Annotated in this window: 51 protein-coding genes; 26 read left to right on the top strand and 25 right to left on the bottom strand. The window is 56.6% G+C overall.

The features are described 5' to 3' along the window. Positions 1-133 precede the first annotated feature (133 nt). Positions 134-892, bottom strand: a complete 759-nt coding sequence (locus KHW85_RS07425) for a GntR family transcriptional regulator (RefSeq protein ID WP_291459410.1) — start codon at positions 890-892, stop codon at positions 134-136. A 177-nt stretch (positions 893-1,069) separates the two neighbouring features. Continuing rightward, the gene (locus KHW85_RS07420) at positions 1,070-1,426 is read right to left on the bottom strand and encodes a pilus assembly protein N-terminal domain-containing protein (RefSeq protein WP_019126672.1); all 357 of its coding nucleotides are present in this window, start codon (positions 1,424-1,426) and stop codon (positions 1,070-1,072) included. A gap of 212 nt (positions 1,427-1,638) precedes the next feature. Between KHW85_RS07420 and KHW85_RS07415 the strand changes: the two genes are divergently transcribed. The 3 genes from KHW85_RS07415 (at position 1,639) to ndk (ending at position 3,987) form a co-directional block, all read left to right on the top strand. Beyond that, a complete protein-coding gene (locus tag KHW85_RS07415) occupies positions 1,639-2,439 on the top strand; it encodes a nitroreductase family protein (RefSeq protein ID WP_107086747.1) in 801 nt (266 codons plus the stop codon). Between the two features lie 112 nt (positions 2,440-2,551). Beyond that, positions 2,552-3,217, top strand: coding sequence for a hypothetical protein (locus tag KHW85_RS07410; RefSeq protein ID WP_291459409.1), 666 nt, complete (start codon positions 2,552-2,554; stop codon positions 3,215-3,217). A 299-nt stretch (positions 3,218-3,516) separates the two neighbouring features. Further along, positions 3,517-3,987: a nucleoside-diphosphate kinase gene (gene ndk / locus KHW85_RS07405; RefSeq protein WP_019126668.1), complete on the top strand. Its 471-nt coding sequence runs from the start codon at positions 3,517-3,519 to the stop codon at positions 3,985-3,987. Positions 3,988-4,041: 54 nt separating this feature from the next. Here the strand turns inward: ndk and KHW85_RS07400 are convergent, their stop codons facing one another. The 4 genes from KHW85_RS07400 to KHW85_RS07385 are packed head-to-tail and all read right to left on the bottom strand — an operon-like array spanning position 4,042 to position 7,256. Further along, positions 4,042-4,686 (bottom strand): NTP transferase domain-containing protein, encoded by a 645-nt coding sequence (locus tag KHW85_RS07400; protein WP_291459408.1) that lies wholly within the window; start codon positions 4,684-4,686, stop codon positions 4,042-4,044. After that, positions 4,665-5,150 carry a cyclic pyranopterin monophosphate synthase MoaC gene (moaC, locus tag KHW85_RS07395; RefSeq protein WP_291459407.1) on the bottom strand — a complete coding sequence of 162 codons (486 nt, stop codon included), beginning with the start codon at positions 5,148-5,150 and terminating at the stop codon, positions 4,665-4,667. The genes KHW85_RS07400 and moaC overlap by 22 nt, the downstream gene beginning before the upstream one ends. Before the next feature lie 47 nt (positions 5,151-5,197). Next, positions 5,198-6,448 carry a gephyrin-like molybdotransferase Glp gene (gene glp, locus KHW85_RS07390; RefSeq protein WP_291459406.1) on the bottom strand — a complete coding sequence of 417 codons (1,251 nt, stop codon included), beginning with the start codon at positions 6,446-6,448 and terminating at the stop codon, positions 5,198-5,200. Positions 6,449-6,497: 49 nt separating this feature from the next. Further along, positions 6,498-7,256, bottom strand: coding sequence for a HesA/MoeB/ThiF family protein (locus tag KHW85_RS07385; RefSeq protein WP_291459405.1), 759 nt, complete (start codon positions 7,254-7,256; stop codon positions 6,498-6,500). 40 nt (positions 7,257-7,296) lie between these two features. Between KHW85_RS07385 and KHW85_RS07380 the strand changes: the two genes are divergently transcribed. Further along, positions 7,297-7,722 carry a molybdenum cofactor biosynthesis protein MoaE gene (locus KHW85_RS07380; RefSeq protein ID WP_291459404.1) on the top strand — a complete coding sequence of 142 codons (426 nt, stop codon included), beginning with the start codon at positions 7,297-7,299 and terminating at the stop codon, positions 7,720-7,722. Positions 7,723-7,843: 121 nt separating this feature from the next. Here the strand turns inward: KHW85_RS07380 and KHW85_RS07375 are convergent, their stop codons facing one another. The 3 genes from KHW85_RS07375 to KHW85_RS07365 are packed head-to-tail and all read right to left on the bottom strand — an operon-like array spanning position 7,844 to position 9,739. Beyond that, the gene (locus tag KHW85_RS07375) at positions 7,844-8,146 is read right to left on the bottom strand and encodes a hypothetical protein (RefSeq protein ID WP_291459403.1); all 303 of its coding nucleotides are present in this window, start codon (positions 8,144-8,146) and stop codon (positions 7,844-7,846) included. Between the two features lie 8 nt (positions 8,147-8,154). Continuing rightward, entirely contained in the window at positions 8,155-9,165 is a 1,011-nt protein-coding gene (gene moaA / locus KHW85_RS07370) for a GTP 3',8-cyclase MoaA (protein WP_291459402.1), read from the bottom strand. 4 nt (positions 9,166-9,169) lie between these two features. After that, a complete protein-coding gene (locus KHW85_RS07365) occupies positions 9,170-9,739 on the bottom strand; it encodes a MogA/MoaB family molybdenum cofactor biosynthesis protein (protein WP_291459401.1) in 570 nt (189 codons plus the stop codon). Positions 9,740-9,903: 164 nt separating this feature from the next. Here KHW85_RS07365 and KHW85_RS07360 point away from each other — a divergent pair, with 164 nt between their 5' ends. From KHW85_RS07360 to KHW85_RS07300, 13 genes are all read left to right on the top strand, one after another. After that, complete coding sequence (locus KHW85_RS07360; RefSeq protein WP_291459400.1) at positions 9,904-11,274, top strand: MFS transporter; 1,371 nt, start codon at positions 9,904-9,906, stop codon at positions 11,272-11,274. 190 nt (positions 11,275-11,464) lie between these two features. Then, the gene (locus KHW85_RS07355) at positions 11,465-15,169 is read left to right on the top strand and encodes a nitrate reductase subunit alpha (RefSeq protein ID WP_291459399.1); all 3,705 of its coding nucleotides are present in this window, start codon (positions 11,465-11,467) and stop codon (positions 15,167-15,169) included. 37 nt (positions 15,170-15,206) lie between these two features. Beyond that, on the top strand, positions 15,207-16,721 hold the full coding sequence (gene narH / locus KHW85_RS07350; protein WP_156334993.1) for a nitrate reductase subunit beta: 1,515 nt from the start codon (positions 15,207-15,209) through the stop codon (positions 16,719-16,721). Further along, positions 16,718-17,455 (top strand): nitrate reductase molybdenum cofactor assembly chaperone, encoded by a 738-nt coding sequence (gene narJ, locus KHW85_RS07345; protein ID WP_291459398.1) that lies wholly within the window; start codon positions 16,718-16,720, stop codon positions 17,453-17,455. Before narH ends, narJ begins: the two co-directional genes overlap by 4 nt. 8 nt (positions 17,456-17,463) lie before the next feature. Beyond that, on the top strand, positions 17,464-18,252 hold the full coding sequence (narI, locus tag KHW85_RS07340; RefSeq protein WP_291459397.1) for a respiratory nitrate reductase subunit gamma: 789 nt from the start codon (positions 17,464-17,466) through the stop codon (positions 18,250-18,252). A 132-nt stretch (positions 18,253-18,384) separates the two neighbouring features. Next, on the top strand, positions 18,385-19,122 hold the full coding sequence (locus tag KHW85_RS07335) for a helix-turn-helix domain-containing protein (protein WP_291459396.1): 738 nt from the start codon (positions 18,385-18,387) through the stop codon (positions 19,120-19,122). Between the two features lie 90 nt (positions 19,123-19,212). Next, positions 19,213-19,629, top strand: a complete 417-nt coding sequence (locus KHW85_RS07330) for a TOBE domain-containing protein (RefSeq protein WP_291459395.1) — start codon at positions 19,213-19,215, stop codon at positions 19,627-19,629. After that, positions 19,626-20,450, top strand: a complete 825-nt coding sequence (gene modA, locus KHW85_RS07325; protein WP_291459394.1) for a molybdate ABC transporter substrate-binding protein — start codon at positions 19,626-19,628, stop codon at positions 20,448-20,450. Before KHW85_RS07330 ends, modA begins: the two co-directional genes overlap by 4 nt. A 40-nt stretch (positions 20,451-20,490) precedes the next feature. Continuing rightward, entirely contained in the window at positions 20,491-22,143 is a 1,653-nt protein-coding gene (locus KHW85_RS07320) for an ABC transporter permease (RefSeq protein WP_291459393.1), read from the top strand. A 2-nt stretch (positions 22,144-22,145) separates the two neighbouring features. Next, positions 22,146-22,775: a hypothetical protein gene (locus tag KHW85_RS07315; protein ID WP_291459392.1), complete on the top strand. Its 630-nt coding sequence runs from the start codon at positions 22,146-22,148 to the stop codon at positions 22,773-22,775. Between the two features lie 410 nt (positions 22,776-23,185). Continuing rightward, positions 23,186-24,934, top strand: coding sequence for an ABC transporter ATP-binding protein (locus KHW85_RS07310; protein WP_291459391.1), 1,749 nt, complete (start codon positions 23,186-23,188; stop codon positions 24,932-24,934). A gap of 142 nt (positions 24,935-25,076) precedes the next feature. Then, positions 25,077-26,981, top strand: a complete 1,905-nt coding sequence (locus KHW85_RS07305; RefSeq protein WP_291459412.1) for an ABC transporter ATP-binding protein — start codon at positions 25,077-25,079, stop codon at positions 26,979-26,981. A 176-nt stretch (positions 26,982-27,157) separates the two neighbouring features. Beyond that, on the top strand, positions 27,158-28,009 hold the full coding sequence (locus tag KHW85_RS07300; RefSeq protein WP_291459390.1) for an alpha/beta hydrolase: 852 nt from the start codon (positions 27,158-27,160) through the stop codon (positions 28,007-28,009). A 73-nt stretch (positions 28,010-28,082) separates the two neighbouring features. Here KHW85_RS07300 and KHW85_RS07295 read toward each other — a convergent pair whose 3' ends face one another. From KHW85_RS07295 to KHW85_RS07265, 7 genes are all read right to left on the bottom strand, one after another. Next, the gene (locus KHW85_RS07295) at positions 28,083-28,865 is read right to left on the bottom strand and encodes an amino acid ABC transporter ATP-binding protein (RefSeq protein WP_291459389.1); all 783 of its coding nucleotides are present in this window, start codon (positions 28,863-28,865) and stop codon (positions 28,083-28,085) included. Continuing rightward, complete coding sequence (locus KHW85_RS07290; RefSeq protein ID WP_366494920.1) at positions 28,865-29,713, bottom strand: amino acid ABC transporter permease; 849 nt, start codon at positions 29,711-29,713, stop codon at positions 28,865-28,867. Before KHW85_RS07290 ends, KHW85_RS07295 begins: the two co-directional genes overlap by 1 nt. A 121-nt stretch (positions 29,714-29,834) precedes the next feature. After that, entirely contained in the window at positions 29,835-30,716 is an 882-nt protein-coding gene (locus tag KHW85_RS07285) for an ABC transporter substrate-binding protein (protein ID WP_291459387.1), read from the bottom strand. A 226-nt stretch (positions 30,717-30,942) separates the two neighbouring features. Then, complete coding sequence (locus KHW85_RS07280) at positions 30,943-31,080, bottom strand: hypothetical protein (protein ID WP_291459386.1); 138 nt, start codon at positions 31,078-31,080, stop codon at positions 30,943-30,945. Between the two features lie 167 nt (positions 31,081-31,247). Next, positions 31,248-31,754 carry a cupin domain-containing protein gene (locus KHW85_RS07275; RefSeq protein WP_291459385.1) on the bottom strand — a complete coding sequence of 169 codons (507 nt, stop codon included), beginning with the start codon at positions 31,752-31,754 and terminating at the stop codon, positions 31,248-31,250. Continuing rightward, complete coding sequence (locus KHW85_RS07270) at positions 31,751-33,124, bottom strand: amidohydrolase family protein (RefSeq protein ID WP_291459384.1); 1,374 nt, start codon at positions 33,122-33,124, stop codon at positions 31,751-31,753. The genes KHW85_RS07275 and KHW85_RS07270 overlap by 4 nt, the downstream gene beginning before the upstream one ends. 4 nt (positions 33,125-33,128) lie before the next feature. Continuing rightward, positions 33,129-34,598, bottom strand: a complete 1,470-nt coding sequence (locus tag KHW85_RS07265; RefSeq protein WP_291459383.1) for an adenosylhomocysteinase — start codon at positions 34,596-34,598, stop codon at positions 33,129-33,131. A gap of 152 nt (positions 34,599-34,750) precedes the next feature. Between KHW85_RS07265 and KHW85_RS07260 the strand changes: the two genes are divergently transcribed. Together KHW85_RS07260 and KHW85_RS07255 are read left to right on the top strand one after the other, a co-directional pair. Next, on the top strand, positions 34,751-35,686 hold the full coding sequence (locus KHW85_RS07260; RefSeq protein ID WP_291459382.1) for an HAD hydrolase family protein: 936 nt from the start codon (positions 34,751-34,753) through the stop codon (positions 35,684-35,686). A gap of 75 nt (positions 35,687-35,761) precedes the next feature. Continuing rightward, positions 35,762-36,142, top strand: a complete 381-nt coding sequence (locus KHW85_RS07255; protein WP_291459411.1) for a hypothetical protein — start codon at positions 35,762-35,764, stop codon at positions 36,140-36,142. A gap of 114 nt (positions 36,143-36,256) precedes the next feature. On the opposite strand, the gene KHW85_RS07250 is transcribed toward KHW85_RS07255, so the two are convergent. Continuing rightward, entirely contained in the window at positions 36,257-36,859 is a 603-nt protein-coding gene (locus tag KHW85_RS07250; protein WP_291459381.1) for a hypothetical protein, read from the bottom strand. 152 nt (positions 36,860-37,011) lie between these two features. Here KHW85_RS07250 and KHW85_RS07245 point away from each other — a divergent pair, with 152 nt between their 5' ends. The 3 genes from KHW85_RS07245 to KHW85_RS07235 are packed head-to-tail and all read left to right on the top strand — an operon-like array spanning position 37,012 to position 39,230. Further along, complete coding sequence (locus KHW85_RS07245) at positions 37,012-37,533, top strand: peptidylprolyl isomerase (RefSeq protein WP_291459380.1); 522 nt, start codon at positions 37,012-37,014, stop codon at positions 37,531-37,533. A 20-nt stretch (positions 37,534-37,553) separates the two neighbouring features. Beyond that, on the top strand, positions 37,554-38,456 hold the full coding sequence (locus tag KHW85_RS07240) for a rhomboid family intramembrane serine protease (RefSeq protein WP_291459379.1): 903 nt from the start codon (positions 37,554-37,556) through the stop codon (positions 38,454-38,456). 12 nt (positions 38,457-38,468) lie between these two features. Next, on the top strand, positions 38,469-39,230 hold the full coding sequence (locus tag KHW85_RS07235; RefSeq protein WP_291459378.1) for a DUF364 domain-containing protein: 762 nt from the start codon (positions 38,469-38,471) through the stop codon (positions 39,228-39,230). A 575-nt stretch (positions 39,231-39,805) separates the two neighbouring features. On the opposite strand, the gene KHW85_RS07230 is transcribed toward KHW85_RS07235, so the two are convergent. Continuing rightward, positions 39,806-40,222, bottom strand: coding sequence for a cell division protein CrgA (locus KHW85_RS07230; RefSeq protein ID WP_107070840.1), 417 nt, complete (start codon positions 40,220-40,222; stop codon positions 39,806-39,808). Positions 40,223-40,386: 164 nt separating this feature from the next. On the opposite strand from KHW85_RS07230, the gene KHW85_RS07225 reads away from it, so the two are divergent. Genes KHW85_RS07225 through KHW85_RS07215 form a run of 3 tightly spaced genes read left to right on the top strand, consistent with a single transcriptional unit; the run spans position 40,387 to position 42,021 of the window. Further along, the gene (locus KHW85_RS07225; RefSeq protein WP_291459377.1) at positions 40,387-41,115 is read left to right on the top strand and encodes a DUF881 domain-containing protein; all 729 of its coding nucleotides are present in this window, start codon (positions 40,387-40,389) and stop codon (positions 41,113-41,115) included. Next, positions 41,108-41,854, top strand: coding sequence for a class E sortase (locus tag KHW85_RS07220; RefSeq protein ID WP_291459376.1), 747 nt, complete (start codon positions 41,108-41,110; stop codon positions 41,852-41,854). Before KHW85_RS07225 ends, KHW85_RS07220 begins: the two co-directional genes overlap by 8 nt. A gap of 14 nt (positions 41,855-41,868) precedes the next feature. After that, on the top strand, positions 41,869-42,021 hold the full coding sequence (locus KHW85_RS07215; RefSeq protein WP_009408018.1) for a hypothetical protein: 153 nt from the start codon (positions 41,869-41,871) through the stop codon (positions 42,019-42,021). A gap of 132 nt (positions 42,022-42,153) precedes the next feature. Here KHW85_RS07215 and pknB read toward each other — a convergent pair whose 3' ends face one another. The 7 genes from pknB to KHW85_RS07180 are packed head-to-tail and all read right to left on the bottom strand — an operon-like array spanning position 42,154 to position 51,122. Next, positions 42,154-44,151 (bottom strand): Stk1 family PASTA domain-containing Ser/Thr kinase, encoded by a 1,998-nt coding sequence (pknB, locus tag KHW85_RS07210; protein WP_291459375.1) that lies wholly within the window; start codon positions 44,149-44,151, stop codon positions 42,154-42,156. After that, a complete protein-coding gene (locus tag KHW85_RS07205) occupies positions 44,124-45,713 on the bottom strand; it encodes a serine/threonine-protein kinase (protein WP_291459374.1) in 1,590 nt (529 codons plus the stop codon). Before KHW85_RS07205 ends, pknB begins: the two co-directional genes overlap by 28 nt. Then, positions 45,710-47,167, bottom strand: a complete 1,458-nt coding sequence (locus KHW85_RS07200; RefSeq protein ID WP_291459373.1) for a penicillin-binding transpeptidase domain-containing protein — start codon at positions 47,165-47,167, stop codon at positions 45,710-45,712. The genes KHW85_RS07205 and KHW85_RS07200 overlap by 4 nt, the downstream gene beginning before the upstream one ends. Further along, positions 47,164-48,582, bottom strand: a complete 1,419-nt coding sequence (locus KHW85_RS07195; RefSeq protein ID WP_291459372.1) for an FtsW/RodA/SpoVE family cell cycle protein — start codon at positions 48,580-48,582, stop codon at positions 47,164-47,166. Before KHW85_RS07195 ends, KHW85_RS07200 begins: the two co-directional genes overlap by 4 nt. Beyond that, the gene (locus tag KHW85_RS07190; RefSeq protein ID WP_291459371.1) at positions 48,582-49,946 is read right to left on the bottom strand and encodes a PP2C family serine/threonine-protein phosphatase; all 1,365 of its coding nucleotides are present in this window, start codon (positions 49,944-49,946) and stop codon (positions 48,582-48,584) included. The genes KHW85_RS07195 and KHW85_RS07190 overlap by 1 nt, the downstream gene beginning before the upstream one ends. A 1-nt stretch (position 49,947) precedes the next feature. Next, complete coding sequence (locus KHW85_RS07185; RefSeq protein ID WP_178706394.1) at positions 49,948-50,424, bottom strand: FHA domain-containing protein; 477 nt, start codon at positions 50,422-50,424, stop codon at positions 49,948-49,950. Beyond that, complete coding sequence (locus KHW85_RS07180; RefSeq protein ID WP_048712442.1) at positions 50,421-51,122, bottom strand: DUF3662 and FHA domain-containing protein; 702 nt, start codon at positions 51,120-51,122, stop codon at positions 50,421-50,423. The genes KHW85_RS07185 and KHW85_RS07180 overlap by 4 nt, the downstream gene beginning before the upstream one ends. A 220-nt stretch (positions 51,123-51,342) precedes the next feature. Here KHW85_RS07180 and KHW85_RS07175 point away from each other — a divergent pair, with 220 nt between their 5' ends. Beyond that, a complete protein-coding gene (locus KHW85_RS07175; RefSeq protein WP_291459370.1) occupies positions 51,343-53,982 on the top strand; it encodes a SpaA isopeptide-forming pilin-related protein in 2,640 nt (879 codons plus the stop codon). Positions 53,983-54,023 lie beyond the last annotated feature (41 nt).

Here is a 54,023-nt window from a genome sequence, read left to right as displayed (position 1 = left end):
GAAGCAAACGATCATGCCTCAACCGCAGATCCACAGACATGAAAAGCCTCCCATTCCCTGGACTTCAATTTCGATGTCCAAGAAACGGGAGGCAGTTCAGTGTGGCCCCGGGACTTTTGTATGAGCGCGAAGGCTAGAACTTACCTCTGGTGGATGCTGATTCATTGAGAGTAAGCGGTTCTGCGTGGCCCCTGACCTGATCGATGGTCAAGGTTGCTTGCACCCGAGTTGAGTAGGTGACTTCGCTTTCCTCAATGCATGCCCCGTTGTGGTCGTAGGTAGAGCCCGTGAGGTGAAGAAGGCAGCGGGTACCCGCCGGTTCGCCAAGGATCGTTCGGGTTTCTTGGTCGATGCTTTGGGCGCGCAGTGAGACAACAGAGAACTTTGGAGAGCTCTTATAGATATCACGTAGAACGTGATAGATGGACAGATCTGTGAAGTCGATATCTTGGATACCGGGCAGCAGATCGATTGGAATGAACGACAGATCAAGGCTAACGGGGAATACGCCCGTGTTGCTTTCGATCAAGCGAAGTCGCTTGAGTCGTAGGAATGGGCGATTTTGCCGGGTAACTACGCCGTGCTCAATGACACGAGCACGTGCCTGGTCACTGGTTCCCTGAAGGCGGTCTGTCAGTGAACCGAAACCCCACAGAATTCTCTTGTCATCCTGCGCAGTAACAAAAGTCCCCTTGCCCTGGTATGAGCGTAAGTGGCCTTCGTGGGTGAGGACCTGCAAAGCGCGGCGTACGGTGCCGCGCGTGACGGAGAAGCGCTCGCAGAGAATACTTTCGGACGGAAGTCTGGAACCGGGTGGAAGATCGCCATCCAGAATCTGACGCCGGATCGCCTGAGCGATCTGCTCGTATACCGGAGGAGAAATACTGGTCACCTGTTGCTCCTTTGCACATTGCTGACAGGCGCCCATGTTAGGTGACTCACACTCTAAAGGTCAATAGACGTTCTCCGCATCTCCGTACAGATTGTTGCGAAATCGATGGAAACGACAAAAATCCCGGGGAATAGGTATGCCCTATTCCCCGGGAGAAAGTGTGAATCGAAGTGAGACTCAGTTGCTGCCTTCAACGACCTCAAGCGGGATCGTGTATTCGGTGCCGCTGGCATCGGTGACCTTCAGAGTGGTTTCACCGGGCTTCTTGGGGTGGACGCGGAGGTTCTTTGAGCCCTTGACCTGCTCGGCGACCTCGGTGTCAGCGACCTCAACCTTGGCCTTAGACGCATCACCGTTGAGCTTGAACTCAAGGTCACGCTTCTCGGGAAGAGTGACGCCCGTCTGAGTCACCGTTGCGGGATCCTTAGTGATGATCTTTTCGTTGGTTGCTGACTGGGGGCCGCTGGAGCAAGCAGCGAGGCCGGTTGCTGCCATGACAGCAATGCACATTGTTGCAATGAGAGATTTACGCATGAGTCTCAGTCTAGCCATCCTTGAAAAAGCGTCCATCTCAGACTCCACATTTCGGAAGTCTGCACCGAAACTGCGACCAAATTGTGATGAAGCAATGCTGCCAAAGTCCCAGGGTGAGGGCGATTCTTGGTTGACGCAAAAGTAGGATGCACTGGCGAAAAATAGCCGAAAAACGGACAATAAGAGCGACCGTTGCCACCAAAGGAGCAAAAATGCAGGCCGAAGACTACCGCAAGGTCCCCGAAGTTGGAGTGACCAATCCAACGATTGACGTGCTGCGTGCGCACCGCACAATCCGGAAGTTTGAGGACTCTCCGCTGAGCGTGCAGGACCGCGATGCACTGATTGACGTTGCGCGTCGCGCCCCCACATCCTCCTTCCGTCAGCAGTTCTCGATCATTCACGTGACCGATGTAGCCTTGCGCGATCAGCTGGCCGAGGTTGCACAGCAGCCCTACGTGGGAACCTCCAAAGGCGACCTTTTCATGTTCGTCGTTGACCTGTACCGAAATGCGCGTATCCGTGAAGAAGCCGGGCTGGATATCGCTCCCTTGCAGCGGACCAACCTCTTCCTTGCTGCAATGGAAGACGCGGTCCTTGCCGCACACAACATGGAAGTTGCCGCCGAATCGATGGGCTTGGGCACGGTCTACCTCGGTTCTCTTCTTCGAGGCCCCCAGCGCACAATTGAGCTCTTGAAGCTTCCGCGCATGACCTTCCCAATTCTGGGCCTCTTGGTTGGCCGCCCGCTTCAAGATCCCCCGTACCGGCCTCGTCTGCCCAAGCACCTTGCTGTTTCCGAGAACACCTACCCGGTGGTCGAAGGTTCCTACCTCGAGGAGCTTGCCGAGTACGACGAAGATGTGCGCGCATACTACGAACTGCGTAAGGCTGGCCTGGGTGCGACCAATGCCTTTACTCAGCAGATTAGCGAGCAGATGGGCCTGCCAAATACCTTCGATACCGCTCCCGTCCTTGAGGTTTTGCACTCTCAGGGGTTGTGCTTGAACTGATTGAGAATTGCCGAGGCCGGGCGTGCCCTTGGGTCTTTCCCGGCCTCAGCGATTTTTCTTGCTTGTATATCTGAGCGGATATGCCTTTTGAAGGGGAGTTAGAGGAGGAAGAATGAGCACGCAGATTACACAAGAGTTGGGATTCTCTACCTACGTTTTCGTCGAACGACTGGGAAAAAATGCCGCTATTCTTCATCCCTTCCCCGAATACAATATTTCTTTAGTCGCCCAGGCGCTTGAAGAGGCGGGGCTGCCCATCAAAATCATGGGTGAGCATGCCCCCGAACGCGGTGAAGGAATCTACTTCCAAGAAGATGCTTTCCCGGATGAATTCTTGGGGATTCTTGCTGATGCCTTGAGCGTCCGGGGCATTGGTGCTTACGCATATTGCCTCGTCGATGGCTCAATGGGGGACTTGGATCTTCATCTTTTCACGCGTGTCGGTGAGAGTTTCCCGCGTGCTGGTAAGAAGGTTGTGCTGATGCGTCTCTACCTTGGGCGTTCAAGCGAAGGGCCTGCCGCAACGACTTGGATTTTCGGTTCCCCATCCGATCTGGAAGAAGTCAACCGTCTTCTGGGAGAAAAATACGATACTCAGCCAGTTTCCGACCCTGCCGGATTTGCGGCGATCGAAATTCAGCACCCTGAGTTTTCCGCGGGATTGCTGGAACCATCGCAGATTATGGATGATATTTTCCAAACCCTTGGCCGTCATGGTTATGAAGGCCCAGCATTTGTAGAAGATCATTTTTCTCAGCAAAATGACGCGAATTTATAAGTGACTGTAGACGCTCTGGTAGCAAAGTTGACACTTCGTAAAATTCGTTCAGAAAAGTCCCAGTAAACGCGCGTTTTTCTTGCAGTAAGGCTTCATAAACTATCTCCATCAGACAACGAGCGATGAAAGTTGCTCGTATCTCTCCGGAAGACTTTCTGGGAAGACTGCTCTGTGTTGATGGGATAACGGAAAAGGGCTGACCATGGCGGTCAGTCCTTTTCCGTTTGTCATGCAGGGCTATGACTTTTGACCCATCGCCGGTTATGCTGAAGCATCCTCACTCAAGCAAAGGAGATTTTGTGAGCGCCGATTCTGTCCTGATTACACGTCAGCACCTGTTGGATCCCTCTTTGGAGCACACCCTCATCCTCGTTAAGCCAGACGGTTACGCCCGCGGTTTGACCGGTGAGATCCTGCGCCGCATTGAAGCGAAGGGCTACATCATCAAGGGCCTGAAGATCATGGTTGCCTCGCGCGAAATCCTCGCAGAGCACTATCGTGACCACGCGGGTAAGCCATTCTTTGAAGGGCTTCTTGATTTCATGAGTGCGGGTCCGCTGGTTGCCATCATTGTTGAAGGCCAGCGCGTCATTGAAGGCATGCGCACCATGATGGGATCAACGGATCCGACAACTGCGCCTGCCGGTACGATTCGCGGCGACTTGGGTCGTGCATGGGATACCCCGAACATGGAGAACATCATCCACGGTTCAGATTGCGCAGAATCTGCCCTTCGTGAGATTCAGATTTGGTTCCCTGAAATCGACTGATTTGGGATAGTAAGGCCCATCGAGGCCCAAAGAGGGCTAGGGAGTAAACGCTTCCTAGCCCTCTTGGATTTGCTCGCAATCATCACCATTTTCGGCCAGCTGCGCACGAAGAAGATCGCTTGGGGTATCGATATCTGCGACCCATGATTCTGGGACCTCGACATCAACCGTGTCGAGCTCTTTCAATAGGGTGCGCATCGAATGATTTACCCACTGGGACACGGTGAAGTTGCGGACTGCATCCAGAGAAAAAACACCGATCAAGTTCTGTCGGTGTCCCGCCGCGTATGCGAGCACACCATCTACGTGACATCCCTGAGAAATCGACTCTTCCACGGCCTCGAGAAGGAGTGGGAAAGTCAGGGTAGCCAAGGGTGCGTCAACGGGAACAAGGCCAATCCAGCGAGACTCCGTGTCCTCGGGGAGAACTTTAAGAAGTGCCTGAACGCCTGCAATAAACCCGGCCGCGGGGCCAGAGCGCGGTGGCTCCTCCATGACGCGGATAACATCGCTTGGAACTGTGACGGTCTCAGGTACCACGCATACGTGAGGAATCCCGGGCTCAGAGGTGAGCGCCCACTCAAGCGCACGTCGGCCTCGGACCACGAGGTCGGGCTTTGACGCCCCTCCCAGCCGCTGTCCGGTCCCTCCGCCGAGGATCACTAATCCACTGAGTGCTAGGCGCTGGGGCGAGTCCATGTTCCGCTCCGACCACCGCTTTTCTCTTCGACATAGCACTCGCGAATCGCAACCAACTTATCGATGCCCTTCACCATGTCGATAATGGTCAATGCAGCGACGGTTACGGCGGTCAGAGCTTCCATTTCAATGCCCGTTCGATCTGCGGTTCGAACGGTCGAATGGATCTCCACCCCGTCTTCAGCCAATGAGAGATCAATCGCGCAGTAGTGAACGGCGATCGGGTGTGCCAGGGGGAGTAGCTCGGGAGTGCGCTTCGAGGCCTGAATTCCCGCGATTCGTGCAACTGCAAGAGCGTCGCCCTTGGGGACCGAATCATCGCGGAGGGCCGCCATAATTTTTGGTGAGCACTCGACAAAACCGCGTGCTCGCGCCTGACGCACGGTCGGTGTTTTCGCCGTGATATCAACCATGTGTGCCTCACCGCGATCGGTGAGATGGGTGAATGGACTGGTTTCGCTCATGTCTAGCCTTTCGGCGCTCATTTGACGGGAAGAGAATAGGAAAGTGATCAGACTCGAACCGCAGTCAGGATCGACCAGGGTTCAACCGAAGTGACATCTTCGGGGACGATCGCCAGCGCGTTCACCGAATGCAAAGAAGCAACAAGGTGAGAACGCGAACCCAACCTGTGTGTCGGAACCACAATCGGAGTCTGTTCTGGGCCATCGGGTTCAGAAAGAATGACCGGTACAAACTGGCGCTTGCCTTCGGGGGAAATCCAGCCGTTTGGTGTGGTGACGACAATGGGACGCAGTAGTTCGCGCCCGTTGAGACCGGTGAATTCGGCCAGAACTGGGCGAACAAACATATGGAAGGAGACGAAGACCGATACCGGGTTGCCCGGCAGAGTCGCCAAGTAGACATCGCGTCCGTCACTTGCCTGAAGGACGCCAAAGCCCTGCGGCTTCCCGGGCTGCATGGCGACGCGAACGAAGTCGATTCCCTTGCCCAGGCCGACTTCCTTAACAACGTCGTAGGCTCCGGCACTGACGCCTCCCGAGGTGATGATGAGGTCTGCGACATCACCTGCTTGGCGCAAAACTTCAGCAAAATGAGCGGGGTCGTCGTTGGAGCGGAAAATTCCCGTCACTTGGGCACCTGTGCGACGAGCCAGCGCAGCGATCATCACTGAGTTTGAATCAGGGATCTGAGCACCCTTGAGTTCTTCGCCTGGCGCGCGCAGTTCGTCACCCGTTGAGACGATGGCGATGCGGGGGCTGGGGTAGACCTTGACGCTTGCGTAACCGACCGATACTGCCGAGGCGATGGCTGCAGGCGTGAGAAGGTCACCGGCATGCAAAATGACGTCTCCGGGCGTGCAGTCCTCACCCTGATGACGCATGTGAGCACCGACCTTTGCAGGGGCGTAGATGCTGATGCTTTCGGGGAGGGGATGGGGACCGGGTTCCTCGGAGGTATGCTCCACGGGAACGATGGTGTTTGCACCCTCGGGAATGCGAGCACCCGTCATGATGCGCCATGCGGTTCCGGGTTCAAGAACGTGGGTTTCGTTATCTCCTGCCGCGATGTCGCCAGCGACCGCGATGGTGAAGGGGCTGTCAGGGGAGGCCTCGAGATCGTGATCGAGGTGAAGTGCATATCCATCCATTCCCGAATTTGAGAAAGGCGGGACTGCAAAGCGTGCGACAAGATCATCGACGAGGACATGATCAAGTGCCTGATCGATGGGCAGCTCGGTAGGGGAGAGGGGGTGCACGCGCCCCAAGATGGAGTTCAAGTAGTCTTCAAGAAGTTGCATCGTAGTCTCCTTCGCGCGGTCCGCATGGGGCCATGGCTCAGTTTATGGCTTATTCGATCGGTTCGGGGGTGGCTTCGGCGGGAGTTACCGAGGGAAGTTTCGCAGGGGTGGCTCGAGGTCGGAATGGGACGACGTTCCAGCGACCTGCAGCCGTATCAACAATGAGCAGGCGCCCGATTAACGGCTCACCAACTCCGGTGACCCACTTCAAACATTCTGTGGCGAGGACCGATCCGCCCTGACCGCAGACGGCACCCAGAACGCCGACGGTTTTTGAACTCATCGTTTCGACGGTGGGGGGTTCGGGATAGACATCGCGAAGAGTCAGGCCATCGGTGAAAAGCGAAGCCTGGAAGGACATTGATACCAAAGTGCCCCACATGTGCGGGCGCCCAACGCGTGCACATGTATCTGAAATTGCGTACTTTGCGGTGAAATTGTCGGTTGCATCGACAACGAAGTCGTAGGCCGCAACGGTCTCATCACTTTGGCCATCAATAATCTTCGGTTCGATGTTGACCTGGATATCGGGGTTGAGCGCGAGGACAGTCATTTTGGCAGATTCGGCCTTATTCATTCCCAAGCGTGCGACGCCGTGAATGACTTGCCGCTGGAGGTTAGACTCCTCCAGATTGTCCGGGTCGGAGATGCCGATCGTTCCAATCCCCGCTGCCGCCAGATAGGCCAAGACGGGCGATCCCAAACCGCCGGCACCGACAACAAGGACCTTCGCAGCGCGGATCTTTTCGATGCCGCTTTCACCGATTCCGGGGATACGAGCGGTCATAATGTCTCGCTGCGCTACCATGTCTATGTCCCTCCACGACCATTTAAATAAGGGGAGTCCCGTGATTATTGATACCGATATTGTCTCTGTTCCAACGGAGATGTGCTCGGGGGAAGTACCCCTTATTCCAGCTCATTCCGGTGCGCGCGTCGTTTTTGAGGGTGTTGTTCGCGATCACGATGGTGGTGAAGGAGTTCACTACTTGGAGTACTCCGCTCACCCCGCGGCCGCCAAATTCCTTCGTACAAGTGTCGAAAAATCACTGGAAACACTGGGAAATCCCGAGGTTGATGGAATTTATGTCCGTCACCGCGTGGGACACCTAGAAATTGGTGACGTCGCGCTGCTTGTTGTCGTCGACAGTGCCCACCGCAAGGAAGCTTTCGCACTGTGCGGTCAAATTGTCGACGACATTAAAGCCAGTGTACCGATCTGGAAAGATCAGTATTTCAGTGATGGTCACAATGAGTGGAGCAATACTCCGTAATTCGGATATGCCTTGTCCTTGTCAGTGTCAGTGTCAGTGTCAGTATCTGAGGCGCTAGGCAAGGGATGACGCTGTACATAACAAATTGGGCTGAGCAATGTGCTCAGCCCAATTGTGCATCTCAGCCACCCGCAAAAGGCGGAAGGACGTCAAGACGAATCCCGCTGCGGTCGGCCACGGAGGCCACGGCCTCGTCGGACAGGGATGAAGCGCCCAAGGCTTGGGCAAGAGTTGCCTGAGCGTCGACAAGTTCTTCGTTCACCAGGAAGGACGAGGCCGCCAGAAGATCGTCGATATCGCGATCAGTTGAGCGACGAACAAGGTCGACGACTGTTTCGTTTGAGTCGTCCGCAACCTCGATCACTGCGCTTTCTGTGCCAACTGCAGCGCTCGCGGCAGCGAAATAACGGATCGTGATCCTCATGTGGACTTTCAACCTCCAATTTTCGACATGGAATAGGACTGGGGGACCGGAGCGAGAAGCTGGTGGCCAGCGGGTTTAGCCCACATGGCATCCTTCCACAGCTCGGCCAATTCTTCATCGCTTGCACCCGCGCGCATGGGAGCGTGCAAATCAACACTGTCCACACTGAATAGACAGGAATAGATCTTTCCATCTGCACTCAGGCGAGTTCGGGTGCATGAGGCGCAGAAGGGGGACGTCATCGAGGCAATGACGCCGATGATGCCTCCCGGATGGGTGTCGCTGGGAGCAACTGACCAACGGCGCGCAGGTTCCGAGGCCGCGGTAATGACATCGGTGAGCTCGAAGGATTCGCGAAGAACACGCTGGATGTCATGCGCAGTTGGGCGGGAAGAGAACGAGGCAGCCAACGGGCCGATTGGCATGAATTCGATGGCGCGCCACTGATAGCCGCGTTCTAAGGCGAAGGTCACTAAGGCGGGGATTTCCACCAGGGACTGCTGATCAACGACGACAGTGTTGAGTTTGACGGTTCCGGGAAGTGCGGATGCATCGACCGCATCGAGGCCGCGAAGGACATCGCTTGAGCGTTTGCGGCGCGAAAGCTCAGCAAAACGGACCGGATCCAGACTGTCGATGGACACATTAAGCCGTTGAAGACCAGCGTCTACCAGGGAATCGATGACGCGATCAAGGCCAATACCATTCGTCGTCAAGGCCAAGTCGGGCTCAACCCCGGCGTCTTCGAAGCCCTCGCGAACGGCCTCGACAATCTGGGCAAGATCGGGGCGCAATAAGGGTTCGCCGCCGGTGATACGCGCCTGGGTGACGCCAAGAGTTGCGGCGATTTTAGCCAAGCGGCGGAACTCTTCCGGACGCAAAAGGTCGCTGCGCTTCAGCCAGTCCGTCACCTTTTCGGGCAGGCAATACACGCAGCGAAGATTGCATCGATCGGTGACCGAGATCCGCAGATCTGTGGCCGTTCGACCGAAGGTGTCCAGAAGAAGAGGTTCGTACATCAAATCAGTCAGTAACCAAGTCGAGCTGTTCAAGAATGTGAGGAACAAGTGGGCCGATCACGCTAATCGTGTCCTTCACGCCTCCGCGTGAACCCGGAGCGTTCACGATGAAGCATGGAGTCTCACCCTGGCGACTGACACCGACAAGACCGCGAGACAGGGAGGCAAGAGGTGTGTTGACCAAGCCGACCTGCGCAATCTGCATGGCGATCGCGTCCATACGTGCGTCCAGAAGGGGAGCGGTGGCTTCGGGAGTAAGGTCGCGATCCGTAACGCCGGTTCCGCCGGTGGTCACGATCACGCGCGCGCCCTTAGCCATTGCATCAAGGATCGCATTTCGTACGGAAGCAATGCCATCGGGGACAACACGAACCTGTTCGACAGTGACGCCCCAATCAGCCAAAAGAGCAGCAGCTAGAGGTCCTGATTTATCTTCAGTTTCTCTGCGGAAGCAGCGATCTGAAGCGGTAATTACCGCACCTGCGACAGTCCCTTCCATTTTTTGCAAACCCTTCTGCTGAATTTTCGCATGGGGGTCGGGACGTACCGGCTGAGCGTCAGAGGTATTACGCAAAACAAACCTCCCGAAATAGGACCTTAAATGGCGTTTTTTCAGTTGACAGGAATCGACGTTCTTGCAAGCGTTTTCGCGAAATTTCGCGCAATTCTCAATTAGAACGAGTTGTCCCTTATATATTAGCGACAAGTATGCGTTTAGGTAGGAAAGGGAGAGTGTCAATGACTACCTCACATGCTGATTCTTCAGCCGCACCCGCGGAAAAACAAGCCAGTAAATATGTCCTTCAGGATTGGGAGCCGAATAACCCCGAAAAGTGGGATTCGAAGCTTGCGTGGAGGACGCTGACCATCACCACATACTCGCTCATTCTGGGCTTCTGTGTGTGGTTCCTGCCAAGTGCCATCGCACCCAAGCTGACGCTTCTTGGATTTAACCTCAGTGCTTCTCAGCTCTACTGGTTGACCGCATTGCCCGGCTTGGCTGCAGGCCTTCTGCGTCTGGTCTACATGTTCCTGCCTCCGCTGATCGGAACACGCAAGATGGTGGGCATCACCTCACTGCTCTTCGTGATCCCCATGTTGGGCTGGTTCTACGTTGTCCAGGACAACACCACCCCCTACGCCGTTCTTCTGACGCTTGCCTTTATGTGTGGCATCGGCAGTGGGGCATTCTCCGGCTACATGCCCTCTACCGGTTACTTCTTCCCCAAGCGCCTTTCGGGTACAGCTCTGGGCCTGCAGGGCGGTATCGGTAACCTTGGTATGTCCGTCATTCAGCTGGTCGGCCCGATCCTCATGGGATTTGGTCTTTTCGGTATGACCTGGCTGGCTCCCCAGACCCAGGTTGGCGAGCACGCCGGCGAGCAGATCTGGGTGTACAACGTCGCAATCTTCTTTGTCCCGTGGTGCGTCATCGCCGCGATCCTTGCCTTCATCTACCTGCGTGATGTTCCGGTCAAGGCCAACATCAAGCAGCAGCTGGATATCTTCTCGAACCCGAACACCTGGTACATGACCATTCTCTACGTCATGACCTTCGGTCTGTTCTCCGGATTCTCCGCAGTCTTCGGCCTGCTCATTAACAACCAGTTCGGTCGTGCCTCCTCGATCGGTCTGCCCGTCTTGGGCGCGACCTTCGCATTCCTCGGCCCGCTCATCGGTTCGCTTATCCGTATGTCGTGGGGTCCCTTCTGCGACCGCATGGGCGGCGCAATCTGGACCTTCATCTCGGGCGTTGGTATGGCTATCACCCTCGGCGGTATTGCGTGGGTTCTCTACAACCCCAAGGGCTGGACTGATTTCTACATCTTCATGGCACTCATGCTGCTCATGTTCCTGTTCTCCGGCTTCGGCAACGCAGGTACGTTCAAGCAGATGCCCATGATCATGCCCGCACGTCAGGCTGGTGGCGCCATCGGCTTCACCTCAGCAATTGCCTCCCTTGGTCCCTTCTTGGTCGGCGCTACTCTCTCAGCTGTCGGCGCGAAGGGGGCATGGACCTTCTTCGTGGGCTGCGCGATCTTCTGCGTCTTGGCCTCGGCACTGTGCTGGCGCCAGTACGCACGCAAGGGTGCACCCTTCCCGGGCTGATTGCTCACCGTTCCTTCGGGAGTGGCGGACACCGTTTCTCTCCCCGAGTTTGCCACTCCCTAACTTCATAACTTCACGAGCTGGCTGCTTCGCGCGGCTAGCACCCCATCGAGCGGAATGTCCCGCTCGGATACCAACCGTGACACTGCCTCGGCCAATCCCGAGGCCTTGCCGATGAGGAAGCACCACAATGATTGACCACAAACTTCTGACCCTGGGCGGCCGACTTCGCCGCGGCCAGGTCAGCGCTGATGCCCGCCAGATGTTCCTGGTCGGTGGCCGCGAGGCCGATGCCTTTTACCGTCAGCGCTTCAGCCACGATCGCGTCGTTCGTTCTACTCACGGCGTGAACTGCACGGGCTCCTGCTCTTGGAAGGTATACGTCAAGGACGGAATCATCACCTGGGAATCGCAGCAGGTTGATTACCCGTCGACCGGCCCGGATATGCCCGACTACGAGCCCCGCGGATGCCCGCGTGGTGCGGCTTTCTCTTGGTACGAGTACTCGCCGACGCGTATTCGCCACCCCTACGTCCGTTCAGCGCTGCTTGAGCCCTACCGCGAGGCCAAGGCTCGTCTGGGTGATCCCGTTGAAGCATGGCGCGCAGTCACTTCCGACCCCGAGATTTCCCGCGCATACAAGCGCGCCCGTGGTAAGGGTGGCCTGGTCCGCACGACCTGGGAAGAAGCAATGGAGATTGTTGCAGCAGCGAATGTTGCGACCATTTCCGACTGGGGCCCGGACCGTATTGCCGGCTTCTCGGTGCTTCCTGCAATGTCGATGGTTTCCTTCGGCGCGGGTGCCCGCTACCTTCAGCTCATTGGTGGCGTGAACCTCTCCTTCTACGACTGGTACGCAGACCTTCCCGTTGCCTCGCCTCAGGTTTTCGGCGATCAGACCGACGTTCCCGAGGCCGGCGACTGGTACAACTCGCAGTACCTCATCGTGTGGGGTTCAAACCTGCCGCTGACCCGTACCCCTGATGCTCACTTCATGACCGAGGCCCGCTACCACGGCCAGAAGGTCGTTTCGGTTGCCCCCGACTACTCGGACAACACGAAGTTTGCCGATGAGTGGCTTCGCGTGAACCCGGGTACCGACGGTGCTCTTGCAATGGCCATGGGCCACGTGATCCTCAAGGAATTCCACGTCGAGCACCCGACCGAGCGTTTCCAGGACTACATGCTTCGCTACACGGACTCGCCATTCCTTCTGGAATTGGACGAGACCCCCGAGGGCCTAGTTCCCGGCAAGTTCCTCTCTGTTGCTGATGTTCCCGAGGTCGTGGATGAGGAAACCCGCAACCGCCCGAACCCCGAATTCCGCTTCCTTGTCATGGACAAGTCGGGCGCTGTGCGTGACCCGCGCGGTACTCTGGCCGATCGCTACACCGATGAAGGCAAGGGCAAGTGGAACCTCACCATGGAGGGCGTCGACGCGCGCCTGTCCCTCTACGACGAAGGTTGCGAGGCCGTTGAGGTCAACCTTCCGCGCTTCGACCTGGTCGCTGACCAGGCTCCGACCGCGGCGGTTGGCGCTGGCGTTGTAACCCGAGGCGTTCCGGTTCGTCGCGTCGGTGGCAAGCTTGTCACCACCGTGTATGACCTCATGCTTGCTCAGTACGGCGTTCCTCGCCCGGGCCTTCCCGGTGTGTGGCCGACCGACTACACCGATGCCTCGACCCCCGGAACTCCCGCATGGCAGGAAGAGCTCACCGGCGTTTCCGCTAACGCGGCAATCCGTATTGGTCGCGAATTCGCACAGAATGCGATCGATTCAAACGGCCGCTCGCAGATCATCTTCGGCGCGGGCGTCAACCACTTCTACCACGCTGACCAGATCTACCGCACGATGCTGGCTCTGACGACCTTCTGTGGAACTCAGGGCGTTAACGGTGGCGGATGGGCACACTACGTCGGCCAGGAAAAGGTTCGTCCTCTGACCGGCTGGACTCAGTTCTCCTTCGCCCTTGACTGGCAGCGTCCTGCACGCCAGATGATCGCGACCGGTTTCTGGTACCTCACCACCGACCAGTGGCGTTACGACGGTCTGGGTGCTCAGCGTCTGGCCTCGCCTCTGGGTGGCCAGACTTTCGGTGACCAGTCGGTTGCCGACACCCTGGTCGAGGCTTCCCAGCGTGGCTGGATGCCTACCTTCCCCTCTTTCGACCGTTCTTCCCTGGAACTGGGACGCGCAGCCGAAGAAGCGGGCGTGAGTGTCGGCGAGTACATCTCGGGCCAGCTCACCGAAGGCTCCTTGAAGTTCGCGTGCGAAGATCCCGATAACCCGGTGAACTTCCCGCGTATCCTCTTCAACTGGCGTACGAACCTGCTGGGCTCCTCCGCTAAGGGTGCTGAGTTCTTCATGCGCCACATGCTGGGCGCAGATGACGATGTTCAGGCTGCCGAACTGGAAGCTGGAGATCGTCCCAAGTCGATGGTGTGGCGTGACGCCCCTGCCGATGGCAAGCTCGACCTCATGGTCACCGCGGACTTCCGCAACACCACGACCACCCTGCACTCGGATGTCATTCTTCCCGCGGCCACCTGGTACGAGAAGTACGACCTCTCCAGCACGGATATGCACCCCTACGTGCACACCTTTAATGCTGCGATCAACCCGCCGTGGGATGCGCGTACCGACTATGAACTCTTCCAGGACCTGTCTGCCTACGTGTCGAAGATGGCCGAGGTTCACCTGCCTGAGCCCATGCAGGACGTCATTGCAGCTCCGCTCACTCACGATACGCCGGACGAACTGCTGACCCCTCACGGTCGCGTCGCGCCTCGCGAAGAAATCGGCTGGGTCCCCGGTGTGAACATGCCCAAGCTCATCCCTGTTCTTCGCGATTACCGCACGATTTCCGACAAGTACAACACCGTCGGCCCGCTCATTGAGAAGGCTGGAATGGCAACGAAGGGCGTCGCTTTCAACGCTCAGAAGGAAATCGACGAGTTCATCGCGATGGAAGGAACGCTGGATACCTTTATGGGGCCGCGTCCGCGAATGGACACCGACAAGCGAGCATGCGAGTTCATCCTTCGCTTCTCGGGTACCACCAATGGCTCCTTGGCCACCCGTGGTTTTAAGACTCTGCAAGAGCGCGTTGGTACCGGAAATATGGCTGAAATGGCTGAAGGCGACGAAGAAAAGCACGTCACCTTCAAGGACGTTCAGGCTGCTCCGGTTTCGGTTGTGACCAGCCCCGAGTGGTCCGGTTCGGAACACGGTGGTCGTCGCTACACGGCGTTTAGCCAAAACATCGAGTACCACAAGCCGTGGCACACGCTTACCGGTCGTATGCACTACTACCTGGATCATGACTGGATGCAGGCGATGGGCGAGTCGCTCCCGACCTTCCGTCCCCCGCTGGACCTGCACCACCTCTTGGGTGAGGCTGCTCCCGGCACCATGAGTCGGGATGGCCGAGGCCAAGCCGAGGTTGCCGTGCGCTACCTGACCCCCCACAACAAGTGGGCAATTCACTCGCAGTACTTCGACAACCTGTACATGCTCACCCTGGGCCGAGGCGGCCAGACCGTGTGGATGAGCCCGCAGGATGCTGAGAAGATTGGCGTGCGCGACAACGAATGGATTGAGGCTCACAACCGTAATGGTGTGGTTTCGGCTCGCGCGGTTGTGTCGCACCGTATTCCGGAAGGAACCGTGTACATGCACCACGCTCAAGAGCGCGTTGCAAACACTCCTTTGAATGAATCGACCGGGCGTCGTGGTGGTTCGCACAACTCCCTGACGCGCATCTTCTTGAAGCCCTCGCACCTGATCGGTGGTTATGGCCAGTTCACCTACGCCTATAACTACGTCGGTCCGACGGGTAACCAGCGCGATGAGGTCACTTTGATCCGTCGCCGTAGCCAGGATGTGGAGTTCTGAGGGTTCGCCCCCAGACGTGAAGAGAGGGAATGAAACGATGAAGGTCATGAGTCAAGTTGTCATGGTGATGAACCTTGACAAGTGCATTGGCTGCCACACCTGTTCGGTGACGTGTAAGCAAGCGTGGACGAACCGCGAAGGTACCGAGTACATGTGGTTCAACAACGTTGAGACCCGCCCGGGTGTTGGCTATCCCCGCACTTGGGAAGATCAGGAACGTTGGAAGGGTGGATGGCGCCTGACCAAGTCAGGCAAGCTCGTTCCTCGCAGCGGTGGGCGTTTGAAGAAGCTCGCGACGATCTTCGCAAACCCCGATATGCCGGAAATTGATGACTACTACGAGCCCTGGACATACGACTACGATCGTCTGCTCCAGACACCCGCAGGCGCTAAGGCAATGCCGACGGCGCGTGCGCGCTCGCAGATGACCGGTAAGACCATCGATACCATCGAGTGGGGCCCGAACTGGGACGATAACTTGGGTGGTTCGCTTGAGACCATGCATGAGGACCCGACGCTGTCCAAGATGCAGTCTCTGGTTCAGACGAGCATCGAAGAAGCCTTCATGTTCTACCTGCCGCGTATCTGCAACCACTGCTTGAACCCCACCTGCGTGTCGGCCTGCCCCTCTGGCGCGATGTACAAGCGTGAAGAAGATGGCATTGTTCTGGTTGACCAGGATGCCTGCCGCGGTTGGCGTATGTGCGTCTCCGGATGCCCCTACAAGAAGGTCTACTTCAACCACTCAACCGGTAAGGCTGAGAAGTGCACGCTGTGCTACCCGCGTATTGAGGTTGGCGAGCCGACGATCTGCTCGGAGACCTGCGTTGGCCGTCTGCGCTACCTGGGTGTTGTCCTCTACGACGCCGATCGCGTGACTGAGGCTGCTTCCGTGAAGGATGAGCAGGAACTCTACTACGCTCAGCGTGATCTGATCCTGGATCCCAATGATCCCGAGGTCATCGCCGCAGCCCAGGCCTCTGGCATTCCGCGTTCCTTCATCGAGGCCGCGCAGAATTCCCCCGCCTACAAGCTGATTATCGACTACAAGCTGGCTCTTCCTCTGCACCCCGAATTCCGTACCCTCCCCATGGTGTGGTACATCCCGCCGCTCTCCCCGGTTGTCGATGCGGTGACCAAGTCGGGTGCCGATGGTGAAAACCACAAGATCCTGCTGACAGCACTGTCCACCATGCGTATTCCGTTGGAATACCTGGCAGGACTGTTCAGTGCTGGAGATACCCGTCCGGTTGAGCTTTCCCTCCGCCGCCTTGCCGCCATGCGTTCCTACATGCGTGACGTCAATATGGGTCAGCCCGTGGATCCTTCGATCCCCGAGTCCGTGGGAATGACCGAAGAAGAAGTCCTGGCCATGTACCGCCTGCTCTCGATCGCAAAGTACGAGGATCGCTACGTGATCCCGACCTCGCACCCCGAGGAAATGCGTACCCCGACCCCGTACCTGTGCCCTGTGGGCGAAGGTGCAGAGTCCGGCTGCGGTTCACACAAGGGCGGTAAGGTTCCTGTCTCGATTGGTCGGCGACCCGAATGAGTCAAAAGACCGCGACTTTCATTCCGACGCGTAACCCGGCTCCCGCGGTTCCAGTTGTGAACCAGAGCCGGGAGTCACGCGCCGCAACCTTCATGATCGCTGCTGCCCTTTTGGATTACCCGGGGCAGGAATGGGATGAGATCCTCGCTCAGATTGACTCCTCTTTGGGACATGTCAGTACCGAGGCCGCTGCGGAGTTTTCGCAGTTCCTTGAGTGGGCACGAGGCAAGTCGCGTCGTGAGGTCGAAGAGGCCTACGTTGAGACCTTCGACCAGAAGCGTCGCTGCTGTTTGGAGCTGACCTACTACGCTACGGGTGATACTCGTCAGCGCGGTATTGCTCTGACCATTGTTCGTGACCTCTATGCCGCCGTTGGCTGGCAGCTAGAGAATGATCAGCTGCCCGACTACCTTCCCAATATTTTGGAGTTGGCGGCGCGAACCGAAGGTGAAGAGCACGAGCTGGTCGAGGCTATGCTGTCCTCGCACCGCGAGGGAATCGAGATCCTTCACGCTGCATTGCTTTCGCTGTCTTCGCCTTGGGCGCATGTGGTTGCTGCCTTGCAAATGGCTTTACCCGAGGTGGATGACGCTACTTTCGCTCGCATGCAGACCCTGGTTCGTCAGGGTCCCCCGACCGAGATGGTCGGCATGGCCGATCGAAGTGAACTGCCGTGGCCCACTATCCAAACCCCTTCTTCCCTTGTTTCGCCCGCGGGTGAGAACGAACTCTAAGGATTGTCATGAACCTTTTCCTCTGGGGAGTGCTTCCCTACATTTCTTTCACCCTCCTCGTTGGCGGGTTGATTTGGCGCTATCGAACCGATCAGTACGGGTGGACCTCGCGTTCATCTCAGCTCAATGAAGGCCGCATCCTGCGCCTTTCGTCGCCCCTATTCCACTTCGGTATTCTCGGTGTTGCTGGCGGTCACGTCATGGGTCTGGTCATTCCTCAGTCCTGGACTGAGGCAATGGGTGTCAGCGAGCATGCCTACCACCTGGTGGCCATCATCGGTGGTGGTATTGCCGGCCTGATGACACTGGTTGGTCTGTTCGGCCTCTTGTATCGACGTATTGTCAAGAAGTCGGTGCGTCTGGCAACTAGCCGCAATGACGTCTTCATGTACCTTCTCTTGACCTGCGCCATCCTCTTGGGAGCTGCAGCGACTTTGACGACGCAGATCTTGGGTAAGCCGGGTGGATACAACTACCGCGAGACGATTGCAGTGTGGTTCCGTTCGATTTTCACGCTCCAGCCTGATGTCTCTCTGATGACGGATGTTCCGCTCCAGTTCAAGCTGCACATCATTTCTGCCTTCATCCTTTTTGCCGCGTGGCCTTTTACCCGTCTGGTGCACGTCGTTTCGGCTCCGGTTGCCTATCCGACGCGTCCTTACGTTGTGTACCGCTCACGTCGATCTGCGACTTCTACTTCTCGTCCCGCACGAGGATGGACGCCGGTTCGAGGTGGCGCTGCAGGTCCCAAGGCTCAGAGTTTCCCCGAGGATGATGCTCCCTATCAGGGTGCCTGATCTATGGTGATGTGAACTGGGGCCTGTATGTGCTGACCTGCGCATACAGGCCCCAGCATTTGAAACGTATGACAGCTAGTTGTTGCCTGTGCACTAGAATGTCAACCAAGTCCCTGAAGACAAGGAGTAGCTGTGACTAACGGCGAGGTGAAAGTCGGTCCGATTGGCATCGAATACATGATCACCCAGTTGGCGACCGCATCCCCGGCGCAGCGTAAGGTCCTGCACACCCTTACCGATATTGGTCGTGAAGCAACCGTTGTTGAAATCGCAGATCATTTGGGAATTCATAAGAACTCGGTTCGCGAGACTCTTGTTCCTTTGGTCGAACAGGGCTTAGTTGTGCGTCGCACTCACAATCCCGAAGGGCGAGGTCGCCCTGCGATGTACTACGAGATCGCGGTCATTGGGGATGCAGCGCGCCTTCAACGTCAGTCTTCGGAGCTTCTTCTTGCCGCGGCCTCGGCAATGGCTCAAACTTCGGACGGTGGCGAAAAACTTGCTGACATCATGGGGCGGAATTGGGGGCAGCAGTACGTTGATCTCATCCGTTCTTCCGGTGCGCTTGATGCTGCTCGTGATGATGAGGAAGCCCTACTTTCGCTTCTTCGAGTTTTTCTTTCAACACGTGGTTTCCGTGCGCTAAATGCAGAAGATGGCAGTCTGTCCATCCAATCTTGCCCCTACCTCAATATGGGCAACGATAAGATCCAAAGCATTGTGTGTCGGATGCACGGTGCCGCGATTCGGCAGATTGTCGAAGAGCTCAGTGATGGTGGTATGAGCATGACTCTGGTGCCCTTCGGCGATAGTTGCGGTTGCCAGGTTTTCTTTGAGGATATTCCGGTGCGAAAGGCATCGGGGGAATAATCCATTTGATGCCTTTCCGTATTAGCGGAGAAATATGCATATTTTTGTCGAATAGTTACAAAAAACGACAAAATCCGTTAAAGTTAATTCATGCCTCATTACAAAGTTTCGACTATTGCGACTCTGCTTGGCGTGAGTGATGACACCGTTCGTCGTTGGCTTGATGATGGGCTTGTGACTCGTGCAGATGACGGTCAAAACTCAGGGCCGCTTCGTATTGATGGTGCATCGGTCGCGGCTTTGATTAGCAGCCAACCGGATGTTCATCAGCTTGCTCTTGGGCAGGGCAGTCAGTCTGTTCGTAACCACTTCCAAGGTCTGGTTATTGCCCTCCACTCCGATCCGGTGATGAGCCAGGTTGATCTGCAGTGCGGTCCCTACCGTGTCGTTTCTTTGATTTCGACCGAAAGCGTCCGCGAGCTGGGAATCGAAGTCGGTTCCATCGCCATGGCTCAAATCAAGGCAACAAACGTCTCTCTTCAGGTACCGAACGGAGGAAACCTGTGAATCACTACAAAGGAATCATCGCAGTAGCCGCGGCTAGCCTTCTTGTGCTTACCGCTTGCTCAGGCGGAAATGGCGCATCTGCAGACAAGTCTGCAAGCGCCTCGGCATCTGCTTCGACAGAAGCTGCAGCACCGGTTGAACTCAACGTTTTTGCGGCTGCGTCGCTGAACAAAGCATTCCCCGAGATCGCTGATACGGTCCTCAAGGAAAGCGATCCGAACATCAAGGTAACCTTCAACTTCCAGGGATCATCGACTCTGGTTGATCAAATGAAGGAAGGCGCACCTGCGGACGTTTTCGCATCTGCAGACCAGAAGAACATGACCAAGGCAACCGATGCGAAGCTTGTCGACACTCCGAAGCCCTTTGCATCTAATGTCCTGACACTGATTGTTCCCAAGGGAAATCCTGCCAAGATCACCGGTCTTGATTCCTCTCTTAATGGCAAGAAGCTCGTTGTGTGTGCACAGGGTGTTCCCTGCGGTAACGCAACCAAGCAGTTGGCGGAAAAGCTCGGCGTCACCCTGAACCCTGTTTCTGAAGAACAGAAGGTAACGGACGTGCGCGCCAAGGTTGAGAGCGGTGAGGCAGACGCAGGTCTGGTCTACGCGACCGACGCGAAGGCTGCTGGCGACAAGGTCGAAACCATCGAGATTGCCCGCGCAAACGAGGTCGTGAACTCGTACCCCATCGCTCTGACCGTCTCGACAAAGAACAAGGAAGCCGGACAGAAGTTCATTGACGCTGTTCTTTCCGAAAAGGGACAGGCAGTGCTAAAGAAGTATGGCTTCTCGGGACCGACTTCCTCGGATAAGGGCTGAAATCGCCTTTTTCTACTCACAGTAGTTTCGGAATAATCTCATGACGAACAAGCACAGGCATGCGGGGATCCCGCGTTGGATCGCACTTCCCGCAGCCTGTGCTGTTCTATTTCTTCTTGTTCCCTTCATCGCGCTTCTCGTACGCATTGATTGGGTTCAATTTCCCCATCTATTCACTCAGGCACTGGGCTCGCAGGCCCTTGCTCTTTCGCTACGTACCTGTCTTGCCTCGACCCTTGCCTGCATTATTGTTGGGCTTCCTTTAGCGCTGGTGTGCGCGCGTGCGCGTGATACATGGTGGTCGCGAGTCCTGCGCTCCATGGTTACCTTGCCCATGGTTCTTCCTCCGGTCGTCGCGGGCTTGGCACTCTTGATCACCTGGGGTCGCAGAGGCCTGATTGGTGCTTATCTGCAAATCTTCGGTATCAATATTGCTTTCACGACGATCGCGGTCATTATGGCGCAGACCTTCGTGTCCCTACCTTTCTTTGTTTCGTCACTTGAAGGTGCATTGCGCACTCGCGGTTTCAATGAGGAACGCGTTGCGAGTGGGCTGGGAGCCTCGCCTTCTCGGACACTGTGGTCTGTTACCCTGCCGCTGATGATCCCAGCTCTGGTGTCTTCGACGGCGCTGGCCTTCTCGCGCGCGCTGGGAGAGTTCGGCGCAACCATTACTTTTGCGGGTTCCCTTGCCGGAGTAACCCGTACTCTTCCTTTGGAAATCTATCTTCAGCGCGAAGAATCGACCGATATGGCCCTGATGCTCTCCGTCATCTTGGTCTTTGTTGCGCTGGTCTTGGTTGGCGGTGCTTCAGCCTTTTCGCAGTGGTGGTATTCGCGTCTTCTGAGCGGGACTTCCACCGACGAGGAGAAAGTTCCCGCGGCCTCGCGCGTGACTACCGAGTCTAGCCACGGCCTCGGGAATGAGAAGGGAGATGCGCAGGGCCAGCTTCCGCGCGTTCCCGTCCCTGGCGTGCGGATTGCGGGAACGCTTGCCGAGAGGCACATCGACGTTGACCTCACCTGCGGGCCCGGTGTCGTCACGGCCTTGATGGGACATAACGGTGCGGGAAAGAGCACGCTCTTGTCGGTGCTTTCTGGTGCCCTCTATGCGCCACAGATGACCTGCACCTGGCAGTGGCCAGATGGTACTTCAGGCCGCCTGCCGAAGATTGCAACCTTAGAGCAGAAGCCCGTTTTATTCCCCCATATGAGTCTGCTTGCCAATGTTGCCTTCCCCTTGCGTTGCGCCGGCATTTCCCCTGCCGAGGCCGAGGTGCGTGCGCGCGAAGCTCTGGAGTCTGTGGGTTTGGCAGGCTTGGAGCAGCGTCGTCCAGCTCAGGTTTCTGGTGGGCAAGCTCAGAGGACCGCTTTGGCTCGTGCGCTGGTTGTTGCTCCCGAGGTCTTGTTACTTGACGAACCGATGGCGGCGCTTGATGTCGAGGCCGCACGTGGACTGCGTGAGTTGATTGCGCAGCGATTCCTTGGTCGGACTGTCATTATGGTGACACACCAGATTGAAGATGCTGCCGCACTTGATGCGCAGATCATCGTCTTAAAGGGCGGTCGCCTGCTTCGTGAAGGGCCGTGGCGAGAATTGATCAACCAGTCGATGTCGCACGCGGATGAGAAGGATTCGGCGCTATTGGCAATGGGGCTGAGTGCATTGGAAAGGGCGCTCGGACAGGAGTAAAAGTGAAAACGCTATCGCTTCGCTCAATGAGCCGGCGTGCTTCGCTCCACCTGTGGCTTTTCGTCATCACTGCGATCGCAGGGCCTCTCTTCTACCTCATGTCGCCAAAATTGTGGTCTTTCGCTTTGCTGAGCTGGGCTCTGGTGTGCGCGACGCCCATTGCTGTTGCGATCGTTCTGATTCCGCTCATCAAGCGCTGTGCTCAGGGAAGTGTGCAAAATACGGTGAGATTTTGGCGTCGCTTATCTCCACGAATGTCCAAAGTGTTGTGTGTTGCGCTGGTGACCATTGACTGCGCTCTAATTGGAATGGGGTCCGTCTTATCCGCTCAAGTGGTGGCAGATGCAGTGTCGGGTAGTGAGGAACTCAGCGTGCGTTGCGTGGCGCATAAAGAAGAGGCTTCAACTGTTATGCGCAAGAGAAGCTCAAAGGTTCTCACATTTATCACCTATGTCACCTTGATGAAGGAGTCTGGTGAACAGGTTGGTGTGAAGTTCACCGATGGCATGAACTACACGGGTAACCATGCATACAGACAGCTTCGAAAGCACTGCGCCCGCGAGGATGAATTTACAGTTTCGATGTATCCCCGAACACGTGTCATCACAAGCGTCAGTGAGGTTCGCGGATAGGTCTTTGGTGGTTTTTGCGCGGCTATATAAACACTGTGGGGCCGGCAAAGCCGGCCCCACAGTGCATCCCATCAACACAATATGCGTTCTAAACAGCGTCCCTCAACAGGTAAAGGAGACGGGGTCTTACGACCCCCGATGTCTGATACTGAAAATCTACGGACGTAATCTGTACTTGATGTGGGTTAAAGCTATGAATCAGCTATGAAACATTCTGCTTGCGCAGCGTTAGATTTCGCCGATCGCGTCAATGGCTAGATGATATCGCCGCCATTAGGAAAGGCGGCTAACATGGGAAGATCTACATCAAATGATTAATCCGCCTACCCCGGCCACAAAGATGCATTCCTTTGAAGGTCTACGGGTAGGTTCCTATTACACGCAGTAGTTTTTCGGGGGTCCAGCGCTAGATGTCGACTATTCGTACTTTGTTGAGAAGTGTGCGTGAGTATCGTCGCGCTTCGCTTCTGACACCGGCGTTTATCACGGGAGAGGTCATTCTTGAGTGCTTCCTCCCGCTGGTTATGGCCTCCTTGGTCGATCACCTTCAGGGTGGTGCGCTCACTCCAGTTGTCCGCCTTGGTGTATTTATGCTGGTCATGGCCATGATGTCGCTGTTCTGTGGCGTGCTTGCAGCACGTTTTGCCGCAACCGCGTCCGCGGGCCTGGCCAAACATCTGCGCCAGGACATTTTCTTTAAAGTCCAGGATTTTTCCTTCGGTGATGTTGATCGTTTCTCAACATCGTCCCTGGTAACCCGAATGACGACCGACGTGACTAACGTTCAAAACGCTTACGGCATGATTATTCGCGTAGCAGTTCGTGTCCCGCTGATGGTTGTCTTCTCGATTGTCATGGCGCTTCGCATTAGCTGGCAGATGTCCTTGATTTTCCTGATCATGCTGCCGTTCCTAGCGGCAATCATGTTCGGGCTGATTATCTACATCTTCCCTGTCTTCCGACGAATCTTTAAGAAATACGATGCCCTGAACAACTCGGTTCAGGAAAATATTGCTGGTATTCGTGTCGTGAAGTCCTTCGTGAACGAGGATTACGAAAAGACGCGTTTCAAGGAACGTTCCGAAGAAGTTCGCGCTGACTTCACCTTTGCTGAAAAGATCATGGCTCTCAACGCCCCCGTCATGATGTTCTTCATCTTTGGTGCGATCATGCTGGTTGACTTCATTGGTGCGCAGATGATTGTGGCGTCCGGTGGCAGCGAATTGACCACTGGTCAACTATCAGCACTGATTACCTACGGGATTCAGATTCTCACGGCCATGATGATGTTGGCCTTTATTTTCGTTATGGTGACGATCGCCGCAGAGTCCGCACACCGCATTGCTGAGGTGCTTCAGTACGAATCTCCATTAACATCCCCCGAATATGGAATTCGTGAAGTACCCACCGGTGATATTGCCTTTGAAGATGTGACCTTTAAGTATCGCGAAGACTCTGAACGTCCTGCGCTTGAAAACATCACTTTGGATATCCCCGCGGGCTCGACTCTGGGCATCGTTGGTGGAACGGGTTCAGGTAAGACCAGCTTGATCCAGTTGATTCCACGACTGTATGACGTGACGGAAGGCAAGGTCACCGTCGGCGGGATCGATGTGCGTGACTACCACCTCGAAGCCCTGCGTGATGCGGTGTCCGTTGTTCTTCAGAAGAACATTCTTTTCTCTGGAACGATCAAAGAAAACCTCCGTTGGGGTAACCCTGAGGCAACCGATGAAGAAATCGTACGAGCCTGCGAACTTTCACAGGCCGACGAATTTGTCCGTCACTTCCCCGATGGCTATGACACCATGATCGAGAGGGGCGGGTCAAACCTTTCGGGTGGCCAAAAGCAGCGTCTGTGCATCGCACGCGCATTGCTGAAGAAGCCCAAGATCTTGATTCTTGATGATTCGACCAGTGCGGTTGATACTCGGACCGATTCGCTGATTCGTCAGGCTTTCGAAACGGAAATCCCGGATACGACAACAATCATCGTTGCGCAGCGCATTTCTTCAGTCCAGCATGCCGATCAAATCATCGTTTTGGACGACGGGCGTATTAAGGAGCATGGCACGCACCAGGAACTCCTTGATTTGGGTGGCGAGTATCGCGAACTTTACGACACTCAAAACAGCGCGAATGATAGCGAGGTGGCCTGAAATGTCGGTTGAACGCTACGAAGAAGAACAGGCAGATCAGATTGCTACTCACGCTCCCGCCTCGGTAGAGGTGCTTCCGCAGGATCAAGCTGAGAAAGCGCGCGAGGAAAGTCAAAAACAAAAAGAGGACGCTGCCTCGGGAATGAAAGACCCCAACAAGCTTGACGGAGTGCCGCGTCCTTTCGGAAGGCTGATGACCTATCTGTGGGCAAACTACAAGATCCACTTGAGTGTTGTCGGCATCTGTATTGTGATTTCGGGTGTTGCTTCTGCAGTTGGGGCGATTTTCCTCCAGCAAATCGTTGATACCGTGATTATTCCCGGTATGAGCCAAGGACTGCCGGCCGTTATGTCGCAATTGGTGCGACTGGTTGTGATCATGGGCATCATCTTTGGCTCAGGTATTCTGTGCGCTTTCATCTACACGCGACTGATGGCAATCGTCACTCAGGGCACGCTCAAGAAAATGCGTGATGACATGTTCGATCGCATGGAGACACTTCCGCTGAAGTTCTTCGATACGCACCCTCACGGTGCGGTCATGTCGACCTACACAAACGATACGGACGCGATTCGTCAGCTTATTGGCCAATCGATCCCGACCCTGATCCAGTCCGCACTTACTATTCTTGCGTTGACAATCACTATGCTCAGCTACTCGCTGTGGCTCACTCTTCTTGTTGCGGCGGCGACTGTCGCGATGTTTGGTGTGACAAAGAAAATGGGTGGCGGTTCAGCGAAGTTCATGGTTGCGCAGCAACGCTCGCTGGCCGAAGAAGAAGGCTACATCGAAGAGATGATGGATGGCCAAAAGGTCATTAAAGTCTTCAATCACGAAGATGCTGTTAAGCATGATTTCCTGGGCTACAACCACCAGTTGTTCAACGATTCAGAACGCGCGAATCAGTACGGCAATATGCTCATGCCAACCTTGGGCAATATCGGAAATATCCTTTATGTTGCCGTTGCCCTGATTGGCGGCATCATGGTTGAGCTTCAGACCCCGAATTTTGGCTTCGCGGGTATGGGCGCAATCACTGTTGGCGTCGTTGTCTCCTTCCTGGGCATGGTTCGTAACTTTACGCAGACACTGGGACAGGCCTCGATGCAGGTTCCGATGATCGCCCTGGGTCTTGCCGGTGCTTCCCGAGTCTTCGCTTTGATGGAGCAAGAGAGCGAAGAAGACGAGGGCTACGTGACACTGGTTCGCGCACGCGTCGATGAAAATGGCGATGTCCATCCCACCGAGGAACGTACAGGTGTGTGGGCATGGCGTCACCCCCACAGCGATGGAACCGTCACCTACACGCGTCTGCGTGGCGAGCTGGTCATGGAAGACGTCGACTTCTCCTACGACGGGAAAAAGACGGTTCTTCACGACATCTCCCTGTGGGCAAAGCCTGGACAAAAGATTGCGTTTGTTGGTGCAACAGGCGCAGGCAAGACGACCATCACTAACCTGATCAATCGTTTCTACGATATCGATGACGGCAAGATCCGCTTTGATGGCATCAACATCAGGAAGATCCACAAGCCCGATCTGCGTCGCTCGCTGGGAGTCGTGCTTCAGGATGTGAAGCTCTTTACCGGCACCGTCATGGATAACATCCGCTTTGGGCGATTGGACGCGACCGATGAGGAATGTATCGCGGCAGCAAAGCTTGCGAATGCTCATTCCTTCATTGAGCGCCTTCCCGATGGTTACCAGACCGAGCTCAGTGGCAATGGTTCAAACCTCTCGCAGGGGCAGGCGCAGTTGCTGTCTATTGCGCGTGCAGCGGTTGCCGATCCGCCGGCGATGATCTTGGACGAGGCGACCTCATCGATTGATACGCGTACCGAGTCGCTGGTCCAGAATGGCATGGATAACCTCATGGAGGGGCGTACGGTTTTCGTCATCGCACACCGTTTGTCAACGGTCCGTAACTCCGACGCCATTATGGTTCTGGATCACGGCCGTATTATTGAACGTGGAAGCCATGACGAACTGATTGCTCAAAAGGGCGTGTACTACCAGTTGTACACCGGTGCTTTCGAGCTCGAGTAATCGCGTCAATCCCTTGTAACAAGAATGTTGAGGGGATACAGATGTTGTGTGAGGCCGGCGGTTTTCCGCTGGCTTCACCTTTAGGGGTTGGAATGCAGATATACGGTGCCGTTCCGAAGGAACCTTTTGCGGGGGAACTCCCGCAGGGAGTGACCTGCGTGGGGTTCCCTACGTCCGTGGGCGTACTGACTGCCGCTTTCATTGACGAGGCTGTTGCGGGCATTGCTCCCGAGGCGCAGAACGCGTCGCTGGTCCATGAGGGGCCTCACGCCGGCGATCAACCTGAGCCTGTTCCGGCGCTTCTCGTTCCGGGGTTCACGGGCTCTAAGGAAGATTTCACTCCCTTCCTGCCGTATTTGGCCGAGCGCGGTCGCAGCGCCTGTGCTTATTCGCAGCGCGGTCAGGCGGATTCTGCTTCGCCCAAAGGCGTTGAGAATTACCGATTGGCTGACTTTGTCAGTGACCTGATTGAGGTTGCGCGCGCGATGGGCGCAAGCGAGCGGCCAATTCACCTGCTGGGACATTCATTTGGCGGTGTGATTGCCAGGCAAGCCGCAGTGATTGCACCCGAACTATTCCGTTCCGTCACACTGTTTTCTACAGGCCCTCGACCACCAGAATCGATGCGCTGGACACCCCTGCGTCAGCGTCTTTTATCCTCAACAACAGGAAAGAAACTATCGGCATGGTACATTTCCCAGTTCCTGAGCAGTGATCCCAGGGATGAGCTGATTGCCGAGCGCGCGATGGCCACCAGCGAGGACTCGCTCATGGGTGCGGCCCTCATTTTGGCTCGCTATCCGGATGTATCGCTCCCCTTGCGTCAAAGTGGGCATCCCGTGTTAATCGCTCACGGAGTGGGGGACACGGTTTGGCCGGAGCAGATGCATCGTGAAGAAGCCGCGTTATTAGGTGCGCGCTATGAGGTGGTCTCAGATGCAAAACACAGCGCTCAACTAGAAAATCCGGCTGCGTTGGCGGATCTTCTTGCTGCGTTCTGGGCTGATGTCGAGGCCGGGAGAAACTGAGGGCTCAAACAATGTCCCTCTTGCAAGCGGCTTTGGAACCGCCCACAAGAGGGACACAGTGCTATTTGGGCGCTCAGTGGAAGACGCGAGCCAGGAATTCCTGAGTCTGAGGCATCTTCGGATTGTCAATGACCTCCTGAGGGGTGCCCTGTTCAACGATCTTTCCGCGTTCCAAGAACACGACGCGGTCTGCTACTTGGCGTGCGAAACCGATTTCATGGGTTGCCATAAGAATCGTGGAACCCGAGTCCTTAACTTCGCGGACGAGGTCAAGAACTTCGCCGACCAGCATGGGGTCCAATGCTGAGGTGATTTCATCGAGCAGAAGAAGCTCGGGATTGGTTGCAAGTGCACGAACAATAGCGACGCGCTGCTGCTGGCCACCCGAAAGCCGATCGGGGTATTCCTCGGCTTTTTGAGCAAGACCAATACGTTCTAGCAATTCCATACCGCGCTTTGTTGCGCGTTCCGGTGCCCACCCGTGGACCTTACGTGCAGCCAGTGTCACGTTATCAATCACTGACATGTGCGGGAACAGATTGTAGTGCTGGAATACGACCCCGATTTGCGCACGAACCTTATCTGCGTTGACTCTGGGGTCGGTGATGTCCGTTCCGGAGAGGAAAATTTGGCCGTCGTCGACGCGCTCAAGCAGATTTGCGCAGCGAAGGAGGGTCGACTTACCCGAACCTGAGGCTCCCAAGAGCACAACGACTTCGTGACGGTGAACGTCAAGGTCTAGGTGGCGCAAAACAATGTTGGAGCCGAAGCGCTTGACGACGCCCTGAACAGAAAGGACGGGGTGTTCCGCGGAGGTTGCCAAGCTTTCGTCGGGGGTGATGGTTTCCGTACTCATCAGACGGTACCTCCCATCTGCTCGCGCTTACGTAGTCGTGCCGTGTACCAATCGGACAGGCGAATGAAGGGGAAAGACAAGACGATGAAGAGGATGCCCGCGACCACGTAGGAGGTGAAGTTGTAGGTGTTTGCCTGCTGAACCTGTGCTGCGCGGATTGCGTCAGTTGCGCCCAGAACAGAAATGAGGCCCACGTCTTTCTGCATGGAAATGAAGTCGTTCATCAAAGCTGGAGTGACCTTACGAACTGCCTGCGGCACGATGATGTGACGCATGGTTTGTCCGTGGGTCAGGCCCAGAGAACGCGCTGCGTAGCGCTGTGAGGGGTGTATGGATTCGAGGCCGGCACGGAGTACCTCGGAAACGTAGGAGGTATAGGTGATCACCAGGGCAATGGTCCCCAGGAGCGTCACATCGATACGCCTGCTGGGATTCAAAGCAGGAATACCGAAACCGATGATGTACAGCACCACAATGAAGGGCACGCCGCGGAAGATGTCCGTGTATGCGGCAGCAAGGAAACGGATTGGGAAGAATACCGGTCCGCCCAAGGTACGTGCGGCAGCGAGGAGGGTTGCAAAGATCGCAACGCCAGTTGCTGCAACCAGCAGCATGCGGATGTTAAGCCACATGCCGGAGAGGACTGCAGGGAAGGAGCTCTTCGCGTATTCCCAGTTGAAGAAGGTTTGTTGGGTTGTCTTCCACCCCGGAGACGAGGCCAAGATGACAACGATGAGTGCCGCGATGATCAGAGTGGAGATCGCGGAGATCAAGAGTGAGCGAGTGGTGCGCGTGCGCCGGTAACGACGGCGCTGGCGCTCGACCTCTGAAACTGGGAATTCAGCCATGGGGTCTGCTGAGTGGGAATCGGTGAGCACGAGGTCCTCTGAGTGGGTTTCGAATGTATCAAGCAATCAGGACGGATGAAAATTCTCCGGCTTGGGACGAATCCCAAGCCGGAGAAGAAAATCACTGCTGGAAGATCGGAGCGGATGCTGCGTCGGCCAGCCACTTCTTCTGAAGTTCAGCCAGGGTGCCGTTATCGCGCAGCGTGTCAACTGCCTTGGTGACCGCGGGGGTCAGAGCGCTTCCCTTAGGAAGCAGCAGACCGAAGTTGTTGCCATCCTCGTTCGCGGTGAACTGGCCAACCACGGTGCCGTTCTCAACCTGGGTTGCGATGATGTTGAATGCGGTGGGCAGGTCCACGACGATTGCGTCAACCTGGCCGCCCTTGAGGGCCTGGACCACATCAGCAGAACCATTGAAGATCAGCGGATCGGTGCTGGGCTTGAGCTTGTTCATCACGTAGTTCTGAGAAGTCGTGCCGGTCTGAACGCCGAACTTCAGCTTCTTCAGGTCTTCAATGCTCTTGGCCGAGGCAGCGGGGGTGCCCTTCACGGCGACAACTGCCTCGGAGGTCGTGTAGTAGGGGCTGGAAAAGTCCACTGCCTGCTTGCGAGCATCGGTAATGGAGAACTGCTGGATGTTGAAGTCCCAGTCCTTTGCGCCAGGAGCGATTGCCGAATCGAAGGTGGTGCGCTTCCACACGACCTGATCCTTGGAGAAGCCCAGCTTCTCGGCGACTGCGTAGGCAACTGCGGCCTCGTAGCCTTCACCGGATTCGGGGTTGTCGTTGAGAACCCAGGGGGTGTAGGCCGGATCGCCGGTGGCGATGGTGAGCTTACCCTTGGTGACGGTGGGGAGTGCTTCGCCGGTTGCGTTAGCATCGGCGGTTGCGGAAGTTGTGCTGCTGGAAGTGGTTCCGCCCGCGCATGCACCCAGCGCCATGACGGCAGTTGCTGCGATTGCGACGAGTGCGGACTTGCGGAAACGGATCTTGGGACGAACCACGTGTGCTCCCTATGAAGATATTGTGGGACAGAACAATTTTGAGTGCTTGTCAACCCATGGGTAAAGCACCCACGCTCTAAGGCTAAGGGCAACTACGCGCTAATGGAAAGAGATAGCCTCAAATGTGAGATGTGAGGTATGGTCTGCGTGGATCCTCGCTATGATGGATCAAATAACCGAGGGCAGATCCGATTGGATCCGCCCTCTGATCATTTGACGCTAGTGGTCACTTACCAAGCTTGTCCTTGATGTCTGAAACAACGTCTTCAGCCTTTTCCTTGGCGGCTTCAACGACGTCCTCTGCCTTGTCCTTTGCAGCTTCAAAGCCTTCTTCGGCCTGCTTCTTCAGGTTTTCCAGATCCACGATGGACTCCTTCAATAGTGGTGTTTCCAGCTCTTACCGGAACGTCTTTTCAGCCTAGGGTATGGCGGTGTTCTTGTCGATAGATTCAGTTTTTAAAGGAGACTTGGATGACGCATCGCGCATGTCCTACTCACTCCTGAGGAACCCCATCGATAAAGAAAGGGGAGTCAATGCACTCGTGGGCGAATTGGTGTGTCGATGATCCCCGCTGAGGCTAATGTCCAGTCCTCGAAAGAGAACTCTGGTGAGACAACGCAGGTGGCCAGCGCCGCCTGGCCTCGAGCAAAAGTACGCTGCCACGAACCGGCGGGGACAAGGAACTGCACGGGGTTTGAAGGCTCAGAAGGTGAGAGATCTGCATCCTCGCCAGCCGGCGAACCTAAGATCACGATCTGCGGCTCGGAACTTGGGGCCTCGCCATTTCCACCCAAGTGAATCTCCAGCGCTCCCGGACCCGACCAAATCCACAGCTCATCAGAGTGCACCAAGTGCCAGGCAGCTTCTTCGTCGCGATCCAGCACAAACAGGATTGCCGAGGCCGTGGCTCGTTGGCCGCGTGGGGTTTCCACATGCGTGGGCGCGGTCCACGTGCGGCGGAAGTGCCCGCCCTCGGGATGGGGCGCAAGGTCAAGTTGCTTTATGAGCGTGGAAGCGAGCGAAGTGAGAGTAGTCATTGCATGTCTCCCTCAAAGATATCGGTGAAACGCGGATCGACCCAACGCAGGTTTCCGTCAATAATCGTTGCAATCTGGCGAGAGGCGCCGGTTTGGACGAGCTCCTCGATAGTGTCGACAATCGTCGTGACGGGTACATCGAAAAACACCATGTCTGCGACCGCGCCGGACTGGAGCTGACCCACCCGTTGGGAACCCGTCGACAACCCCAATGCGACAGCCCCGCCCAAGGTCGCAGCATGCAAAAGACGGCGAGCCAAATCGCTTTCCGAATATCCCTGAGCACGCGCAATCTTATAGAGCAGCGCAACGTCCCCCATGACATCCAAACTGGGTGAGGATGACAGGGAGTCCGTTCCGACAGCCAACAAGTTGCCCTCATCCAGGTAGGCGGCGACAGGGGGAGCATCCAAGCCAATCACGCGATTCGAGCGCGGACACAAAGCAACAGCAGTATTGCGAGAACGCAGGCGACGCCGGTCATCCGCGGTCATGTAGACGCCATGTGCCACATGACAATCAGGACCCAAAACCCCCAGCTGATCAACGAATTGCGTCGCCGAGAAGCCCCCACCAAGAGAGCGCATCTCGGTGAAGGACGTCGAGGCCCCGCTGCGCCACAAATCGTCCAACTGGGCGGTTCGGCCTTCTTTCCACTCGGCCTCGGAATGGGATTCACCCAAGTGAATGTGCAGGCGAAGGTTACGCCCGCGCGCAAGGTCGGGAAGATCCAAAAGCGGTTCCGCATCCAATGAATACGGGGCGTGCGGGGAAATACCGATCTGCGGGGGAGTGGGCATCGCATCCAGGGAGGCATTGACGCTTGCCGGACCGTGAGCCGCCCAATCCTCATTCGACCATCCCATCACTTCCCAGTAAGCGACGCCGTGCAGGCCCAGGTCGTGGAGTGCACCCGCGGCCTCGGGATCGGTGACGACGTCGGCGGCGCTGGTTGTCCCATAGCGGATCGAGAGGCGAGCACCGCGCGCGGCCTCGGCCTTCCAATCGAAATTGGTATGGTCATAGACCGCGTCAAAAGCCTGCGCCCACGAAGGGAAACCCGTGTAACGTTTCGCCCCAACTTCCGCCATTCCCGTGTACTGCAGGTGGGTGTGCGCGTTGACGAGGCCGGGCATCAGTACCCCGTCGACGTGGTGCTCGACGAAGGTGCGCCCCGACTGCTCGAGCGCGTGAATCACCCAATCGCGCGAACCGACGTGCTCAATGCGTCCATCGATAACCGCGATTGCGCCATCAAGAACAGAAGGCGCGGTGATGGGGATGACAAGACCCGCAGAATAGACTTGGACTACATCAGAATGTGGGGAGACCGGACGGATCTGTGCGTCATCTGGGGTAACTGTCGACATGGGACTATTGTGCATTGCCTGTCCCGCGAAGTGCATCAAGCGCAGCTTGAGCCACTGCATTATCTGCTTGAATGGGGAGGTTATGAAGACCGGGCTCAAGTTCGTCTCCGTGAAGCAGTAGCTCAGTGAGCGCTGCGACTTGCACTCCGAAACTCATGTCCATGATCTCGATGGGGTTTCCTTCGCCGGCCGTGTAGTTGATGCCTTCTCCCTTTTCCAAAAGACGCAGGGGCTTACCCGTCGGGCTGGCCAGTCTTTGCACATGGGGGTCGCCCGCCTCGTTCAGCGTCCACCCCGCGGCCAGTGCCTCTTTGATCTCAACTTCACCGACCACGCCGCCCGCGACAGTGACAATCGCATTCTCGGGGAGAGCCTCAAGCGCGTTGAGCGGAATTGTCGAGGGCTCACCCGTCGCGGAAATCAACATGCCTGCGCGTGCTGCAACCTCAGACAGTGAAGCGACAGTGAAACCATCCATGCGCGCTTGGAGAGCGCGAACCGGGTCAAGTTCGACGACACTGACCTTTCCGCCCAGTGCTCGACCAAAGCGCGCGCATCCCTTGCCGACGTCTCCGTAACCAATGACTCCGACCGCCATTCCAGGGATTGGGGCTCCAATTCCTGCGGGGTCAATGATGTCCAGGATTGTTGTCCAACAGGATTGGCCCGTGCCGTAGGCGTTATCGAAGAGAGTCTTGGAACGTGCGTCATTGCTGGCAATCACTGGGATTTGGAGCGGGAAATGGCGTAGCGGTCGCAGTCCCGAGGTCGTTTCCTCGGCAGCGCCGCGCAAGGCAGAAAGCGCTGTGGGAGCGCGACCCGGATCGTGAGCCATGCGAATAAGATGCGAACCGTCATCCAGCAGGTACTCGTTATTTTCCGCGAGGAAGTCGCGGGCGAGTGCTTCTTCCTGCTCCGGGGTTGCGTGGGAATCGGCAAAGACCTCCAGACCCGCGCGGCGTAGGGCATCGGCAACGTCATCTCGGGTCTCGCTTGCGTGCCCAAAGACGGAAACTTCAGCACCGGCCTCGGCAAGCATCAAAGCAAGTGCAGCGGTCTTAGGTTCCAAAACCAAGGCGAGGCCAATCCGACGACCTGGGAGCAGGTGGCCGATGCGGCCTACCGCGGCCTCGGTCACGGGCATGTGCATGCGTGCCCACGCGATGCGCTCGGGATCCTCGGGGCCACGCAAAAGGGAAGTATCGGGCGCGTAAACTCCTTGGAAGCTGCCGCCGGGAGCGAGGACGGTAATCGCACCCGGACGAGGAAATGCTCCCTCATCCAGGTCGAAGATGACGTCGAGGCCGGTGGGAGTGGAGGGGGCGTCCTCGGAAGGATCGGGGGACATGACCTGGGCTCCGAAAGCCTCAAGGAGCGCGGTGAGCTCGCCGTCGGAGGTGACGAAACGTCGTCCCGCGATCAACATATTTGTTGCGCGAGCGTATGCCCGCAGAAGCACTTGCGCATGGGTCATGCCGTTCAAACTAGCAGATGAGCCTTCACGAGGTTAACGAGTCAGCGGCATTAGGTCCATGAAAGGCGCGGTTGTTAGTCTGGTCGCAGGTCCTTTTCTGTTCAATGGTTGCCCTTGAGGACGTCATTTCCGGTCGTGAGGAAGTACTACACATGCGCGAAGCGTCAATGCCGCAGGCAAGTGATCCCGCCACATACGCGAATGCTGATATTCGTCTGGCAGCAGTCGATATGGATGGGACCTTGTTGGATGATCAGAAAAACTTCCCTGCCGGACTGGAGCAGCTCCTCGATTCTATGGAGGATCGCGGCATCACTTTTGTTCCCGCCTCAGGTCGACAAATCTGGACTCTGATCAACATGTTCCCCGGCCGCGCCGGGATGACCTTTATCGGTGAAAATGGCGCGGTCGTTATGCGTGATGGGGAAGAGATTTCCTCAAGTCCCCTTGACCTAGGGACGGTACGTCGGTGTGTCGAGTTGGTCCGTCATCACGTGCGTCAGGGCGATTTCTTTGCTGAGCATCCCGATTCGCAAGACGGGAATGCCCAGGAAATGGAAGCTGCTCAGTGGGATGGAGGCCTTGTCGTTTGCGGGAAGAAATCAGCGTATATCGAGCGCAGCGATGAACCTTTCTTGCATGCAATCTCTCCGTACTACGCACGAACTCAGGTTGTTGAAGACCTGCTTGAGGTACTTGACGAGATTGAACACGGTGAATTGGATGACGCGATCATCAAGCTTGCCCTGCGCAGCGCAGGAGATGTGAAGCCCTTGGCTGAACGAACTTTGGGAACATTCAAGCAGAGTCATCAATTCGCGCTTTCCGGCGATAACTGGGCTGATTTGCAGATGCGTGGAGTCGATAAAGGCAAAGCTGTCAGCGAGCTGCAGAAGTATCTTGGGGTCTCACCTGCACAAACCGCAGTATTTGGAGATGCGGGAAACGACCTTGGGATGATGTCGCGCGCTGAATTTTCCTTTGCGATGGCGAATGCATCCCCCGATATCCTTGCCGCCGCTCGCTTTGTTGCCCCTTCGAATAACGAGGCCGGGGTTGTACGGGTGCTGAGCTCTTTCCTTGAGTAGTCACCTTTACAGGGTCCGAAGCCTTCGATAGTCTCAGTCTCCGGAAGAAATATCCACGAGGAGGACAACGTGAGCATGCCGCAGCCGGCCGGTCAAAACTTCGGAACCCCGTTTAGGCAAGGTGAAGCGAAACTGAAGCGTTTCCCGTTGATCCTCGGTATTATCGGCTGGATTCTTGTCATTTGTTCGTTTTTGTTCCCCTACCTGATCATCCAAGACGCAATCAAGAGCGGACATCCCGAAGGCGCCGGTTGGGTCTGGATCCTGATCTTGCTCATGTGGGTTGGCCTCATCGGCCCGATGAATATTCTTGGCGTAGTCTTGTCGATTCCGAGTCGTGCAGTTCAGGTCTCGGCGGCACAGCGTACGCTCAACGTGTGGGCGATTGTTCTGAATGTGAGTTCCTTGGTATTGGGAATCCTTGGATTCGTGGGACTCTTCTTCATTGCCGGTTAGCGCATTTTTAGCCGAGTATCTTCGCCGGTGAAGATCTGGACAGAGAAATGTTTTGGGGTCGCGACGCATTGCGTCGCGACCCCAAACGTTAAGCCTTCTCAGAGGCGCTCTGTCTTACTCGGCAGAAGCTTCCTGGTTCTGATCAGCGCTGTAGTCTTCGACCTCGAGGTCTGCCCAGTAATCCTCGGCCCACGGATCTTCGATCGGCTGGCTGCGCTTCCACAGGACGTAGCCTGCACCAGCAGCGGCAGCGGTAAGTGCGGTGAAGCAGAGGGCGCGAAGCAGGCGGCCCTTCTTCTTGCAGCACTTCTTCTTACGGGTCGGGGTGGCCAGTGCCTGTGCCGATGCGGAACGAGCGGCGCGTGCGCGCGAGGCCAGATCGCCCTCAGCAGCAAGAGCAGTGGCGGATGCGGACACTGCCTTGTTCAGACGGGGCAGGTAGTCCTCCACGACGTGGCCGTGAATGTCGGAAAGGAAGGGCTGAGCGCGGTCGGCGACAGACTGTGCGCGTTCGCTTGCGGACTCAACAAGGGGAGTCGCGCGCTCAATCGCGTTTGAGAGTGCGGCCTGTGCGCGAGGAGCTGCCCAGTCCAGTCCCTGCTCTGCCAGATCGGCGGCTCGCACGGCGAGACGGCCCGCGTGCACAGCCGCTGCGTCGCGGAGCTGTAGGCCCTGCGCCTTGAGCTTTTCGGTGTCGATGTTCGGGGTCCTTGCCATGATGTCTCCGAATCTATAAAAAAATTCGCGTCCGTTGAGTGAACGCATGGACCCCTCTATTGTGCACTCTTTGACCATTAGATGCAGCTTCATTAAGTGAATACCGAGCAAAATAGCGTGCCGATCTCGCCTGAATCTGGAACCATGGAGATATGGAAGCAACAATTCACACCAATAAGGGCGATATTCGACTCGAGCTTTTCCCCGAGCAAGCCCCCAACACCGTCAAGAACTTCACCTCACTTGCACAGGGTGAACGCGAATGGATTGACCCCAACAATGGTCAACCCACCTCGCGCCCCCTTTTTAATGGCACGATTTTCCACCGCGTCATTGATGGCTTCATGATTCAGGGCGGTGACCCCCTAGGTACCGGAACCGGCGGTCCCGGATACCAGTTCAACGATGAGATCCACCCGGATCTGACCTTCTCCAAGCCCTACCTTCTGGCCATGGCAAACGCAGGCAAGCGCATGGGCAAGGGAACCAACGGCTCTCAGTTCTTCATCACCGTTGCACCCACCCCGTGGCTCAACGGAAACCACACCATTTTCGGTGAAGTGATCGACGAAGACTCCAAGCGAGTTGTCGACGCGATTGCAACAACCCGTACCGGTCGTAACGATCGTCCGGTCGAAGATGTCGTCATCGAATCGATCGACATCACTGAGTGACCACAAACCGGAAGGTTTATATGTCTCAGCCTCTGTACGGTCAGCGTTCTGATCCCTACGCTGCACCCGAGTGCCCGCGCCACCCCGGAGTGCGCAGCGTCGATTACTGCAAGCGCTGCAATCGACCCATGTGCACCCAGTGTGTTGTACCCACGGAAGTCCGTTCAATCTGTGTGGACTGCGCGGGCCGAGGCCGAGGCAACCTTTTCGGAAGCGCCCGCGCCGCCCGGCCTCGCCAATGGGGGAGCGTCCGGGTGAGCGCACAAACCCCTGTCATCACCTACGCGATCATTGGCGTGTGCGTGGCTCTGTGGGTAGGCGACATTCTTGCCAAGGGCGTGATCACCCAATACTTGGGATTCACACCGATTCATGGCCTGTATCAGCCGTGGCGGATCCTGACGACGGCGTTCTTGCATGTGAATCTCATGCACATTGCCTTCAATATGGTTTCGCTCTACGCAGTTGGGCGTGCATTGGAGCCAGCGCTGGGACGCGGTCCCTACTTCTGTCTCTATCTTTTGAGCGCTCTTGGTGGAACCCTTGGTGTTTTGGGGTGGGTACTGATTGACCCCTCATCCGCCTTGACGGTGACCGTCGGTGCCTCGGGTGCGATTTTTGGCCTTTTCGGCTCGGTTTTTGTTTTGCAGCGGGCCGCTGGGATTGACGTGCGAGCCGTTGCCGGCCTTCTTGCAGTTAACCTCCTGTATGGCTTCATCGTTTCAGGGTTATCCTGGCAGGCTCATCTTGGCGGTTTGCTTTTTGGGCTGCTCGCAACCTGGGGGATGCTCGCCTTGGGTAAGCCGCGTTCCGGGATGACAGCGAAGAAACAACGCCGCCGTTTGTATCTTGGTATTGCAGGTATGTTCCTTACTGAGCTTGTCATCATTGTTGTTACCTATATGGTGCTTCTTAATATCTGAGTAGGAGTTTCGATGCTGGACCTGTGGAATCCGTGGGAGATCTATGATCGACTGATTGACCAGATCGACCCGACCGTGCAAGTCACGGCTAGTGGGCGTTTTGGTAAGTGGGCTTTCATTGAGAATTCCGAGGCCGGTGCGGGAATGGCCTTCCATATGCCCGTTGAATCGATTGCTCGCCGCCTTCCCGCCGACCCCTCTGGCATGAGTTTGCGTGAGGTTGCCGCTTATGCGAAGAGTTGGAATTTCGCCGAGGCCGCCCTTGGGATGGCCGCTGTGAATTCTTGGTATGCGCTTCCCTCGCGGGCAGAAGCCGCAGGTTTTGTTCCTTGCCAGGTGAATAACTGGCAGAACCTTTTTGATCCCTGGTCGGCTGAGGTTGCCGGCAAGCGCGTCGCGGTTATTGGGCATTTCCCCTTCGCTGCTGCGGCCCTTTCCGCCGCATCTGAGCTCTTGATCTTCGAGCGCAACGTGCTGGATGGAGATTTGCCAGATACAGCCGCAGAATATGTTCTTCCCACCTGTGACTACGTCTTTATCACGGGTTCGGCTTTTGTGAATAAGACAATGCCGCGTCTTTTGGAGCTTTCCCGGAGTGCACGGACGATTATTGTTGGACCTTCGGCTCCCGCTGCGACCTTGCTGACCGAGTACGGCATGAATTCGCTGACGACCTTCTCGACGACAGATATTGCTTCCTTCCAGCCCGCTTTGGGTGGCCAGCGCCTTGGGGGCATGTACGAGGCCGGTCGGCGTATCGAGTTCCACGCCTAGTCTGCGTGGAGGTATTGCCCCACATCGAGGTGATGCGGGGAGTGTAGTGACCCGCTAAATGTCCGTAATTGGCTCCGCTTTAGCCGCTTCTTAGCTCATTCTGGGCGAAAGCTGGAAACTAAATGGAAGCTTGCTCATTTTGCCTGTGGATGTTGTGGATAAAGTGTGGATACAGCGCGAAATCATTGTGCGAAGCTGAAAAGTGTGCTGCCGGACATCATTTTGTTGTTTTTGTGGCAAAAAAGTGAGTTTTCGTTGATATACCGCAAGTCTGAAGTTTCAATTCAATCTTCATGAAACTAAATTCATTAGTAAATCTGGGAATCGATGCTGGGTAATTACATCGATGGTATTTGTCCCCAGCTGTGGATTTGCCTGTGGATAACTTTTGACTGTGGATGTGGATTCACGCCTCTAAAGCGCCCAAAATCGTCGATATCTAAGATCTGACGAAGAAAAATCTAGTGACGCGTGAAAGCAAAGGGGCTCGGACCCCCTTACGGGTGTCCCAGCCCCTTGAGACTCAACCGTGAATTCAGTTCATCAGAAAGGAGAATTCACGTTCGGCGATATGCTCAGCGCCAACGCATAGTCATAAGAAAGCCGACGAATGCGATACCGCCACCGACTGCCAAGTTCCACTGACCGATCTTCGGAATCGGGTACGTGGCTCCGGAAATATAGAAGACAACAATCCAGAGCAGGCCGACAATCATCAGGGTCGTGAAGACGGGTGCCCACCACACAGGCGAAAGCGGAATGCCATCGGTCCAGGCATGGATTTCATTTTCTGACTCGGCCTTTGCGCGCTTCTCAACGCGAGATTCGTGATCGCGCTTCTTGCTTGATGAACGCTTGCCGTGTTCCTCGCGCTTCGAGTCCTTCTTCTCGTCCTCATGTGCGTGACGCTCTTCGCGCTTCTCGGAACGCTCCTCGGTCTGTGCGTCTTTCTTCTCTTCCTCGCGCTCTTCGCTCTTCTTCGGCTCAGCCACGATTTTCCTTTCATGCGGCAAGTGTCGGGATCTCCCCGGGAAACGCCGCGACAGGCGGCCTTCCTCTAGCCTAGCGGGACTGAGCCAAACATCAAAAGCAACTGGGCGTTGCACCCTCAAACAAGGGATACTAGAGGTACACCTAGTCGCCAACAGGAGATGATGTGAAACTTTTCGGCCGACCGCTCACCCGCCCGACGGGTCGTACCCTGCGCTCGGCTCTGTCTGTTCTCATCGTCACCACGGCCTCGGGAATGCTCTTTGTCGCCAGTGCGCGCTCAAACTCGGAAACCCGCTCACAAACCGCTGTCGATCTGGCTGGGCTTGTCGCACACCGTCAAAATGAAGTGAAAGACCTCCAAGACGGGGTCCGCAGCCTGAAAGATCAGATTGCGGGCCATGTTCCGGCAGCTGGCCAGCAGAGCAGCCATAACGTCGGTGAGCTCTCTAAAGTTCCCGTCTCGGGTCCGGGTATTACGGTGACCCTTTCAGATGCGCCCACAGACAGCATTCCGGATAACGTCAACCCCAACGATCTGGTCATTCACCAGCAGGACATTGATGATGTCATGAATGCAATGTGGGAAGGCGGCGCAGAGGCGATGACCGTCCAAGGTGTGCGTATCGCCCCGCGAACCGTTGTGCGCTGCATTGGAAACGTCATTTTGGTCGGTGGCACATCCTTCTCTCCGCCCTACAAGATTTCGGCGATCGGAAATGTGAATCAGCTCCGAAATTCAGTCGAAACGAACCCTCGAGTCGTCAACTATCAGCGTTATGTGGCACGCTACGGATTGGGCTGGGAGTTGAAAACTTCAGACAAACTGGAATTTCCGGCATCAGACCAAGACCTATCCCTTCGATACGCACAGGTGGTGAAAGAGAATGGGTGAACATGTGAAAGAAGCGGCTGCCCCCCGTCGCTATCGCGTCACCTTCCTCTCGGTCATCGGCGAGCTCCTCATTACGATTGCCGTCATTTTGGGGTTATTTGCCGTTTGGCAGTTGTACTGGACGACATACAAGGTAGAAGGCCCCCGCGCGCAAGCAGTCGCGGACTTCTCCAGCAAGCACCCATCGAACCGAACCCTGGGTGAGCGTCATACCGACGATCCGCCGGAGTTCACCCTGAACCCGGCAATCGATGAACTCTACGGAGTGATCCATGTTCCTTCATGGAACTGGATGAAGATCCCATTGGGTGAAGGCACGACAGGCAGCGTGATCGATCAGGGTTGGGCCGGCCATTACAAGGACACCGCGCAGCCCGGCCAGGTGGGTAACTTCTCGGTTGCCGCACACCGTCGTTCATATGGCAATTCATTCCGTTTCATTGACCTGCTCAAGGACAATGACAAGGTTGTTGTCGAGACCGATAACGTCTATCTGGTCTACACCTACCAGTCCAATGAGATCGTTCCCGCCAACGATGAAACCAATATCCGCGTCATTGCCCCGGTTCCCGGTGATCTCACCTTCTCAAAGCAGCCCACTGAACGTCTGATGACAATGACGACCTGCAACCCCGAGTACGGCAACTCTGAGCGTTTTATCGTTCACCTCAAGTTGGAATCGTGGACTCCGAAGAGTACGGGTGTCCCCGCCGAACTACTCGATGAGCCCGTGGAGTAAGGAAGGAATTCAATATGTACGGATGGTTTTTCCGCCACCTTCCGGGACCCACGTGGTTCCGAGTTTTCTTGTGCCTGGTGATTGCTGCCTTCGCTGTCGCCGTGCTTTTTGCATACGTCTACCCATGGGCAGAGCGTTTCTTTGGCTTGGGTGGCGCTGCGGTCTGATTGACCGAGAATGAGCATAGAGTGGCCGGCATTGCCGGCCCCCCACAGTGTATTCAGTTCAGATTGTCAGCCCTTCGGGCAAGGCCCCCCAAGCAGACTGCTTGTCAGTCTGCTTGGCGGGCCTTGTGAGCCTTAGTGGCCTGAGGGGCTGGGAGAGGCCGAAGACCCACCCTGTGACACGTAGAGAGTGATGGAGCTACCCTGTCGTACCGCAGAACCCTCACTGGGCGTCACACCGGTGACAACACCAGCAGCTGCGTTACGGTCAGGCATCTGGATGACGGTCACACGCAACCCCAAGGCCTCAAGCTGAGAGGCGACCTCGGTGTAGTTTGCACCCGTCAGGTTCTGAGGAACGGTGATGTTACCCGAAGCAATGTTCAGGGCAATGGTATCGCCGCGCTTGGCCTCGGAACCCACAGCCGGAGAGGTCGAGACAACGCGACCCTGTTGGGCGCCGCCCTCATCGACGGTGTTGACGTTTCCAACCGACAGGCCGGCCTGAGTCAGTGCAGTGCGAGCCTGATCCTGGCTCATGCCAGTGACATCGGGGATCGTGACCTTCTCAGAGCCAGAGGACACGTAACCGGTAATGGTTGATCCAGCGCGGACCTTCGAGCCTGCAGAAGGGCTAACGCGTGCAATCTTGCCGCTTTCGACCGTATCAGAGGCTTCCTTCTGGTCGGACAGAGTCCACTTCAAGCCCAAAGCTTCAACAGTTTGCTGAGCCTGCGTTGGGGTCATGCCGACAAGGTTATCCGGCAGAGTGATGGAGGCGGGACCCGAAGAAATCGTTGCAATAACGCGGGAACCGGGCTTTGCGGCGGTTCCGGCCTTCGGATCGGTTGAAACAACGGAACCGGCAGGAACGCTGTCAGAAGCAACCTGCTCGTTCGCAACAGCCCACTCGAAACCCTTATCCGTAATGGTCTTCATGGCCTCGGCCTGGGTCTGACCAACAACGTTGGGCACCTCTGTCGTCGAATCGGCGCGAGTATGCGTCAGGAAAAGCCAGGCGATACCAATAACCGCAACCAGGACAACACCGATGATTCCCGCGATCAGAGCCGCAGGACGCTTCTTCTCGTCCTCTTGCTCCTCATCATCGCGACGAACCGCAGTTGCCGCAGCCCCACGAGTTCGGATTTGGGTCTCCTGGGCCTCGGAAGGTGAAGATGCTGCGGGGAATGCGGGAGGCGTGGCAACTGCGGGAAGCGTCTGCGTTGCCTGGGTCGTCCACACCGCGGTGTCGGGCGCGTTCACGTGAGAGCCATGAGCCGCGCGCAGAAGGTCGGCCTTCATTGCAGCCGCTGAAGAATAGCGATCGTCAGGGTTCTTAGCCAGAGCCTTCATGACGACGCGGTCCATTTCCGCCGGAACATCGGGCGCAATCGATGAAGGAAGCGGCGGGAGAGTCTGCACGTGCTGATAGGCAACGGCTACCGCAGAATCCCCGGTAAATGGGGGCTTTCCGGTGAGAAGCTCGAAGAGCAGGACGCCCGCTGAGTACAGATCCGAGCGCGCATCCACCGGCTTACCCTGTGCTTGCTCAGGAGAAAGGTACTGAGCAGTGCCAACGACTGCGTTCGTCTGCGTCATTGTCGCCTGAGAATCGGCGATTGCGCGGGCAATACCGAAGTCCATGACCTTGACTTCACCCTTGGAAGTCAGCATGACGTTGCCGGGCTTGATATCGCGGTGAACCAGGCCAGCAGAGTGCGAGTATTCCAGCGCAGAGAGAACACCGGCAACAATGTCGACGACCTCGGGAATGGGGAAGGGGCCCGCATCGTCAGAGAGCAGGTCCTTCAGCGGACGCCCATCAACGTATTCCATGACGATGTAAGGAATCGACACTCGACGACCATCGGGGAGGATGGTTGGCTCTTCACCGGTGTCGTAGACAGCAACGATGTTTGGGTGGTTAAGCGAAGCCGCGGATTGGGCCTCGCGACGGAAGCGCGCCTGGAAGACGGAATCCATCGCCAAGTCGGTGCGAAGAGTCTTAATTGCAACGATTCGCGACAGACGCTTGTCGAATCCGAGGTGAACTTCGGCCATCCCGCCGCGCCCGATGAGCGAGCGCACCTCGTAGCGTCCCCCTAGAACTCGAGGGGCGGATTCTGCCATGTCGAAACCTCCTGATTGAGTGAGACGTCTGCACTTGTCCTGTGCAGGAGCGACCCTAATCTGTTGTGGATAGTAGCAACCGCAATTAAGAAAATTGTGAGAGAGATCAGGAAGATGACCAGCCATTTTCCGATTTGCTCACTGCGGCTTGGCTCCGGCGCCACAACAGAACGATTGTAGCGAGTCTTTGCGGGAGCGCTCGTGAGGATTGTGCCGTTCTCTTCCGTGATCGCATGCCAGCGGAAAAGCGCGGGGTTGATTCTTATGGTCTGAGCAGGCCGTTTAGGACGCGCTGGTGCTGTAGGTGCTTTGCGTGCCGAGGCCTCGGGCGCGGGGGTGTGCACCGCAGGAGCTGCGCCGCGGCTTTGCGTCCTGCGCCCTGGTCCGTCACCCCGCTCTTCCCTTCGCGAGGCCGTAGAAATATGCGAGGAAAGGGAAGATCGCGTTGGGGAATCCTTGTGCGAGGCCTCGGGAGTGCGCGTCGGCGTCACAGGGCGGGCTGCCAGGGAAGGCTGTGCTGCCTGTGCATCAAAATCGACGGGCTCGAGCATGTCCTCGGGAAGGGAACGACGGTGCGTGTGGCGAATCGGTGCGCTGCGGCGAGCCACGGGGTTGACGCGTGTTTCGACCGCGGGTTCACCCGGAGCCGGTGGAGCACCGTGCTGCGGAGCTGGGACGCTTGGGGCGGGGAGCGGACGTGCCTGAAGGGAAACGCCCATCTCACTGGCTGCCGCAACCAGTTCACGAACAAGCGCAGAACCCGATGCGGGGCGCTGCTGTGGATCTTTATCCAACAAGCGGTAGATCACTTGAGCAAGGGGAGCAGGAACCGTATCCGGAAGCGCGGGAACCGGCTCATTGACGTGGGCGAAGGCGATATCGACCTGGGACTTCCCGGTGAAAGGACGAACCCCGGCCGCGGCCTCGTAGGCAATGACACCCAGAGCGTAAAGGTCGCCCAATGAGGTGGCTTTCTCTCCCATTGCCTGCTCGGGGGGAAGGTACTGGGCGGTTCCCATCACCATGCCATCGGCGGTCAGATCGATCTGCGAATCTGTACGAGAAATGCCAAAATCCGTCAGCTTAACCATACCGTCGGGTCGAATGAGAACGTTTGCGGGCTTGATATCGCGATGGACGACACCTGCCTGAGCCGCCGCGCCCAAAGCCATTGCAATCTGCATGAGAATGGGCATGAGGTATTCGGGAGCTAAAGACTGGCCACCGCGCAGGTAATCGGTCAAAGGACGTCCTTCAACCAGCTCCATGATGATCCAGCCGCGACCGTTTTCTTCGCCCGAATCCAAGACATTGGCGATATTTGGATGCTCAACGCTCATCGCGTTACGTGCTTCGATACGCAAGCGGGAGAGCGAAAGTTCCTGCCCGGATAACTCTGGGCGCAAGACCTTCGCAGCGAGGATGCGGCCGGTGACGCGATCTCGTGCCTTCCAGACCTCGCCCATTCCTCCTTGGGCAATGAGGGAAAGCAGCAGATACCTGCCGCCCAGGACTCGCCCGGCCAGCTGGTTTGGTGCCCGTGTTGGTTTGGGATCGCTCACTTCAGACCCTCCTGGAGAAGTGCACGTGCGATGGGGCCCGCGTCGGTTCCACCGTGCAGGACGGGATGGGATTCATCGCCTTCAACAAGTACCGCGAAGGCGATCTGTGGATTATCTGCGGGGGCGAAACCAACTGCCCAGGCATTTGCGCGGCCGGAACCGTCGCCCAATTCAGCGGTGCCGGTCTTGGCTGCAACAGAAACTCCTGGAATTGCCATGGAGGTTCCGGTTCCATAGGGCTGGGAGACAACGCCGGTCATCATCTGCGTCAGTTGGGAGGAGATCTCGGGGGTGATCTTCTGACCCACGCGGATTGGTGAGGTTTGCGATTGAACCTGAAGATCAGAATCAACGATCTGAGAAATCAGGTAGGGACGCATCATTGTTCCCTTATTGGCAATGGTCTGTGCGATCATCGCCATTTCCATAGGGGTGACCTTGACCGAGTACTGGCCGATTGCGCTCATTGCCAGCTGTGCAGAATCCGTTGAATCAGGGAACTGAGAGGGCGTGACGCTGAGCGGAATCTTCTGGGAGGTTCCGAACTCAAAACGGTTTGTGACATCGGCCAAATCCGTGTGCGTCAGTTTCTCGCTGGCCAAGACAAAGGTTGTGTTGCATGAACGCGCAAAGGCTTCGGAAAGGGTTGGGTGTCCGTTGCCGCATTCGGTTGATTCAATATTTGACACCGAGGTGGCCGTTCCGGGAAGCGTGGTCGAGACGGGGGAGTCCATCTCTGTTTCCGGAGTGACTGCGCCCTTTTCAAGAAGAGCAATGGTTGTCAGGATCTTGAAGCTCGATCCGGGAGCATATAAGTCGCCTGCGATCGCGCGGTTGTACAGGGGCTTAGAGGGATCGTTAATGAGATTCGTGTAAGCGGTATTGGCTTCCTGTGAATCGAAGATCGCCAGCGAATTGGGATCGTAGGAAGGCGAAGAATACATGGCCAAGACCGCGCCGGTCTTGGCATCGAGAGCAACAACTGCGCCCTTGCGATTGCCCAGTTTTTCAGCCGCGATCTTCTGCATATTCGGGTTGAGCGTCAAAACGACGCCACCACCTTGGCGGTTTTGCCCGGTGAAAAGGTTACGGAAACGCTGGGCAAGAAGAACCTGAGACTGTCCATCCAAAATGTCTTCAGCCGCTGCTTCCATCCCAGTCGATTGAGAGAAAGCCGCAGAGAAGTAGCCCGTTGTCTGAGCGTAGAGGGGACCCTGGGCATAGGAACGCTGGTAGCGCGAAGAATCCTCGATCTTCTTTGACGAAGCGATGGCTTCTCCAGCAACGATGATGGGACCGCGGTCAATTTCGGCGGCATGGAGGATGGTTCGCTGATTGCGCCCGTCGGCATTGAGAGATGGGGCCTGAATGACCTGATTATTCGTCACAATCAGGCCAAGAGCCGCAAACATCGTCAAAACGACGACGAAAAGACGACGAATCTGGGTATTCACAGGCGACCTCCCGCGTGTTCGGGGGTGTGACGCTTCTTGGCATCAACAACGGGGAGATTGCCCGAGGTCCAGGTTGAGGGCACCGAAGGACGACGTGAAGCATCCGATACGCGGATCAGAAGAGCAACAGCCAGCCATGAGGACACCATCGAAGAGCCACCGGCTGCCAAGAAAGGAGCGGTTAGGCCGGTGAGTGGAATCAGTCGAGTAATACCGCCCAAAACCACGAAGATCTGGATTGCGAAGGAGAAGCTCAGGCCCGTGGCAAGGAGCTTCCCGAAGCCGTCACGCACGCCGATTGCCGCGCGCATGCCTCGTTCAATAAGAATCAAGTACAGGACCAAGATCGCCGCAAGGCCAGTAATTCCAAGTTCTTCAGCGAAAGAAGAGAGGATGAAGTCCGAGTTAGCCAGAGGTACAAGCTGTGGATAACCGCGACCCCAGCCCGTTCCCATAAGCCCGCCCGAGGCCTGGCCGAAGAGGCCTTGGACCAGCTGATAGGAGCCGCCGGCTTGAGCGTTGTAGACCTCGGGGTCAAGAGCATTGAGCCAGACTGAGAAACGAGCGCGAACGTGGCTGAAGGTGCTGATGGCAACAAGAACAGCGGGGACGAACATGAGGAAGCCAATGACCAGCCAGGAAACGCGGTTTGTTGCGACATACAGGGTCGCAACAAAAAGGCCGAAGAAGAGCAGCGAGGTCCCCAGATCCCGTTGAAGAACCAGGATTGCTACCCCCACAAGCCATACGACCAAGATTGGTCCGAGGTCGCGAGCGCGGGGCATCCGCATGCCCAGAACCTTGGGGCCGCCAATCGCGAGGTTATCGCGGTTGTTCACCAAGTAACCCGCGAAGAAGATTGCCAGCGTGATCTTGACGAGCTCACCGGGCTGCATTGAAAGCGGTCCCAGGCTGATCCACACGCGAGCACCGTAGGTTTCCTTACCCAGTCCGGGAATCATCGGCAAAAGGAGCAAAACAAGCGAAAGCAGGCCGAAAGTGTAGGTGTAGCGACGCAGGATCCGGTGGTCGCGAATAACGACCAAAATGACTGCGGCCAACGCAATTGCAATACCGACAAACATCATTTGACGCATGCCGACTGTGCCCATGCCCAGCGCGTTCAATGATAGGTCAATACGGTAAATCATCGCCAAACCCATGCCGGTGAGCGCAACGGCGACCGGCAAAATAACGGGATCAGCGTAGGGAGCCAAGAAGTGGACTCCGATTTCCGCAAGGATTGCAATGGCCAGCAAAATTCCAATGTGAAGGCCGAGGTTTGCCGGTGGTTCGCCCGTCCGGTTGATACTGGTGATGACATAGCCACCAATGCCGACGGCTAGGGCAAGAAGCATAAGGACAAGCTCAAGGAAACGTCGGGGACGAACGGGGTTAATGGACACGGTTGCCATTAGTGTCCCCCTTCCTGATTGGCCGAGGAATTGGCGGAATTATCGCCTGTGGAACCTTGGCCCTCTTGTCCCTGCTGGTTGTTCTGGTTTTGCTCGCGTTCCTGCTGTTCCTTTTGCTGCTGTGCTTCGCGTTCCTTTTCCAAAGCGCGCTCGCGGGCATTCGATCGCAGGACTGCCACGTAGGCGTCGATATCGCTGCGAGAAGTACGAGTGACGGGTTCTTGCAGACGCTGCTGGTCGACCGCGGCAAGCTGATCGAGCTTCACATCGGTAATTTCCACCGCATGCGAGAGATTCCACGATCCAATTGACTGCGGAATACCTTGGTAGATCACCACAGCACCATCTTTGCCCAGCACGTAGTACTGAGTTTGGGTCCACTTCCAGCCGAACCATCCACCGATAACAACAGCAATGGCCGTGATCAATGAGACGAGGGGAAGGACCCACCCAAAGCGTGCGCGACGGGGGAGCTCAGGCTCGGCCTCGTCATCTTGAGGAAGCGACTTCGTAGGCGCGGAAAGGGCGGCTGCACGCGCGGCTGCACCGCCTCCGCCTCGGGTTGGAGCCAAGCGGTCTTTTGCGGCTGCGCCGACAACCTGGGGCGCGGCGGGAGGGTTGGTACCTGCCGGAACGATATCGGCGACAACGCAGGTGACGTTATCTGGACCCCCGGCAAGAAGCGCAAGGCGGATCAGCTCTTCGGCGCATTCACCGGGATCGTGGACGTCGGTGAGGACCTCGGCGATCGTATCGGCAGAAACAACGCCGGAAAGCCCGTCAGAGCACAGGAGCCAGCGATCGCCGACGATCGCCTCGCGCATGGTTTCATCGGGGGTGACATCGGCTTGGGAATCACCCAGAATGCGCATGACGACGTTGCGCTGAGGATGGTGTTCGGCCTCTTCAGGGGTGATTTGACCGCTATCAACCAAATACTGAACGAAAGAGTGGTCGGTGGTGACCTGAGTCAGGGTATCCCCGCGCAGAAGGTATGCGCGCGAGTCGCCGATGTGAACCATGGCGAGCTTCCGACCCGAACGCAAAATTGCAATGCAAGTCGTTCCCAAACCTGCGAGCTCAGGATCATGTTGCGAGCGTTCGGAGAGCTCTTCGTGAGCGTCCATCAGAGCGTCGCGAAGGAGGGGGAGTAGAGATTCCGCCGGGTGAGAGTCGGTGTCCAGCGGAACAAGGTGAGCCATCGCGACCGACGAGGCGATATCGCCGCCTGCGGGACCGCCCATTCCATCGGCTAAAACCAGTAAATTTGCGCCTGCGTAGCCAGAATCTTGGTTATTTTGACGCACCAAGCCGACGTCGCTGCGAGCGGCGTAGTGGAACTCGACGGGCTTGGATTGGGGCATGTTACTTCACCAATTCAAGGGTGGTTTGGCCGATTCTGACGATGTCCCCAACATTTAATTCCCGAGGCGAAGTCAGCCTTTCGTCATCCACGAAAGTTCCGTTTCGTGACCCCAGGTCTTCGATCCACCACTGACCATCTGCAGGAGTGAGCTGGGCGTGCTGGGAAGAGGCGTATTCGTCTTCCAAAACGAGAGTCGACGAGGGGGAACGCCCAATGATGATGGGGGAGGCGCCCAGGGGGATGACTGTTCCAACGAGGGGGCCGCCGGTGAGAAGCAGATTGCGCGGAGCTGTGCCGGTTTTTGCGCGACGAGACTCACGTCGTTTGCGATCCGCATCCTTTCGCCCCTTCCCGCGCGGGGTCACAACAGTGCCGAAAATATCTCGGCGCAGGGTTGAGACCGCTCCCAAGACCAGGAGCCAGAGGAATACAAGGTATCCCAGTCGGAAGAGGGTAAAGGTGAGATCAGAAGTCACTGGGCATCCTCACTTTGCGGGTGCGTCCAGAATAAGATACGGGTGCGGCCGATGGTGATCTGGTTTCCGTCAAGAAGGGTCGCCGCGTCGATGCGGTGTCCTTCGACGAAGGTACCATTTGTCGAGCCCAGATCGGTAGCAATAACGCCGGTTGGGGTGATACGAAGTTCTAGGTGGCGGCGGGAAACTCCCGAATCAGCGACGGTAATGTCGGCCTCGGTCCCGCGGCCAATGACGGTGACGGGTTCGGTGAGGAGCCACTTCTCTCCGTCGACGTCAATGATGGGGTGCTCGGGTGAAGGCGACGAGGCCGTGGCCGGGGCCGCTGCACCGCGTTCGTTGCGTGCCTGAACCTGGAGCTGGCCGGTGAATTCGTCGCTATCTTTTGTGAAGTCGATAGAGATTGGGCCGAGAAGTGAGTAGCCCTGAGACTGTGCGTAGTCGGTGGCTTGCTGAACGAATTCATCGGAAAGAATATCGAGGTCGCCCAGTGCGTTCATGTCCGCAGGCGCCATGCGAATGGTGAAGTGATTCGGCGCGATTGCGCGGTCCGTCGACAGCTCTTGAACGTGGTCATCCATTGCGCGTTTGAGTGCAGAGGTAACGTCAACGGCTTTGATCCCAGAACGGAACACACGAGAAAAAGCACCGTTTACGCCGCGCTCAACGGCGTTTTCAAAACGGTCAAAAATGCCCATGTCATCTGTTCCTTGTTCGCGGTCTTCCTCTTTCCTGAGACATATCGACGCTCAAGTATCGACAGGTCTACACGGGTATTTTACCGTTTCGGCCCTAATTGGGCGGGGTGAAGTCGCCGTGTGGGGCTAAGTCAAGGTGTTATCGAAACGTATTTCGCCACCTGTTTGCTCTATCAATTAGCACTGTTAAACTCGTGGAAGATCACTGAAATGGAGATACGTGAACCGGTTCAGTAGTGCCCCCCACCCGCAGCATGCGCAGCGTAGTCCTCGACGGACGAATCGTGCTCGCTATGCCCTGGTTTCGTGCATCCTGACAACGTTGGTTACTCTTCCGGGAGTAGCGAGTTTTCAATCACGGGCAGTAGCAGATGCTCCCCTAGAAACTCCGGGTGCCGCAAGCATTACGCTCTCGCGTTCTCAGGGGCGTATTGGTCAGGCCGTGCTCAATGACTCAGAAACTGATCGCACAACGGTTGTGCCGGATAATTCCTACTTCGGCGTGATCAAAGGGATGGAATCCTACAATTCCGCTGATTCGAATGAAAGCTCTGTGCCTTACGGAGCTGGGTATTCCCAAAAGTGGTTGGACGCTTCTGTCGCGCGGAACGATTACTGGTCCTACATCACTCGCGGTATTGCATGGGAGTATCACCTGGCCAGTGTCCACCAGAGTCCCTATTACGGTGATTACACGCCCTACGCAATTTCCGCATCAACGACCAGTGCGCTGGGCTATAAGCCCAATAACCCCGGAACAGTGTCCTTGAATGACACCTTCCTCATTGGCACGGTGCGACACAATAATTTCCCGATCTCCTCAAAGATCCACTGGGTCCACTCTTCCTTCGATATCCGTCTGGGAGACCTCGAAGACTCGTTCCCCTTCGACCAACACGAAACCGACAATGACACCGACACGACTGCGGTTGCTCGCACGGGCGGTCCCTATAAGTTGATTTCGCGTGCTTCTGCTCCCCGAACCTGTCCAACGAATGCCCCCTACTATGCGCTGACCCGTGAAAATGGTGACGGAGTCTGGTACTGCTACAGCTTTGTGGGTGAAGGTAAGGGCGATCGCGATATCTATACCGACTACCCGAACTACTATCCGCAGTCAGCGGGGAAGCCCGATCAGACACCCGCATCTGATGATGTCTTGTCCATTACGAAGACAACCTCCGATCGGACCATCACAGTTGACGGGATTCCTTACCGCCTAGTGCTTTTTGGTTTTGTCCCCAGTGCCGATGGAACCTGCCCCGCAAAGCCCCCGGCAGGTGCAACGCCGGTCTCTACCTTTACGACGAAGGAAAATCAGAGCTCTTTCGGTTGCCTCTACGGATCTTTTAGCCAAGAACGTTACGTGCGAGTGGCGAAGAAGATTAGCGAAGAGTCTGCCTCCGTTGCGACGACAATTCCCCGATTCGGCTTTACAACTCTAGGTGTGGGTGACTGGAGTTCTCCGACTGGGACTCCTCTGTCGCTTTATGAACAGGTGGACTCCTTCGTTGACTGGTCTTCTTTTGCGGATTCGCCGCTGACCCCGACCGGCTATGGTGAAAGCGGCATTGTCACAAGTGGCTACCAGGCCTTTATTCCCGGGTATTCGGAGTTTGTTATTGCGGAAACCGGTCCGACAATCCCGGGTAGAAGACCCCTGCGATTTGGTGAACCCGGCTACTTCGGTCCGTGGAAAGTGAGCGACGACCCCAATGCCGCTCGCTGGCAGCTCAAAGATGTGACCTGTCTGAATGGCGTGGGTGAGCGCGTGAATGTCAGTCGTGACCCTTTCACAGGAGGCGTCGACTTCTCAGAGGTTGCCCCGGCACATTCTGTTGCTGCACTGCCCATTACCTGTACCTTTACCAATGAACAGAAGGCTCCCAAGCTGCGCATTGAGAAGGCCCTTGAGAGCGTTGAAGGTGCGACGACGGACGATATCACCGTCACGTACCGTATTACTGCAACAAATGACGGTACTATCGCGGGGACAACCGGACGTTTGGTTGATACCCCGCAGTTTGCTCCCGGGCTCACAGTGCGTTCAGTAGCGATTGCTGAATCTCTTGATGGTCTTGGGCGTGCACGCCAGCAAGGTGCGGCCTCGTCCTACGTGCTCACTACGGGAACCAATGTCGAAGCCGGCAAGTCTACCACGTGGTATATCCGCATGAAGGTTCGCAGGGATCGCAATGCCTCGGGTTATAACGAGGCTTCCTTGGACTGCAAGACGGCGAAGGATCGCCTGACTCCAAAGAATGGTTTGTATAACATCGTTAGCGGTCCCTACGACCATGATGGCGTGAGCAATAACGAGGCATGTGCTCCGGTTCGCCCGCGTCCCATCCGCGTCGAGAAGGCCGGGACTCAGCCCATTGGTCAGAGGAATGAGGACGGCACCTACCCCCTGGAGGGTGCCGCGTTTGCGATCTATGACAACGAGGCGCTGAGCGGTACCCCCGTGAGCGTCCTCGAGGGCGGATCTACTTTTGTCAGCGCACCGCTAGAAGTAGACCGCTCGTATTGGTTGGTCGAAACGCGTGCCCCAGCAGGTCATGTTTTGTTGCCGCGTCCCATTCCCTTCCGTATCAGCGTTGGAACTGATTCCGCTGCCTCGACTGTAATTACGACCGATTTCGGTCCCGACGAAGGATTTACCTCCGTGCGAGTTCTGCCCGCAAAGGCAGGTACCGCAGATGCGGCTCTTGCGGGTATCCGTGTTGTAGACACGCAAGTTGGTCATCTGCCCCTGTCGGGGTCAACGGGTATCTACCCCTACCTCGGTGTTGGTTCGGTGCTGATGGTTGCAGCCGGTGTCATTGTGTGGATGAAGCGCCGCGAAGGGCTGAGGGCCTGAGAAACACGCAATAAAGTGGGGGTGCTCGCCGCTTGGCGAGC

Source organism: Actinomyces sp. oral taxon 181 (genome assembly GCF_018370895.1).
Taxonomy (GTDB): Bacteria; Actinomycetota; Actinomycetes; order Actinomycetales; family Actinomycetaceae; genus Pauljensenia.
Note: the sequence above shows the minus strand (reverse complement) of the source record. Positions and strands in the feature narration are given on the sequence as shown.

Coding starts and splice junctions, on each gene's coding strand:
- KHW85_RS07355 (WP_291459399.1), top strand. CDS start 11,465: ATGATTGACCACAAACTTCTGACCCTGGGCGGCCGACTTCGCCGCGGC.
- KHW85_RS07385 (WP_291459405.1), bottom strand. CDS start 7,256: ATGGTAGCGCAGCGAGACATTATGACCGCTCGTATCCCCGGAATCGGT.
- KHW85_RS07255 (WP_291459411.1), top strand. CDS start 35,762: ATGCCGCAGCCGGCCGGTCAAAACTTCGGAACCCCGTTTAGGCAAGGT.
- KHW85_RS07290 (WP_366494920.1), bottom strand. CDS start 29,713: ATGGCTGAATTCCCAGTTTCAGAGGTCGAGCGCCAGCGCCGTCGTTAC.
- KHW85_RS07360 (WP_291459400.1), top strand. CDS start 9,904: ATGACTACCTCACATGCTGATTCTTCAGCCGCACCCGCGGAAAAACAA.
- pknB (WP_291459375.1), bottom strand. CDS start 44,151: ATGGCAGAATCCGCCCCTCGAGTTCTAGGGGGACGCTACGAGGTGCGC.
- KHW85_RS07180 (WP_048712442.1), bottom strand. CDS start 51,122: ATGGGCATTTTTGACCGTTTTGAAAACGCCGTTGAGCGCGGCGTAAAC.
- moaA (WP_291459402.1), bottom strand. CDS start 9,165: ATGTACGAACCTCTTCTTCTGGACACCTTCGGTCGAACGGCCACAGAT.
- KHW85_RS07245 (WP_291459380.1), top strand. CDS start 37,012: ATGGAAGCAACAATTCACACCAATAAGGGCGATATTCGACTCGAGCTT.
- KHW85_RS07310 (WP_291459391.1), top strand. CDS start 23,186: ATGTCGACTATTCGTACTTTGTTGAGAAGTGTGCGTGAGTATCGTCGC.
- KHW85_RS07305 (WP_291459412.1), top strand. CDS start 25,077: ATGAAAGACCCCAACAAGCTTGACGGAGTGCCGCGTCCTTTCGGAAGG.
- KHW85_RS07240 (WP_291459379.1), top strand. CDS start 37,554: ATGTCTCAGCCTCTGTACGGTCAGCGTTCTGATCCCTACGCTGCACCC.
- KHW85_RS07250 (WP_291459381.1), bottom strand. CDS start 36,859: ATGGCAAGGACCCCGAACATCGACACCGAAAAGCTCAAGGCGCAGGGC.
- KHW85_RS07215 (WP_009408018.1), top strand. CDS start 41,869: ATGTACGGATGGTTTTTCCGCCACCTTCCGGGACCCACGTGGTTCCGA.
- narJ (WP_291459398.1), top strand. CDS start 16,718: ATGAGTCAAAAGACCGCGACTTTCATTCCGACGCGTAACCCGGCTCCC.
- KHW85_RS07415 (WP_107086747.1), top strand. CDS start 1,639: ATGCAGGCCGAAGACTACCGCAAGGTCCCCGAAGTTGGAGTGACCAAT.
- KHW85_RS07410 (WP_291459409.1), top strand. CDS start 2,552: ATGAGCACGCAGATTACACAAGAGTTGGGATTCTCTACCTACGTTTTC.
- KHW85_RS07235 (WP_291459378.1), top strand. CDS start 38,469: ATGCTGGACCTGTGGAATCCGTGGGAGATCTATGATCGACTGATTGAC.
- narI (WP_291459397.1), top strand. CDS start 17,464: ATGAACCTTTTCCTCTGGGGAGTGCTTCCCTACATTTCTTTCACCCTC.
- KHW85_RS07190 (WP_291459371.1), bottom strand. CDS start 49,946: ATGCCCCAATCCAAGCCCGTCGAGTTCCACTACGCCGCTCGCAGCGAC.
- KHW85_RS07265 (WP_291459383.1), bottom strand. CDS start 34,598: ATGACCCATGCGCAAGTGCTTCTGCGGGCATACGCTCGCGCAACAAAT.
- KHW85_RS07320 (WP_291459393.1), top strand. CDS start 20,491: ATGACGAACAAGCACAGGCATGCGGGGATCCCGCGTTGGATCGCACTT.
- KHW85_RS07220 (WP_291459376.1), top strand. CDS start 41,108: ATGGGTGAACATGTGAAAGAAGCGGCTGCCCCCCGTCGCTATCGCGTC.
- KHW85_RS07195 (WP_291459372.1), bottom strand. CDS start 48,582: ATGGCAACCGTGTCCATTAACCCCGTTCGTCCCCGACGTTTCCTTGAG.
- KHW85_RS07295 (WP_291459389.1), bottom strand. CDS start 28,865: ATGAGTACGGAAACCATCACCCCCGACGAAAGCTTGGCAACCTCCGCG.
- KHW85_RS07400 (WP_291459408.1), bottom strand. CDS start 4,686: ATGGACTCGCCCCAGCGCCTAGCACTCAGTGGATTAGTGATCCTCGGC.
- KHW85_RS07270 (WP_291459384.1), bottom strand. CDS start 33,124: ATGTCGACAGTTACCCCAGATGACGCACAGATCCGTCCGGTCTCCCCA.
- KHW85_RS07275 (WP_291459385.1), bottom strand. CDS start 31,754: ATGACTACTCTCACTTCGCTCGCTTCCACGCTCATAAAGCAACTTGAC.
- glp (WP_291459406.1), bottom strand. CDS start 6,448: ATGCAACTTCTTGAAGACTACTTGAACTCCATCTTGGGGCGCGTGCAC.
- narH (WP_156334993.1), top strand. CDS start 15,207: ATGAAGGTCATGAGTCAAGTTGTCATGGTGATGAACCTTGACAAGTGC.
- KHW85_RS07260 (WP_291459382.1), top strand. CDS start 34,751: ATGCGCGAAGCGTCAATGCCGCAGGCAAGTGATCCCGCCACATACGCG.
- moaC (WP_291459407.1), bottom strand. CDS start 5,150: ATGAGCGAAACCAGTCCATTCACCCATCTCACCGATCGCGGTGAGGCA.
- KHW85_RS07330 (WP_291459395.1), top strand. CDS start 19,213: ATGCCTCATTACAAAGTTTCGACTATTGCGACTCTGCTTGGCGTGAGT.
- KHW85_RS07375 (WP_291459403.1), bottom strand. CDS start 8,146: ATGAGGATCACGATCCGTTATTTCGCTGCCGCGAGCGCTGCAGTTGGC.
- KHW85_RS07420 (WP_019126672.1), bottom strand. CDS start 1,426: ATGCGTAAATCTCTCATTGCAACAATGTGCATTGCTGTCATGGCAGCA.